This is a genomic window from Candidatus Nanopelagicales bacterium, from assembly GCA_037045355.1.
In the GTDB taxonomy this organism is placed as follows: domain Bacteria; phylum Actinomycetota; class Actinomycetes; order S36-B12.
The window spans coordinates 57,672-114,392 of record JBAOHO010000016.1 but is presented as its reverse complement, the minus strand read 5'-3'; the positions used below and the strand labels follow the sequence as shown (position 1 = coordinate 114,392).

General features: G+C 65.9%; 60 protein-coding genes, 1 tRNA gene and 1 pseudogene (2 of these 62 running past the window's edge). 46 read left to right on the top strand and 16 right to left on the bottom strand.

Annotation, left to right across the window (positions count from 1 at the left end):
* Positions 1-532 carry the beginning of a GNAT family N-acetyltransferase gene (locus V9E98_10340; protein ID MEI2717377.1) on the bottom strand. 542 nt of this gene lie to the left of the window's left edge, so 532 of the gene's 1,074 nt are visible here — the first part of the coding sequence; it begins with the start codon at positions 530-532; its stop codon lies off the left edge, out of view.
* Positions 533-634: 102 nt separating this feature from the next.
* Here V9E98_10340 and fdxA point away from each other — a divergent pair, with 102 nt between their 5' ends.
* The 6 genes and pseudogenes from fdxA (at position 635) to V9E98_10310 (ending at position 6,014) form a co-directional block, all read left to right on the top strand.
* The gene (gene fdxA / locus V9E98_10335) at positions 635-967 is read left to right on the top strand and encodes a ferredoxin (GenBank protein ID MEI2717376.1); all 333 of its coding nucleotides are present in this window, start codon (positions 635-637) and stop codon (positions 965-967) included.
* Positions 964-1,914 (top strand): prephenate dehydratase domain-containing protein, encoded by a 951-nt coding sequence (locus V9E98_10330; protein ID MEI2717375.1) that lies wholly within the window; start codon positions 964-966, stop codon positions 1,912-1,914. The genes fdxA and V9E98_10330 overlap by 4 nt, the downstream gene beginning before the upstream one ends.
* The gene (dapC, locus tag V9E98_10325) at positions 1,911-3,968 is read left to right on the top strand and encodes a succinyldiaminopimelate transaminase (GenBank protein ID MEI2717374.1); all 2,058 of its coding nucleotides are present in this window, start codon (positions 1,911-1,913) and stop codon (positions 3,966-3,968) included. Before V9E98_10330 ends, dapC begins: the two co-directional genes overlap by 4 nt.
* Positions 3,969-4,760: 792 nt before the next feature.
* Positions 4,761-4,892, top strand: a pseudogene (locus V9E98_10320) (hypothetical protein).
* A gap of 98 nt (positions 4,893-4,990) precedes the next feature.
* Entirely contained in the window at positions 4,991-5,377 is a 387-nt protein-coding gene (locus V9E98_10315) for a citrate/2-methylcitrate synthase (protein MEI2717373.1), read from the top strand.
* 7 nt (positions 5,378-5,384) lie between these two features.
* On the top strand, positions 5,385-6,014 hold the full coding sequence (locus tag V9E98_10310) for a hemerythrin domain-containing protein (GenBank protein ID MEI2717372.1): 630 nt from the start codon (positions 5,385-5,387) through the stop codon (positions 6,012-6,014).
* Between the two features lie 55 nt (positions 6,015-6,069).
* Here the strand turns inward: V9E98_10310 and dapD are convergent, their stop codons facing one another.
* Positions 6,070-7,011: a 2,3,4,5-tetrahydropyridine-2,6-dicarboxylate N-succinyltransferase gene (gene dapD, locus V9E98_10305; GenBank protein ID MEI2717371.1), complete on the bottom strand. Its 942-nt coding sequence runs from the start codon at positions 7,009-7,011 to the stop codon at positions 6,070-6,072.
* Positions 7,012-7,028: 17 nt separating this feature from the next.
* Here dapD and dapE point away from each other — a divergent pair, with 17 nt between their 5' ends.
* Positions 7,029-8,105, top strand: coding sequence for a succinyl-diaminopimelate desuccinylase (gene dapE, locus V9E98_10300; protein MEI2717370.1), 1,077 nt, complete (start codon positions 7,029-7,031; stop codon positions 8,103-8,105).
* On the opposite strand, the gene thpR is transcribed toward dapE, so the two are convergent.
* Positions 8,095-8,634 carry an RNA 2',3'-cyclic phosphodiesterase gene (gene thpR / locus V9E98_10295; protein MEI2717369.1) on the bottom strand — a complete coding sequence of 180 codons (540 nt, stop codon included), beginning with the start codon at positions 8,632-8,634 and terminating at the stop codon, positions 8,095-8,097. The genes dapE and thpR overlap by 11 nt on opposite strands.
* Positions 8,631-9,104 (bottom strand): hypothetical protein, encoded by a 474-nt coding sequence (locus V9E98_10290; GenBank protein ID MEI2717368.1) that lies wholly within the window; start codon positions 9,102-9,104, stop codon positions 8,631-8,633. The genes thpR and V9E98_10290 overlap by 4 nt, the downstream gene beginning before the upstream one ends.
* A gap of 212 nt (positions 9,105-9,316) precedes the next feature.
* Here V9E98_10290 and V9E98_10285 point away from each other — a divergent pair, with 212 nt between their 5' ends.
* From V9E98_10285 to V9E98_10260, 6 genes are all read left to right on the top strand, one after another.
* Positions 9,317-10,351 (top strand): aldose 1-epimerase, encoded by a 1,035-nt coding sequence (locus V9E98_10285; protein ID MEI2717367.1) that lies wholly within the window; start codon positions 9,317-9,319, stop codon positions 10,349-10,351.
* The gene (locus V9E98_10280; protein MEI2717366.1) at positions 10,348-10,707 is read left to right on the top strand and encodes a cupin domain-containing protein; all 360 of its coding nucleotides are present in this window, start codon (positions 10,348-10,350) and stop codon (positions 10,705-10,707) included. Before V9E98_10285 ends, V9E98_10280 begins: the two co-directional genes overlap by 4 nt.
* A gap of 10 nt (positions 10,708-10,717) precedes the next feature.
* Entirely contained in the window at positions 10,718-12,721 is a 2,004-nt protein-coding gene (locus V9E98_10275) for a cation:proton antiporter (protein ID MEI2717365.1), read from the top strand.
* A gap of 180 nt (positions 12,722-12,901) precedes the next feature.
* Positions 12,902-13,543, top strand: coding sequence for a hypothetical protein (locus V9E98_10270; GenBank protein MEI2717364.1), 642 nt, complete (start codon positions 12,902-12,904; stop codon positions 13,541-13,543).
* A gap of 8 nt (positions 13,544-13,551) precedes the next feature.
* Complete coding sequence (locus V9E98_10265) at positions 13,552-13,875, top strand: hypothetical protein (protein ID MEI2717363.1); 324 nt, start codon at positions 13,552-13,554, stop codon at positions 13,873-13,875.
* Between the two features lie 33 nt (positions 13,876-13,908).
* Positions 13,909-13,980 (top strand) — tRNA-Arg (locus V9E98_10260).
* Positions 13,981-13,987: 7 nt separating this feature from the next.
* On the opposite strand, the gene V9E98_10255 is transcribed toward V9E98_10260, so the two are convergent.
* Positions 13,988-16,828, bottom strand: coding sequence for a BTAD domain-containing putative transcriptional regulator (locus V9E98_10255; protein ID MEI2717362.1), 2,841 nt, complete (start codon positions 16,826-16,828; stop codon positions 13,988-13,990).
* Between the two features lie 400 nt (positions 16,829-17,228).
* On the opposite strand from V9E98_10255, the gene V9E98_10250 reads away from it, so the two are divergent.
* From V9E98_10250 to V9E98_10230, 5 genes are read left to right on the top strand one after another with little or no spacing between them, the layout of a single operon-like run.
* Positions 17,229-17,993: a metal ABC transporter substrate-binding protein gene (locus V9E98_10250; protein ID MEI2717361.1), complete on the top strand. Its 765-nt coding sequence runs from the start codon at positions 17,229-17,231 to the stop codon at positions 17,991-17,993.
* A complete protein-coding gene (locus V9E98_10245) occupies positions 17,984-18,736 on the top strand; it encodes a metal ABC transporter ATP-binding protein (protein ID MEI2717360.1) in 753 nt (250 codons plus the stop codon). The genes V9E98_10250 and V9E98_10245 overlap by 10 nt, the downstream gene beginning before the upstream one ends.
* On the top strand, positions 18,733-19,545 hold the full coding sequence (locus tag V9E98_10240) for a metal ABC transporter permease (GenBank protein ID MEI2717359.1): 813 nt from the start codon (positions 18,733-18,735) through the stop codon (positions 19,543-19,545). Before V9E98_10245 ends, V9E98_10240 begins: the two co-directional genes overlap by 4 nt.
* 9 nt (positions 19,546-19,554) lie before the next feature.
* Entirely contained in the window at positions 19,555-19,950 is a 396-nt protein-coding gene (locus V9E98_10235; protein MEI2717358.1) for a Fur family transcriptional regulator, read from the top strand.
* A gap of 18 nt (positions 19,951-19,968) precedes the next feature.
* Positions 19,969-20,505: a GNAT family N-acetyltransferase gene (locus V9E98_10230; GenBank protein ID MEI2717357.1), complete on the top strand. Its 537-nt coding sequence runs from the start codon at positions 19,969-19,971 to the stop codon at positions 20,503-20,505.
* A 61-nt stretch (positions 20,506-20,566) separates the two neighbouring features.
* On the opposite strand, the gene V9E98_10225 is transcribed toward V9E98_10230, so the two are convergent.
* Positions 20,567-21,079, bottom strand: coding sequence for a hypothetical protein (locus tag V9E98_10225; GenBank protein MEI2717356.1), 513 nt, complete (start codon positions 21,077-21,079; stop codon positions 20,567-20,569).
* Between the two features lie 579 nt (positions 21,080-21,658).
* On the opposite strand from V9E98_10225, the gene V9E98_10220 reads away from it, so the two are divergent.
* Positions 21,659-22,285: a glycerate kinase gene (locus tag V9E98_10220; GenBank protein MEI2717355.1), complete on the top strand. Its 627-nt coding sequence runs from the start codon at positions 21,659-21,661 to the stop codon at positions 22,283-22,285.
* Here the strand turns inward: V9E98_10220 and mscL are convergent.
* Positions 22,278-22,772, bottom strand: a complete 495-nt coding sequence (gene mscL, locus V9E98_10215) for a large conductance mechanosensitive channel protein MscL (GenBank protein MEI2717354.1) — start codon at positions 22,770-22,772, stop codon at positions 22,278-22,280. The genes V9E98_10220 and mscL overlap by 8 nt on opposite strands.
* A 169-nt stretch (positions 22,773-22,941) precedes the next feature.
* On the opposite strand from mscL, the gene V9E98_10210 reads away from it, so the two are divergent.
* Entirely contained in the window at positions 22,942-23,625 is a 684-nt protein-coding gene (locus V9E98_10210) for a queuosine precursor transporter (protein ID MEI2717353.1), read from the top strand.
* Here V9E98_10210 and tgt read toward each other — a convergent pair.
* Genes tgt through V9E98_10195 form a run of 3 tightly spaced genes read right to left on the bottom strand, consistent with a single transcriptional unit; the run spans position 23,601 to position 25,903 of the window.
* Positions 23,601-24,830, bottom strand: a complete 1,230-nt coding sequence (gene tgt, locus V9E98_10205) for a tRNA guanosine(34) transglycosylase Tgt (protein ID MEI2717352.1) — start codon at positions 24,828-24,830, stop codon at positions 23,601-23,603. The genes V9E98_10210 and tgt overlap by 25 nt on opposite strands.
* A 4-nt stretch (positions 24,831-24,834) precedes the next feature.
* Entirely contained in the window at positions 24,835-25,191 is a 357-nt protein-coding gene (locus V9E98_10200; protein MEI2717351.1) for an FKBP-type peptidyl-prolyl cis-trans isomerase, read from the bottom strand.
* Positions 25,178-25,903, bottom strand: coding sequence for a hypothetical protein (locus V9E98_10195; GenBank protein MEI2717350.1), 726 nt, complete (start codon positions 25,901-25,903; stop codon positions 25,178-25,180). Before V9E98_10195 ends, V9E98_10200 begins: the two co-directional genes overlap by 14 nt.
* A gap of 57 nt (positions 25,904-25,960) precedes the next feature.
* Between V9E98_10195 and V9E98_10190 the strand changes: the two genes are divergently transcribed.
* Positions 25,961-26,707 carry a lysophospholipid acyltransferase family protein gene (locus V9E98_10190; protein MEI2717349.1) on the top strand — a complete coding sequence of 249 codons (747 nt, stop codon included), beginning with the start codon at positions 25,961-25,963 and terminating at the stop codon, positions 26,705-26,707.
* A gap of 2 nt (positions 26,708-26,709) precedes the next feature.
* A complete protein-coding gene (locus V9E98_10185) occupies positions 26,710-27,891 on the top strand; it encodes a galactokinase (GenBank protein ID MEI2717348.1) in 1,182 nt (393 codons plus the stop codon).
* Positions 27,892-27,908: 17 nt separating this feature from the next.
* Here the strand turns inward: V9E98_10185 and V9E98_10180 are convergent, their stop codons facing one another.
* A complete protein-coding gene (locus V9E98_10180) occupies positions 27,909-28,442 on the bottom strand; it encodes a hypothetical protein (protein ID MEI2717347.1) in 534 nt (177 codons plus the stop codon).
* Between the two features lie 115 nt (positions 28,443-28,557).
* A complete protein-coding gene (locus tag V9E98_10175) occupies positions 28,558-29,643 on the bottom strand; it encodes a DNA adenine methylase (protein MEI2717346.1) in 1,086 nt (361 codons plus the stop codon).
* 87 nt (positions 29,644-29,730) lie between these two features.
* On the opposite strand from V9E98_10175, the gene V9E98_10170 reads away from it, so the two are divergent.
* From V9E98_10170 to V9E98_10155, 4 genes are all read left to right on the top strand, one after another.
* Complete coding sequence (locus V9E98_10170; GenBank protein MEI2717345.1) at positions 29,731-30,030, top strand: hypothetical protein; 300 nt, start codon at positions 29,731-29,733, stop codon at positions 30,028-30,030.
* Positions 30,031-30,118: 88 nt separating this feature from the next.
* Positions 30,119-31,801: a circularly permuted type 2 ATP-grasp protein gene (locus V9E98_10165; GenBank protein ID MEI2717344.1), complete on the top strand. Its 1,683-nt coding sequence runs from the start codon at positions 30,119-30,121 to the stop codon at positions 31,799-31,801.
* Complete coding sequence (locus tag V9E98_10160; protein MEI2717343.1) at positions 31,795-32,700, top strand: alpha-E domain-containing protein; 906 nt, start codon at positions 31,795-31,797, stop codon at positions 32,698-32,700. The genes V9E98_10165 and V9E98_10160 overlap by 7 nt, the downstream gene beginning before the upstream one ends.
* The gene (locus V9E98_10155) at positions 32,700-33,578 is read left to right on the top strand and encodes a transglutaminase family protein (protein MEI2717342.1); all 879 of its coding nucleotides are present in this window, start codon (positions 32,700-32,702) and stop codon (positions 33,576-33,578) included. Before V9E98_10160 ends, V9E98_10155 begins: the two co-directional genes overlap by 1 nt.
* 1 nt (position 33,579) lies before the next feature.
* Here the strand turns inward: V9E98_10155 and V9E98_10150 are convergent, their stop codons facing one another.
* The gene (locus V9E98_10150) at positions 33,580-34,296 is read right to left on the bottom strand and encodes a TetR/AcrR family transcriptional regulator (GenBank protein MEI2717341.1); all 717 of its coding nucleotides are present in this window, start codon (positions 34,294-34,296) and stop codon (positions 33,580-33,582) included.
* A gap of 134 nt (positions 34,297-34,430) precedes the next feature.
* Here V9E98_10150 and V9E98_10145 point away from each other — a divergent pair, with 134 nt between their 5' ends.
* Positions 34,431-35,363, top strand: a complete 933-nt coding sequence (locus V9E98_10145) for an NAD-dependent epimerase/dehydratase family protein (protein ID MEI2717340.1) — start codon at positions 34,431-34,433, stop codon at positions 35,361-35,363.
* Positions 35,364-35,367: 4 nt separating this feature from the next.
* On the opposite strand, the gene V9E98_10140 is transcribed toward V9E98_10145, so the two are convergent.
* Positions 35,368-35,802: a YccF domain-containing protein gene (locus V9E98_10140; GenBank protein ID MEI2717339.1), complete on the bottom strand. Its 435-nt coding sequence runs from the start codon at positions 35,800-35,802 to the stop codon at positions 35,368-35,370.
* A gap of 70 nt (positions 35,803-35,872) precedes the next feature.
* Here V9E98_10140 and argS point away from each other — a divergent pair, with 70 nt between their 5' ends.
* The 3 genes from argS to acpS are packed head-to-tail and all read left to right on the top strand — an operon-like array spanning position 35,873 to position 40,475.
* Positions 35,873-37,531, top strand: a complete 1,659-nt coding sequence (gene argS / locus V9E98_10135; GenBank protein ID MEI2717338.1) for an arginine--tRNA ligase — start codon at positions 35,873-35,875, stop codon at positions 37,529-37,531.
* Between the two features lie 56 nt (positions 37,532-37,587).
* Positions 37,588-40,110 carry an AMP-binding protein gene (locus V9E98_10130; GenBank protein ID MEI2717337.1) on the top strand — a complete coding sequence of 841 codons (2,523 nt, stop codon included), beginning with the start codon at positions 37,588-37,590 and terminating at the stop codon, positions 40,108-40,110.
* Positions 40,107-40,475, top strand: coding sequence for a holo-ACP synthase (gene acpS / locus V9E98_10125; protein MEI2717336.1), 369 nt, complete (start codon positions 40,107-40,109; stop codon positions 40,473-40,475). The genes V9E98_10130 and acpS overlap by 4 nt, the downstream gene beginning before the upstream one ends.
* A 17-nt stretch (positions 40,476-40,492) precedes the next feature.
* On the opposite strand, the gene V9E98_10120 is transcribed toward acpS, so the two are convergent.
* The gene (locus V9E98_10120; protein ID MEI2717335.1) at positions 40,493-40,960 is read right to left on the bottom strand and encodes an Rrf2 family transcriptional regulator; all 468 of its coding nucleotides are present in this window, start codon (positions 40,958-40,960) and stop codon (positions 40,493-40,495) included.
* Positions 40,961-41,089: 129 nt separating this feature from the next.
* Between V9E98_10120 and lysA the strand changes: the two genes are divergently transcribed.
* From lysA to V9E98_10080, 8 genes are all read left to right on the top strand, one after another.
* On the top strand, positions 41,090-42,505 hold the full coding sequence (lysA, locus tag V9E98_10115; GenBank protein MEI2717334.1) for a diaminopimelate decarboxylase: 1,416 nt from the start codon (positions 41,090-41,092) through the stop codon (positions 42,503-42,505).
* A gap of 174 nt (positions 42,506-42,679) precedes the next feature.
* The gene (locus V9E98_10110) at positions 42,680-43,963 is read left to right on the top strand and encodes a homoserine dehydrogenase (GenBank protein MEI2717333.1); all 1,284 of its coding nucleotides are present in this window, start codon (positions 42,680-42,682) and stop codon (positions 43,961-43,963) included.
* Complete coding sequence (gene thrC, locus V9E98_10105) at positions 43,963-45,030, top strand: threonine synthase (protein MEI2717332.1); 1,068 nt, start codon at positions 43,963-43,965, stop codon at positions 45,028-45,030. The genes V9E98_10110 and thrC overlap by 1 nt, the downstream gene beginning before the upstream one ends.
* Positions 45,027-45,962, top strand: a complete 936-nt coding sequence (gene thrB, locus V9E98_10100) for a homoserine kinase (protein MEI2717331.1) — start codon at positions 45,027-45,029, stop codon at positions 45,960-45,962. The genes thrC and thrB overlap by 4 nt, the downstream gene beginning before the upstream one ends.
* A gap of 170 nt (positions 45,963-46,132) precedes the next feature.
* Positions 46,133-48,049 carry a transcription termination factor Rho gene (gene rho, locus V9E98_10095; GenBank protein ID MEI2717330.1) on the top strand — a complete coding sequence of 639 codons (1,917 nt, stop codon included), beginning with the start codon at positions 46,133-46,135 and terminating at the stop codon, positions 48,047-48,049.
* A 215-nt stretch (positions 48,050-48,264) separates the two neighbouring features.
* Positions 48,265-48,483 (top strand): 50S ribosomal protein L31, encoded by a 219-nt coding sequence (gene rpmE, locus V9E98_10090; GenBank protein MEI2717329.1) that lies wholly within the window; start codon positions 48,265-48,267, stop codon positions 48,481-48,483.
* On the top strand, positions 48,483-49,550 hold the full coding sequence (prfA, locus tag V9E98_10085) for a peptide chain release factor 1 (GenBank protein MEI2717328.1): 1,068 nt from the start codon (positions 48,483-48,485) through the stop codon (positions 49,548-49,550). The genes rpmE and prfA overlap by 1 nt, the downstream gene beginning before the upstream one ends.
* A gap of 34 nt (positions 49,551-49,584) precedes the next feature.
* Positions 49,585-50,460 (top strand): HemK/PrmC family methyltransferase, encoded by an 876-nt coding sequence (locus tag V9E98_10080; protein ID MEI2717327.1) that lies wholly within the window; start codon positions 49,585-49,587, stop codon positions 50,458-50,460.
* Here the strand turns inward: V9E98_10080 and V9E98_10075 are convergent.
* Positions 50,438-51,091, bottom strand: a complete 654-nt coding sequence (locus tag V9E98_10075) for an L-threonylcarbamoyladenylate synthase (GenBank protein MEI2717326.1) — start codon at positions 51,089-51,091, stop codon at positions 50,438-50,440. The genes V9E98_10080 and V9E98_10075 overlap by 23 nt on opposite strands.
* Before the next feature lie 220 nt (positions 51,092-51,311).
* Between V9E98_10075 and glyA the strand changes: the two genes are divergently transcribed.
* The 8 genes from glyA to V9E98_10035 all read left to right on the top strand — a co-directional run.
* A complete protein-coding gene (gene glyA, locus V9E98_10070) occupies positions 51,312-52,583 on the top strand; it encodes a serine hydroxymethyltransferase (protein ID MEI2717325.1) in 1,272 nt (423 codons plus the stop codon).
* A gap of 5 nt (positions 52,584-52,588) precedes the next feature.
* The gene (locus V9E98_10065) at positions 52,589-53,707 is read left to right on the top strand and encodes an MraY family glycosyltransferase (GenBank protein MEI2717324.1); all 1,119 of its coding nucleotides are present in this window, start codon (positions 52,589-52,591) and stop codon (positions 53,705-53,707) included.
* A gap of 29 nt (positions 53,708-53,736) precedes the next feature.
* Complete coding sequence (locus V9E98_10060) at positions 53,737-54,180, top strand: hypothetical protein (GenBank protein MEI2717323.1); 444 nt, start codon at positions 53,737-53,739, stop codon at positions 54,178-54,180.
* A gap of 80 nt (positions 54,181-54,260) precedes the next feature.
* Positions 54,261-54,575, top strand: a complete 315-nt coding sequence (locus V9E98_10055) for a hypothetical protein (GenBank protein ID MEI2717322.1) — start codon at positions 54,261-54,263, stop codon at positions 54,573-54,575.
* A 2-nt stretch (positions 54,576-54,577) separates the two neighbouring features.
* On the top strand, positions 54,578-55,378 hold the full coding sequence (atpB, locus tag V9E98_10050; GenBank protein ID MEI2717321.1) for a F0F1 ATP synthase subunit A: 801 nt from the start codon (positions 54,578-54,580) through the stop codon (positions 55,376-55,378).
* 86 nt (positions 55,379-55,464) lie between these two features.
* Positions 55,465-55,692 (top strand): ATP synthase F0 subunit C, encoded by a 228-nt coding sequence (gene atpE / locus V9E98_10045; GenBank protein ID MEI2717320.1) that lies wholly within the window; start codon positions 55,465-55,467, stop codon positions 55,690-55,692.
* Positions 55,693-55,708: 16 nt separating this feature from the next.
* On the top strand, positions 55,709-56,272 hold the full coding sequence (locus V9E98_10040) for a F0F1 ATP synthase subunit B (GenBank protein MEI2717319.1): 564 nt from the start codon (positions 55,709-55,711) through the stop codon (positions 56,270-56,272).
* A protein-coding gene (locus V9E98_10035) for a F0F1 ATP synthase subunit delta (protein MEI2717318.1) crosses the window boundary here: on the top strand, positions 56,272-56,721 show its 5' portion. It continues 360 nt past the right edge of the window; the window shows 450 of its 810 coding nt (coding positions 1-450); it begins with the start codon at positions 56,272-56,274; the stop codon falls past the right edge of the window. The genes V9E98_10040 and V9E98_10035 overlap by 1 nt, the downstream gene beginning before the upstream one ends.

Below are 56,721 nucleotides of genomic sequence, written 5' to 3'. Positions count from 1 at the left end.
CGAGCACCCGGCTTGCCCGACGCTGCGTCCACCCGGCTTCGCTGAGGGTGTGCTCGAGTCCGCAGGGGCGCGGGATCTGCAATCGGGGCAGCAGGCCGCGGTCGGCATACCACTCCCGGACGGCGTCGAGCGCGGCGCTCAGGCTACCCCGCGGGGCGCCAGCCACTCGCACGCTGTTCGCGCGACCGGTGGCCCCTCGTGAGGCCCGCAGAGTCCAGTTCCCCCGCGATTCCTCTTCCAAGGGGGGCCAGCCCTGCTGACACATGCGCTGCACGGCATAAGCGGACATCTCCGGTGGGACCACTCGGGCGGCGACCAGATCGTCGACGCGGATTCCGTGTTCGATCCCGTCGCGGCGCCTCAGTCGCAAGATCCCGTCCCTCAGCCCCCCGCTCCAGCGAACGAGGACGCCGACCATCTCCTGCTCAGCGCCGCGGCCGAGACCGTCCTCGCGGTATCGCACGGTCAGGCGTCGCCCGACGTCGGCCGGTCCGACATCCAGCCGCACCCGAGCCATCGGCAGCAGCGGCATGGAAGCCCCCTTGAGCATGTGGGATCGGGCCTGACGATACTAGACTGGCCCGTGCATTCCACCGGCAAGTCGGCCGGGGAATCGTCAGTCGAGGAGGCATCGGTGACCTACGTCATCACCCAGCCCTGCGTGGATCTCAAGGACAAAGCCTGCATCGACGAATGCCCGGTCGACTGTATCTACGAGGGCAATCGGATGCTCTACATCCATCCCGACGAGTGTGTGGACTGCGGAGCCTGTGAGCCCGTCTGCCCAGTCGAGGCGATCTACTACGAAGACGACGTCCCCGACGAGTACTCCGCCTACACCGAGGCCAATGTCGAGTTCTTCAACGACATCCCGGACTCCGATCTGGGTGGTGCTGCCAAGCACGGACCCTTCGCTAAGGATGTCCCCATCGTGGTGGCGCTTCCGCCCCAGGAACACGACGAGTGAGTGGGGCATCCGAGCGTCTCCTGACCTATCTCGGGCCCTCCGGCTCTTTCACCCACGCTGCCGTCGATCTGCTGGACACGCCGTGGCCGGGCCGCGTCGAGGCGCGAGAGTCCGTGGCGGACGTGATCTTCAGTGTCGAATCGGGGGAAGCCGACGCGGGGGTGGTTCCCCTGGAGACATCGGTCGAGGGCGACGTCTCCAGCACCATCGACGAACTGATCTTCCGCTCATCGATGTGCTTCATCAACGAGGAACTCGTGGTCCCGATCAACTACGTCGTCGCTGCGTCGGCGGGGACTCGAGCCAATGCGATCGACACTCTCGTCACCACGACAGCCGCGGCGGCTCAGTGCCGTCGCTTCATCGAGGGTGCAGGAGTACGCGTCGAGTTGGTCGACAGTATCGCTGCGGCATGTCGCAGGGTCTCCGACGACTCGGCGGATTCGATCGCCGCCCTGGCCACCACGAAAGCCGCGCATCTTTTCGCCCTGGCGACCGTGCGATCGGTCGCGGAGGATCACTCGGGAATCGCTACTCGGATGGCGTTACTGAAGCGGACCTTGGCGCACCAGACCGGCCACGATCGGACGGTTGTCGTGGTCACACCCATCGGCGATCGAACCGGCGTGCTGGCTGACATTCTCGGATGCTTCGCCGCGCAGGACATCGCCCTCACCGCGATCAGCTCCCGGCCGCTGCGCACGCGCGCCGGCGAGTACTGCTTCCTGCTGACCGCCCGCAGTCATCTGAGCGACGCGCGGTTGCAGCAGACCCTGCGCGCCGTCGCCGCGCTGCCCGCCGAGATCAAGCTCTTGGGATCCTTCCCCTTGCCTGTCGATGCGGATACACGTCGAGTGGCCGAGGCGGCACCCCCTGGATCGGTGGGTACCGCGACCCTGGACGACTGGATCGATTCGCTGCTCCACCCGGAGAAACTGGGGCTGTGAAGATCGGGATCTGCGGGATGGGCCTGATGGGTTCTTCCGTTGCCCGCGCCTTGATCCCGCGCTTCCCGGTCATCGGCGTCGACCCCGATCGGGCGTCACTGGACCTGGCGGTGCAGATGGGCGTCACACCTGCGGCGTCCGTCACAGATCTGGTCGACTGCGACTTGATTCTGCTCTCGGCCCCCACACTGGCCAATACCGTGCTGCTCGCCGAACTCATGGCCACCGGCGAGCGGATACCTACTGCGGACCTCGGGTCGGTCAAGCGACCGATCGTCGCGCAATGGCGCCGCGATCCGCACTATCCGTTCATCGCGACGCACCCGATGGCCGGATCGGAGTTCTCGGGGGCCGCCTCCGGCAGTGCGGAACTCTTCTCGGACTGTGCGTGGCCGGTCGTCGTCGAACCGGATACCGATCCCGCAGCGCTGGATTCGGTGATCGATCTGGTCCTGATGCTGGGCGCCCACGTCCTGCCGATGTCAGCGGCGGGTCACGACCGGGCCGTCGCACTGGCGTCCCACCTGCCGCACGCGTTGGCCGGCGTGCTCGGGCGCATCGTCGCCACCTGCGGGGAATCCGAACTCGTCCTGGCGGTGGCCGGTGGCTCATTCCGAGACGCGACCCGGGTCAGCGCGTCCCCGCCAGACCGAACCGCCGAGTTCGTCACCGCCAACTCGACTGATGCCGCGGTGGCGGTTCGGGCCGCGGCCGCCGAACTCGCTGAACTCGCCGACTTGTTGGACGACCAAGACTCACGCGGGGTCGCTCGGTGGTTGCAGGCGGGGCACACAATCAGGACTGACTACCTGAATCGATCAGTCCTTTCCGAACGACGGGTGGTGTCGGGAACCGCCGTGGAACTGCGCGATGAGTTGTACCGGATCCGCGACTCGGGAGCCGTCGGTGCTCGCCCGAAGCGGTGCTCAGGTCGAGATTGCCGGTCTCGGATCATGACCGCGTGGAACGTCAGAGAAGTCGTGGAGGCGATGCGCGGGCGGGCGCAGAACTCGGGCCTTGCGGTGATCGATCTGGGCCAGGGGACGCCCACTGACCCCACGCCCGACCTGATCCGCAACGCCTTGGCAGCGGAGGCCGACGCCCCCGGGTATCCCCCCGCGCACGGCACACCAGAGCTCCGAGCGGCGTATGCGGCCTGGGTCGGGCGCCGGTTCGGGGCCGCCCTGGACGTTCAGGACGTCATCGCCACCGTGGGGAGCAAGGAACTCATCGCGACTCTGCCGTGGTTGTTGGGTCTTGGTCCGAGCGACTGCGTCGTCGTCCCGGAACTCGCCTACCCCACTTATCGGGCTGGGGCGCAGGCCTCGGGGTGCCGGGTCATCGCCGCGGACTCGTTGTTCTCGCTCGGCCCACAGGCCGTGACAATGGTCTGGGTCAACACACCCGGAAATCCGACGGGTCGGGTGTTGCCGACCGAGCACCTGGCCAAGATCGTGGCCTGGGCCCGGGAGCGCGATGCCCTCGTCGTCAGCGACGAGTGCTACATCGAGTTGACTGCGATCGGAGAGGTTGCTGCCTCGGTGCTCAGCCGCGACGTGGCCGGCGACAACTTCGACAACATCCTCGCGGTCCATTCGTTGTCCAAGAGATCGTCGATGGCCGGTTACCGGTGTGGCTTCGTTTCCGGTGACAGTGCCGTGATCCAACAGTTGCTGACCAGGCGCCGGGACATGGGTCTTGTCGTTCCCGGTCCGGTTCAAGCCGCGGGCGTCGCCGCGCTGAACGACGATCTGCACGTGATCCAGGCGCAGGAGCGTTACGCGCGCCGGCGCCGATTGCTGGCCGATGCCCTGTCCACGGCGGGTTTCGATGTCGAGTACTCCGAAGCGGGCCTGTTCTTGTGGGCCAGTCGCGGTGAGTCGGACGGCATCACGGCTCAGTGGTTCGCCGACCGGGGGATTCTGGTGGCTCCCGGAGGCTTCTACGGTCCGAGTGGGGCCGCGTATGTGCGATTGTCCCTCACCGCTCCCGATGCCGAGTTGACCGAAGTAGTGACGCGGCTCGGAGGTGGCCCGCAAGGGGGTTCCGATTGATCCCGGCTGGTGACTGACTACGGTGTGGGTAAGGGCCCCGGGTTGTCCGAGGAGGCCCGCTGGGTCATCTGCGGAGACCCGTGGTTTGGCGAGGAGGCACAGTGAGCGACGACGTCACGCTGAACCACCCGGGTGGTTCCTTGGAGACTCCCGGTCGTTCCTTCCACTGACGGAAGCTCCGGTCTCGACATCTCGAATCTGCTCAGCAAGACAGGCGACGTGGCTCTCGACGTGGGTTTCGTCAACACGGCGGCCTGCCAGTCGAGGATCACCTACATCGATGGTGACGTAGGGATTCTGCGCTACCGCGGATATCCCATCGAGCAACTGGCCGGAGTAGTCCGACGTATCTCGAGGTCGTCTTATCTGTTGATCTACGGTGAGCTGCCGACGGCGACCGAGCTGGACGATTTCGATCGGCCGGGTACGGACGACACACCATGCTCCACGAGGACCTCCGGCGGCTTCTTCGATGGGTTCCCCCGCAACGCGCACCCCATGCCGGTGTTGTCCAGCGCAGTCAGCGCCCTGTCGACGTTCTACGAGGATTCCCTCGATCCGCTTCGATCGCCGACGCAGGTGGAAATCTCCACGTGTCCGCCTGCTCGCCAAGCTTGCCGACGATCGCGGCCTACGCGTACAAGAAGTCGATCGGCCAGCCCTACATCTACCCTGACAATTCGCTGCCGTACGTCCACAAGCTATCTGCGGATGTCGTTCGGGTGTGCCCGCTGAACCGTTCGAGGTGGATCCCGCGGTCGCTCGACGCGCTGGACATGCTGCTGGTGCTGCATGCCGATCACGAGCAGAACTGTTCGACCTCGACCGTCCGACTGGTGGGGTCCTCGCACGCGAACATGTTCGCTTCGGTATCGGCCGGGGATCAACGCGTTGTTCGGTCCACTGCACGGTGGCGCGAACCAGGCCGTGCTTGAGATGCTCGAGAAGATCCATGCCTCGGGCGGTGGCGTCAAGACGATTTCATCCGGCAGGTCAAGAACCGCGAAGACGGTGTCCGGCTCATGGGATTCGGACACCGGGTCTACAAGAACTACGACCCGCGTGCGGCCATCGTCAAAGAGAAGGCACACGAGGTGTTCGCCAAGCTCGACGCCTACGATCCGCTGCTCGACATCGCACTGCGCCTCGAGGAGGTCGCACTCGCCGATGACTTCTTCGTGTCGCGCAAGCTGTATCCGAACGTGGACTTCTACACCGGACTCATCTACAAGGCGATGGGATTCCCCACCCGCATGTTCACGGTGCTGTTCGCACTGGGGCGGTTGCCGGGTTGGATCGCCCAGTGGCGCGAGATGATCACCGACCCGTCCACGAAGATCGGTCGGCCGCGCCAGGTCTACATCGGCGAGACAGAACGCCAGTACCGTCCGCTCATCGAGAGGAACTGACACCTCCGTGGCCGATCAGATCGACTTCACGATGAACACCAACATGCATAGTGCGTTCAAGCGTGAGACGTGTCGACTGCGGGACAGCCTGGTCGGTATCGATCTGTCCGACGCTCAGCGAGTGTCAGGTCTGCGTCGTCGCTATCGGTTCTTCTCCACGACGTTGCACGCCCACCACGAGGGTGAGGACACCTACCTGTGGCCCCCCGCACAGGAGCGGGCTACGCCCGCGGAGAAGGTGGTCCTGCAGGCCATGACTGCCGAACACATCGCGCTTCAGGACACGTTGAACCATCTGGATGAGGGCATGGGGTCACTGGGGCCGGGTGCCGACACCGCCGCTTTGGGCGGGCATTTCGACGAGTTGCTCGCCGTGCTCAATGGTCACTGCGCCCATGAGGAGCGAGACGGGGTCCCTATCGTCCAGAAGTACCTCACGCGCCCCGAGTTGAAGGATTTCATGGCCTTCACCCGAGCCCAGGAAGACTCGGCGCTCGTACTTCCCTGGGTCTGTGACGGCGCCACAGAGCAGGAGAAGCAGACGACCTGGGCGATGATGCCCGGGTTTGTGCGGCTGTTCGTACGGCCGATGACGACCCGGAAGTATCAGCGCTTCACCCGGGAGTGCGGGGTCTGACCCATCAACTGCGGCACCGCAGGTCGATACCGCGGCCCAGTGGGGTTTCGGCTCGTCAGTGGTTGTGCAGGATCTCGTTGAGTCCGCCCCACGATCCGGAGCGGGGAACCGCCTCGAGCGCCCCGCTCACGCTGTTCCTCCGGAACAGAAGTCCGTCCGCACCGGAGAGGTCGCGGGCCGGGAGGACGTGGCCATCGGGCAGACTCACCTTGGCCCCACCCGTGACATAGCACCCCGCTTCGATGATGCAGTTGTCGCCCAGCGAGATTCCGCACCCGGCGTTCGCGCCGATCAGGCAGCCGGACCCGATGGAGATGACCTCCTTGCCGCCCCCCGACAGTGTGCCCATGATCGACGCGCCCCCGCCGATATCGGAGCCGTCTCCGACGACCACGCCGGCGCTGATACGACCTTCGACCATCGAGACTCCCAAAGTCCCGGCGTTGAAGTTGACGAACCCTTCGTGCATGACGGTCGTGCCGTGGGCGAGGTACGCCCCAAGCCTGACCCGGTCGGCATCGCCGATCCGCACGCCCTCTGGTACTACGTAGTCGACCATCCGCGGGAACTTGTCGACTCCGAGGACGGTGAGCGGTGTGCCATGGGCTCGCGCGCGCATCCGCGCGCCGGTCAACTCGGGCAGTGGGATCGGGCCCAGGTCCGTCCACGCGAGGTTGGGCAGCAGCCCGAACACTCCGTCCAGGTTGATGGTCCGGGGCCGCACAAGGCGATGGGACAGCAAGTGCAGCCGCAGATACATGTCCGCCACGGATTCGGGCGGGGACTGCAGATCTGCGATCACGGTGGTCACCGTCTGCGTCGTGATGTTGCGAATGCGGTCGGTGGTGATCCCGGTGGAGATGTCGGGGACGTCTGAGGGGGTGGCCCCGAGAGTCGGCTGCGGGTACCAGACCTCGACGACAGTGCCGCCCGACAGGGTGGCCACGCCGATCCCGCTGGCGCAACCGGTAACGGGCTCAAGTGGGGAGTCGCTCACCGGGATACCGTACCCACGTGACGACTGCTCCGCCCTATCGCCTCGACTTATCGCGCGACGTCGTGTCCTTGACCTGCGATCTTGTCGACATTCCCAGTGAGTCGCGACATGAGGCCGCTCTGGCCGATTCCGTGACCGAGGCCCTGGAACGATTGCCGCACCTGAGCGTGGTCAGGGACGGCGACACGGTCGTCGCCCGCACTCACCTCGGCCGACCTGATCGGGTGCTGATCGGTGGTCACCTCGACACCGTGCCTTCCTCGGGGAACCTGCCGCACACCCGCGCGGGTGGTTTTGTGCACGGGCTGGGATCTTGCGACATGAAGGGTGGAGTGGCGGTCGCCCTGCGACTGGCGCATGACGTCACCGAGCCCGTTCGTGATGTCACGTACGTGTTCTACGAGTGTGAGGAGATCGACGCGGCGTTCAACGGCCTCGAACGGATCGCGCACAGTCACCCCGAGTTGCTGGATTCCGACTTCGCGATCTTGATGGAGCCGACGTCGGCTGGTGTTGAGGCAGGCTGCCAAGGCACCTTGCGCGCTGTGGTGCGAACGAGCGGGACCCGCGCGCACAGTGCGCGGTCCTGGCTCGGGGACAACGCCGTGCACCAGGCTGCCGAGATCCTGAATCGGCTGGTCGACTACGACCCGCGCCGAGCGCTCGTCGACGGGTTGGAGTACCGCGAGGGACTCAACGCTGTGGGTATCGAGGGGGGAGTCGCCGGCAACGTGATCCCTGACGCTTGTGCGGTCACGGTCAACTACCGCTTCGCTCCGAGCCGCTCCCCGCAAGAGGCGCAAGACCATGTCCGCGAAGTCTTCGCCGGCTTCGAGGTGGAGATCGTGGATCTTGCCGCCGGTGCCCTGCCTGGGCTGCACTTGCCGGCGGCGCGGCAGTTCATCACTGCCGTGGGAGCGCAGCCGCGCCCGAAGTTCGGCTGGACGGATGTCGCCAGGTTCGCGGCTCTTGGGGTGCCTGCCGTCAACTACGGACCCGGGGACCCAGCTCTGGCCCACGCCGCTGATGAACGGGTCCCCGAGGCAGACCTGGTCGCCTGCGAGGCCGGGATGCGGCGCTGGCTCAGCGCGTAGTCTCCGGCGAGAACGGGAAGCGTCGGATCACGTGGTACTGCGGATCCGGCCCGATCCGAGAGGAAACGAGCGTGAACTCGGTGGGGATCCACGCGGGGGAATCGATGCTCCTCAGAGTCGCGAGGACCGACGCGGGTGCCCGACCCGCGCGCACCCTGGCCACCGTCATGTGCGGCCGGAAGGGCCGGGAGTCGCGGGGCGTGCGCAGCTGGCGTCGTAAGCCACGGTGAAGCGTGGTGAGCCAGTCCCCGGTGACCCCCAGCCACAGCACTGCACCGTAGCGACCCCCCGAGTGGATGTGGACCCCCTCAGCACTGAACGATTTGGCCACGCGGTCGCCCGCGATGATGGCAGCTTCGGGTGTCCTGTCGCTGCCCATGAACAGAAGGGTGATGTGGAGGCGATGATCGGGCTGCCACCGCACCGTCGTGGGTGACTCTCGGCGCGCAGGCCCAAGAGCCACCTCCAGTGCTTCCAGAACCGGGGGTGGCGGCCATACCGCGAAGAAGAGGCGCTGTGTCGCCGTCACGCCCGCTCGAGCAGTTCGGCGACGGCCTGGGCGTCGTCGAACGTGGCGTTGGTGACAGTGTCGTCGTCGAGGTTGCCCCCAGTCACGTCGTCCCCAGTCACGTCGTCCCCAGCCAGGCTGTCTCCGTGCCGATCGAGGTAGCTCAACAGGGCACGGTTGTAGTCGACGACCTCCGGTACGGTCACGACTGCCTGGGGTAATGCGTCGGTCACTCTCTCCACACACTGCCGCTGTGCCTCCCGTGGACCGGTGGCCGAGACGATCATGTGGACATCCGCCTCGCCAGGATCATCGATGACCCCGGTGACTCCGGGCACCAACCGCAGGCGCCGGGCATCTGCGCCACCCGAGAGATGTGTGACACACACCAGGCACGCGAAGTCCCGATCGCTGCCTGCTGGGTCTGCCTTGGTGTGGTCCAAGTCGGCGGGACTGAGATGCCCGGTGACGGTCTGGTGTGCAACGCTCATGACGGGTTCCCCTCCCCGGGTCGCCGACCGGCGCCCTTGTGGTCACCGTGCCACGGGGGTCCGACAGATCGGCGCCACCACGCCGGAGGGGTCCGAAGGTCCGGAATGTCCGGGAGTCCCGGGGGTCTCGGGGGTCCGGCTACTTCGGGTGCCTGCGCCCGGGATTGCCTGGTGTCCTGCGTCCGCGGGACCCACCTGACACGATGCCTGGCATGGCAGTGCACATCGACCCCAGTGGAGCCCACATCACCGTCCCCGATGCGCAGGGGTCGCCGTTGCCGCAGCAGGGAGCCGACCGGACCCTCATCCGGCTGGTCAGTGACGGGGGAGCCGAAGCCACCATCTACCCCGCGGTTGGGTTCAACCTGATCGACTGGCGGGTGCCGACACCCGCCGGTCCGGTGCAGGTGATGCATGCGGAACCAGATGTGCTGGCGGGGGGCAGCGGTACCCGCAGCGGCTGTCCCATCCTGTTCCCGTTCCCGAACCGGATCGCGGGAGCGACATTCGAGTTCGGTGGCCGGACATACGACCTTCCGCCGGCCCATCCCGGGGATCCCAACGCAATCCACGGTTTCTGCGCGAAGAGCCCCTGGACTCAGTACGCAGCCTCAGGGCCCACTGCCGTCACCGGGGTGTTCCGACTCTCGCGCGACGCGGCCGCGGTGGCCGACTCCTGGCCCGGCGATCTGGAACTGCGGATCACCTTCGATCTGGGCGACTCAGCCCTGCGGCTCACTTCGCACGTGGCCAACGTGGGGGAAGGGCTGGCCCCCTTCGGAATGGGCTTCCACCCCTACTTCACACCTCTGGGAGCCGAATCGCTGGCCGAGGCACGGCTCCAAGTGTCCGCCGCCGAGCGCTGGGTCCTCTCGGACCTCATTCCCACCGGCGAACGGGAACCCGTGACCGGGGACTGCGACCTGAACACACCCGTCGCGATTGGTCAGCGGGTGCTCGACGACGTCCTGACAGGTCTACCGCAGTTCACTCCGGATCCCGACGGCTTGATGGCGAGGGCACGGCTCGTCGGCGGATCAGCAGCTGTCGACCTTCGCTGCGATTCCGCCACCCGCGATGTCGTCGTCTTCACCCCGGCCAACCGCGAGGCGGTGGCCATCGAGCCGTACACATGTCCGACCGACGCCGTGCACCTGGCGGCGCGCGAGTCGGATGTCGGCTGGCGGGTGCTGGAACCAGGCGACTCGTGGACCGGTGTCGTCGAGTTCTCGATTACGACCCCATGATCCGGACCTGGAACCTGCTCGCGACCGACGACGTGGGCGGTGATGCGGAGTTCCTGACCGACCTCGTCACCGGGCGCGGGTGGCGGATCGAGTGGATTGTCTCGCGGGGCCAAGCGACACCTCGCGGGCAGTGGTTCGATCAGGACGAGGACGAGTGGGTCCTCGTGGTGGCGGGTTCGGCCGGGCTGCTGATCGAGGGGGAGTCCACCGAACGAGTCCTGACCGCCGGCAACGCCGTCTGGCTGCCGGCTCATGTCCGTCACCGGGTCACCTGGACCGACCCGGCGGTGCCCACGGTCTGGTGCGCAGTCTTCGTCTCGTCTGATCCGGTGGACCCGGACGACCCCGGACCATAACCTCACTTGCGTGATCGCGGTTCTGGTGTCGGTGGTGAACGACCCCCCGCAGGACCCCCCGATCCTCGATAACGCGGTGGGACTGCTGTTCTGCGTCCTCGCCGTCGTGCTGTTCCTGCCGCCGATCATGGAGCGGCTGCGAATCCCGGGTCTTCTCGGCATGATCCTCGGCGGCTTCTTGATCGGGCCCGCCGCCTTCAATCTCATCGACGGCGCCGGACTCCAAGCACTCGGATCGGTCGGACTGCTCTACCTGATGTTTCTCGCCGGGCTGGAGTTGGACCTCGGTCTGTTCAACCGCAACCGCGGTGCGGGAGTTCGGTTCGGTCTACTGACCTTCGCGTTCCCGTTCGTGCTGGGTGTGATCGCGGGACTCTGGGTGGGACTCGACACGTGGGCGCTCGTCCTGATCGGGTCGGTGTGGGCATCACACACGCTGGTCACCTATCCCATCGTGCAGCGGCGTGGACTGGTCGCCAGCCGCAGCGTGGCCATCTCCGTGGGTGCCACCGTCATCACCGACACGCTTGCCCTCCTCGTGCTCGCGGTGGTGGCAGGCGGGGATTCGCAGGCGAACCCGCTCGTCACGTTGACGGTGGGTCTCGCCGTTCTGGGCGGGTTCACGCTGTTGGTGCTGCCCCGGGCGGCTCGCTGGTGGTTCAAGAACCAAGGGCAGACCCGCGCAGCCCGCTTCGTCTTTGTTTTCATGGCTTTCCTCGCCGCGGCCCTTGTGGCTGAGGCGTTCGGTGTCGAGGGAATCGTCGGCGCTTTCTTCGCAGGGCTCGGCCTGAACCGCAGTGTGCCCAACGGCTCGCCGTTGATGGAGGCGACCGAGTTCGTCGGCAACTCGTTGTTCATCCCGTTCTTCCTGATCTCCATCGGACTGCTGATCGACCCGGGTGTCATGTTCCAATCGCGGACGCTGCAAGTGGCGGCTGCGTTCGCTGTGGCTGTCGTGGTCGGCAAGGGATTGGCAGCTGTGATCGCCGGACGTCTCAGTCGGTACAGCTGGAACGAAGCCGGGCTGATGTTCTCTCTCACCTTGCCGCAAGCCGCCGCGACGCTGGCCGCCGCATCTGTGGGTTTCGCCATCGGACTGTTCGACGAAGTGGTGCTGAACGCCGTCCTCGTGGTGGTTGTCGTCAGTTTGCTCATCAGTTCCGCGATGACGCAGTTCTTTGCTAAGCGGGTGCCGGTGCCGCGGCTCGACGCCCGACGTTTGGGCGAGCGAGTGGTGGTGGGCCTCGCCGATGAAGCTCAGGCGCAGTCACTGCTTCCGCTCGCGTTGGCCATCGCACGTTCGGATGCGGGCACGGTGAACCCTGTTCATGTCATCGCCACTGAACTGACTGCCGTGTCCCGTTCCGCAACTGAGATGACGGCAGCCCTGTCCGATGTCGTGGCCGCACACGGAGGTGAGGGGCGCCCGGTGGTGCGGCTGGATCAGACCCCCGCCCTCGGCGTGCGCAACGCAGCCATCGAGATCGATGCCTCGCTGGTGATCATCGGGAGCAGGCTGCGTCGCAGTGTCACTGGGTGGTTCCGGGACCGATCCGCCGAACAGATCGTCGCCGCGGCCCCGGTCCCGGTGCTCGTGATCGTGGATCTGCCCCACGTGCGACGTGTCGTCGTGCCGGTCTACGCCGCCGACACCCTCGACACCGCTGTCATCACCTCGGGTGTCTTGGCGGACCTGGCCGCTCGGGTGCGTGTTCAGTGGCACTGCGGACTTCTCGTCGTTGCCGAGTCGGATGTGCCGGACGATGCGCTGACGGACTTCTCTGGAGCCCAGGTCGAACGCGTGACACAGGACCCCGTCGCTTGGCTGGTCGGCAACGTGACAGACGGGGACTTGGTGCTCGGAGCGACGGGTTCGGGCGCCACTGTCATCGACGGTGCCTACGGCCGGTTGACCGGCACCCCTGGGGTGGGTTTGGCCGTTGTGGCCGGACCCGGGCAGGCCGGTACGGGCTTCGCTCCCGGGCTGCCGTCTCCATTCCTCGTCGAGGAATGATGCCGCTGCGCGAGGTTGCCGGCCGTGCGCTTGTTGCGCCTCGCTGGTGCTGATCGTGTCGATCGCTTGGACCGGCTGCGGGACAGTGGCGTTGGCCTCCCACCGCCGGCGCTTTCCGGTCGCTAACCTGAGAGAAGAGCGCACGGCGTCAACGGACGTAGGTGCGGATCGGAGGACCCCATGAGTACCCCACCCCCTCCCGGCGGCATGCCCCAGGGCCCTGGCGGCCCCGCCACGCCTCCGCCCGTCCCGCCGCCAGGCGCCAACACCGCTGCCTCGACGGCGGAGAAGCCCAAGGACAAGTCGATGCCCTGGAAGATCGCGACGATCGTCCTGGCGCTGACCACGATCGGTTTCGCTGTGTGGGGCTTCAGCACCAACAACAGACTCAATGATCTGCAGGCGTCGACCGACCAGCAAATGGAGGAGTTGCAGGCGCAGTTGAAGCAACTGGAACAGCAGGCGGGCGCCAAGGAAGCCTCCCAGGCCAAGGAGATCGCCAAGCTCAAGAAAGAGATCGAGGCGGACCGCAAGAACCTCAAGGTCGACAAGGCGAACCTCAAGAAGGAAGCCGGCGAGCTCAAGCAGCTAAACGCGAATTACCAGAAGGAGAAGGCTCAGGCGGCAGCCGAAGAGGGCAACCTCAAGCAGCAACTGCAGGCATCGCAGGCCCAACTCCAGTTGGCCAAGCAATGCGCATCTGTCATGGCAGCCGGACTCAACCGCCTGTACATGGATGGTGATCTGGTCACCTACCGGGACGTGAACAAAGCCATCAACGCAGCCGCCGCCCACTGCGGCGGCATCGTGAACCTGGACTGATCGCAACCATGGGCTCTTCAGGTTCGCTGTGGTCGATCGCCTCGCAGGGTTCCCTGCTGTCCATCGGATCGACCGGGTCGGTATTGTCCATCGGCTCGGTCGGTTCGGCGGCGTCGGCTTTCAGCATCGGTTCGGCGCTGTCGGTGGGATCGCTCATGTCCTGGGGGTCGCTGGGGTCGGTGATGAGTTCGGCGAGTCGTGGGGGAGTGATGGCGCACGCTGCCACCGCATCCCGCGGCCGGGTCCTGGCAGTCATGGCCCTCGTGGCTCTGGGCTCAGGGTTGGCCGTGGCTGCGGCCGCCGCAGGTGGCACACCCGCGATCGAATCCTGACCGTATCCCTGCTGGTAATCTGAGGCGTCCCGAGCCCCCGTAGCTCAGGGGATAGAGCGGTGGCCTCCGGAGCCATGCGCGCAGGTTCGAATCCTGCCGGGGGCGCACTTCGTCAGCGGTGATCAGTGACCAGCTGATTGGCCACGTTCACAGCTCGTTGCACCAGGATGTCGATGGACAGGCTCGTCCTGGGGATGACCCCCACCTCGACCATGACGGGGTCTACCAGTGGGCGCAGCTCGGCCGGCACCGAGTCATCCCCCAGGTCAAGGGCTCGAGTAGCAGCGGTCGCATCCCGAATCAGTTCCAGCGACTCCTGCGCACCCAGGGATCGTCCTGCGAGGCCGATCGCCGTGACGAGCTCCAGAGTGAAACCGGGGTCGGACAGTCCGTAAATCCTGTTCAGGGCCGACTCGAAGGCTCGCAGGGCATCCCGCGGCGCCCCCGAAAGCAGATGGGCGATTCCCAGAGTGATACCGACCTCCGCTTCGACCGCGTCGCCCAAGGCCACCGACCGTGGCAGGCAGTCGTTCAGAATCCGCATGGCGCGCTCCGGATGACCGGCGAGGAGTTCCGCATTCGCCAGATCGCGGGACGCCAGCACTACCTGCAGATCGTCGCGAGCCAGCGCCAGGCTGGCCTTGGCGTGATCGGCGGCGGCGGGCAGTTCGTGGCGTCGCCGAGCCGTCCAGGCAGCGGCGCTATGCGCAATCTGCAGCAGGTCTTCGTCTTCCCCGGCGGCGTGGATGGCCGCCTCAGCATCGGCCGCGGCCCCGTCGAGATCGTCGCACTCGGCTTTGAGGGCGGATCGATACGCGTAGCCCACCACCCGGTGAGTCTGATCGAGAGGATCGAGTTCATCGATTGACTTCAGTAGCGTTGCTGTGCGAGCCAGGTCATTCAACTTGTACGTAGCGCTCCCCGCCACGACCTCGATCCGCCGCTCCCACGGATTCGTAACACCGCCACGGAGAATCTCATCGCACAGCTCGGCCAATAGATCCTGTCGACCCACCCAGGCAAGCCCTTGGCGTCGTACCGAGAGCAGGCGAGCGGCCTGCTCCCCTCCGTCGTTCTCGACCAATACCCTCACGACTCCGCGCAGAATCGCGAGATCGTCGTCCAATGCTGCGAGGCGGACCGGGGTCCAACCACTCACAGGACTGCGTCCCTTGTCCAGGTTCGCCCAGTAGTCGGCGACCGCCAAGTTGGCGTGCCTCACCTCGTCCGGCTCAGGCGTCACAGCCGCTCGCACCGTCTGCAGGAGGTTGAACCGGCGACCGGAACGAGTCTCCAGAGGCTGCACGAGACCAAGTCGGGCGAGGGCCTCGATCGCTTGCAGGTGCTGATCGGATGGTCGGTCAGACAGGGCAGACACTGCGGCCACAACCTCGTCGGGATCGGGAGCACCGGCCAGTGCGGCGAGAGCCGTCAACGCCTCGCGCTGGTGCTCACTCAGCAGGTCCACGCTCCAGGCCACCGACGCCTCGACAGATGACTGTCGCCCGGACAGGGCGGTATCGGATCTCAGTTCGGTGATCTCCGGCATTCGACGCAGGAGTTCGTGTGGGTCCAACGTCACCACGCGCGCCGCGGCCAGTTCGATCGCCAGCGGCAGACTGTCGAGGCAGCGACACAACTCCACGATGTCGTCCCGGTCCCCGGTGAACGTGGGCATCGCCGACCTAGCTCTGTCGGTGAAGAGTGAGATTGCTGGCCCGTCTGCGAGCGGACCCACCGCCCAGACCCTCTCTCCGCCGACACCCAACGACCCGCGGGAAGTGGCCAGGATCCTCAGGTGGCGGTGGCGGGAGAGCAGTTCGGCCACCGCACGGTGGGCATCGGTGATGTGTTCGAGATTGTCCAGGGCCAGTAGATCGACAGAGGTCAACGTGAGGTCCAGTGCGCTCTCGGTCACCGCCAGGCGGCGCGCGATCACCTCTCGCACTGTCGAACCGGGTGGCTCATCGGCGAACGGCACCCACACGGCACCGCGAACCGCTGGGTCGTCCTGGTTGAGAGCTTCGAGTGCCAGGCGGGTCTTGCCCACGCCCCCGGGGCCGGACAGCACGACGAGGCGGACCCCCGAACTGAGGGCGCCGACGATGTCGCTGAGCAGTTCGCCGCGACCGAGGATAGGGCTGAGGGGGCAGGGTACGGAGTCGGCGGCAACGCGGGGAGGTGTCACGCCGAGAACGGTCCAGTCCTGCCGCAGGATCCGTTCCTCGAGATCTTGCAGTGCGGGGCCGGGATCCAGTCCGAACTCGGCGACCAATTCGCGCTTGGCTTGCTGGACGGTGTCCAGCGCCTCCTGCTGGAGACCCGATCGAACCTGAGCGAGGGCCAGGATCTCCCACAGGCGTTCGCGGCCGGGATATCGGTGGACCAGGCCGCGCAACTCATCGGCGACGAGTTGATGTTCGCCAAGATCGAGTCGAGCTTGAGCCAGCAGCTCCGTGGCCGTGAGCCGCAGGCCGTCGAGGGAATCCGTCCAGTCGGTCACGAACGGCAACTCGGTCAGGTCGGCCAACGGAGTACTCGTCCAGATCTCCTGGGAGGGCGCGAGAGCGGCTGCCACAGTGTGCGGCTTCCCCAGGTTCAGTCCGGCCACCGCCTGGGCCACGGCCCGGTTGAGTCCGATCACGTCGACTTCATCGTCCCCGGCTTCGAGTTCGTAGGCGCCTCCCCGACGCAAGATCCGGCTCGGGGATCCCGAGCCACGTTCGGGGTCCAGAGTTCGGCGGAGATTGGACACGTAAACTTGGATGATCTGCCGATACTTCTCGGGAACCTGCTCTCCCCAGAGTCCCTCTGCCAGGCGATCGACGGAGACCGGCGTTTTGGCCTCCAACGCAAGTTGCGCCAGAACGGCGCGTTGTTTGGCGCCCCCACAATCCAACGTCGTGCCATCGTCTGCCTGGACCGCGAACGTGCCCATCAAACGGATGTGCATCTGTCCGCCCCCCTTCGACAAGCCTCCCCGTCCGAGACCGGCGGTCCGCGGTGTCGCGCGCTCCCACGCTCATGGGAACCGGCCTTAAGCCGGACTTAAGTACCCACTGTCACCGTGTAGTTGCGAGCGGTAGGTGGAGTTCCACGGGGGAGAACTCCACTTCCCGTTCGCTGCGTGATGTTGACTACCGAACGCGCCCCAAAGGCTACGGGAAACGCGCCGGTGAAGAGAGTCCAGCCAAGGTACTTATTGACAATGATTCTCATGTGCGATTGCATGAGGTATGTCTCTCATGTCTCGAACTCTCGTTGCCGGCCTGACCGCGCTGGTGTTGACAGCCTGCGCATCGGCTGACACAAGCTCCTCCGAATCCTCAGCCGATGGTCAGGAGGTGACCGTCATGGCCGCCTTCTACCCCCTGCAGTTCGCGGCCGAGCAGGTGGGCGGTGATGCCGTCACCGTAGTCGGGCTCACACCTGCCGGCGCCGAACCTCACGATGTCGAACTGTCACCGCAGCAGGTGGCGGAACTCGGCGAGGCGGACCTGATCTTGTACATCAAGGGCTTCCAGCCAGCAGTCGATCAGGCGGTGGAGCAGGTCGGTGCGGACCGGGCCGTCGATGTCAGCGCGGGTATTCCCTTGATCGGGAACGATCCGCACATCTGGCTCGATCCGCAGAACATGGTCACCATTGCCGGCACAGTCGAGGGCAAACTCGCTCAAGTCGCGCCAGGCGGCGCCGAGACCTTCGCACGTAACGCCGATGACCTGGACGGCCAACTCACGGCACTGGACCGTCAATGGGCCCAACAGACTGCCAAATGCTCCAGCCGGGATCTGGTCGTCAGCCACGAGGCCTTCGGCTACCTCGCCGCCCGTTACGACTTCACTCAGGTGGGCATCAGTGGGCTCTCGCCCGAGGCCGAGCCAAGCCCTGGCAAGGTGGCAGAGGTGACCGACTTCGTGCGATCGAACGACGTCCGCACCATCTACTTCGAGACGCTCGTCGATCCGAAGGTCGCCGAGACGGTGGCCGCCGAGACCGGCGCCCGCACAGCGGTACTGGACCCGCTCGAGGGCCTGCCTGCCGGTAGTGACCAGAACTACCTCACTGTCATGGACGACAACCTCGCCACTGTCGTCAAGGGACAACCGTGTCCCTGACCTTCCAGGTCACCGATGGGAGGGTCGACCTCGGCGGTGAGACCGTCCTGGGGGGGATCGACCTCGCAATAGAACCGGGGGAGTTCCTGGCGCTGTTGGGAGAGAACGGATCGGGCAAGACGACGCTGATGCGAGTCCTGCTGGGTCTGCAACCGCTGACCCAGGGCACGGCGGAGATTCTCGGTACCCCGGTCAACCGCTTCGCGGACTGGGCGCGAATCGGCTACGTGCCGCAGCATCTGCTGGCGGCCGGAGCGGTCCCGGTGTCGGTGCGCGAGGTAGTCAACGCCGGACTCATCTCGCCGGCGGGTCGTTGGCGACCCCGCGGGCGCAGCGAGCGGGTCCAAGCCGCCCTGGAGAGGGTGGGGCTGTGGGAGCGCCGCACGACGTCCTTCCACGAGTTGTCGGGCGGTCAACAGCGCAGAGTCATGACCGCGGCGGCGTTGGCCAAGGGTGCGGACGTCCTGCTGCTCGATGAACCGACAGCCGGGGTCGACCAGGACAACGTCGGGCGGCTGCACGACATGCTTGCGGAACTGCGCGGTCAGGGTGCCACGGTCATCTTGGTGACCCATGAGTTGGGGGTGCTCGCCGACCTCGTGTCTCGTGTCGTCGTCTTGGGTCGCCAACCGGCAGGATCGGTCCTGTACGACGGTCCGCCACCGCCACCGACGACTCTGCATGACCCCCATGGTCACCATGATCCGCCTGCTGCCGACGCGGGAGTGTGGGGTGGGCCATGAGTCTTCTGTCCTACGACTTCATGCAGCGAGCCCTCATCGCCTCGCTGATCATCGGACTGCTCGCTCCGCTCGTGGGCGTGTTCCTGGTGCAGCGTCGTCTCGCGTTGCTCGGCGACGGTATGGGGCATGTCGCACTGACCGGCGTGGGCCTGGCCTTTCTCGTCGGAACACAGCCCGTGACCACCGCTCTCGTCATCGCAGTGTGTGGCGCACTCGCGGTCGAGCTGATCAGGTACCGCAGCAGGACGGTCGGCGATGTCGCGCTGGCGTTGGTGTTCTACGGCGGAATCGCGGGCGGCGTGTTGCTGGCGTCATTGTCACCGGGAAACTCGTCGGCCTCGTTGAATCAGTACCTGTTCGGGTCACTGGCCACTGTGGCCGCCGCCGACATCGTCGTTCTCGCTGTGGCGGCTGCCGCGACGGGATTCGTCCTCGCAGTCTTCGGCAGGGAGTTGTTCCTCGTTTCGCTGGACCCCGATCTGGCTCATGTTCAAGGCATCCGCGTCCGCGCCATGAGTCTTCTCCTCAGCGTTCTGACAGCCGTCACGGTCGTGATCGGGATGAGGACCGTCGGCCTGCTTCTTGTGTCCGCGATCATGATCGTGCCTATCGCCGCAGCGCAGCAGTTCACGCGATCATTCGCCGCCACAGCCGTCACCGGCGTCGTGATCGGAGTCTTCTCCGCAGTCGTCGGGCTGGTGATCTCCTTCTATCTGGACCTCCCCCCGGGACCTGCGATCGTGATATTGGCGCTGGCCGTGTTCGTCGTCGCCGCGGTGGCGCAGTCTCTCAGCCACAGATCGACCTGAGGAGGCACCGTGACGAGTGTGGAACCCCGACTGACACGGCAACAGGTGGCGATCCGGGATCTCCTCGCGGACACTGGCGAGTTCCGAAGTGCCCAACAACTGCACGAGACCCTGCGCAGCCGCGGCGACCGGATCGGCCTCGCCACGGTCTACCGATCCCTTGCCCGCATGGCCGATCGCGGAGAAGTGGACGCCCTGATCCGCCCCGATGGTGAGACCCTCTATCGGTCCTGCAGCGCAGGACATCACCACCACCTGGTCTGCCGGTCGTGCGGCCGGACGGAGGAAGTCTCTGGAGTCGCTGTCGAGAACTGGACAAATCGGGTCGCCGCCGACCGGGGCTTCACCGATGTCAGCCACACGCTGGAGATCTTCGGATTGTGCGCTGAGTGTTCTTCACACTGACCTGGCAGGCTGACCGCCATGACAACCATCGGCGATGCTCGAATCCGTGCAGCGGAACCCGCGGATGTCCCCGACATCCTGGCGATGATCCGTGAACTCGCGGAGTACGAACGCGAACCGACGGCAGCGGTTGCGACCGAGGATCAGTTGCGAGCGGCGCTCTTCGATGGTCGGGACACCCCCTCGGGTGCTCCGGCCGTCCACTGCTTCGTCCTCGACACCGGTGGCGACGAGCTGGCCGGCATCGCCCTGTGGTTCTTGAACTTCTCGACCTGGCTGGGACGGCACGGCATCTACCTTGAAGACCTCTATGTCCGGCCTCAGTTCCGCGGTCGCGGCTTCGGCGAGGCTCTGCTGGCTCGCTTGGCCCGCGAATGTGTCGAGCGCGGGTACGGTCGGCTGGAGTGGTGGGTGCTGGACTGGAACACGCCTGCGATCGATTTCTATCGCAGTCAAGGGGCGCAGTGGATGGGCGAGTGGACCGTGAACCGGCTCACCGGTGATTCACTGGTGGCGCTCGCCGAGAAATCCACTGCTCGCGGTGTCCAACCCTGATCCAGCGATCCGCGCTACCGGCACCCGGCTGCTGAGGCTCACCACGCCGAGGCCCGATAGATCAGGCGTAGCGGCTCAAGGCCTGTCCCCACTGCTCAGCTCGTTCGACCTCACCGGGAGCCAACGGGCCCTGGACATCGCTCACAACAAAATGCTCCGAGTCCGTGGGCACGTCGAAACCGGCCTTCTTGAGTCGCTTGGCGGACGTGCGTGACGCGTGATCCATCTTGGTGAGCATCTTGGGGTGATCCATCCGAGTGTCGAAAGTGGCCGCCTTCGTCGCACCGGCTGGATGCACCACCTCGAGCCACTCGCGGATTCCTCGGCCCTGCGACACGAGTGGCCGCCCTTCGGCCTGCTTGGCCGCGTCAGCCCGACTCTCGGGGCGGGGAAGGCCGAACGCATGGTTGGGGCTTCCGACCACGAGCAACGTGACGTCGACCGGGATCTCGTCTGGCGCTTCGCTCACGTCGACACATCGCGCTGGGTGGTTGGCCGCGATGCCGGCGGTGATCGCCTCGGCGATCTCACGCGCATCGCCGAACATCGATTCGTAAACCACCAGAACTGACATGCGATCACCTCAGAGTCCAACCTACGCCCCGGATCAGCCCGGTGAAGATGTGGCTCGTGGAGGTCGTTCATGGCATGTCCGGGCTTACCGTTGGCCAGGTGAGAGTGGTCATCGCGCCCGACAAGTTCGCCGGATCTTTGCCGGCGTCTGAAGTCGCAGCCGAGTTCCACCACGGCTGGAGCGACATCCGACCCGGTGACGACGTCGTCGAAGTGCCCTTGTCCGACGGCGGTCCCGGGTTCATCGACTGTCTCGCGACCGGCGTCCCGGGTCAGATCGCAATCACTGACGTGAGTGGACCGATGCGGGAACCGACCCCGGCACGGACGTTCGTGTCCGGGTCGGACTGGTACGTCGAATCCGCGCAGGCATGTGGCTTGCACCTGGTGGATGGGCGGCACCGGGATCCGATGCGCGCCACGACCTACGGCGTCGGCGAACTAATTCGCCGCGCCGTGGCGGCCGGTGCCGGGCGAATGATCGTCGGACTCGGGGGATCGGCCACGAACGATGCCGGCGCGGGCCTCTTGGCCGCGCTGGGGGCGGTGGCGCGCAACGAGGAGGGCGCCCCCGCAGGACATGAGTCTCGGTCCGGCAGGGCTGGTCGAAGTGGCGGATGTCGACGTTGCGCCCGCTCGCGCGGCCGTGGCCGGCATAGACATCGTGATAGCCAGCGATGTGGACAACCCGCTGCTAGGTCCCGAAGGTGCGAGTCGAATGTTCGGACCGCAGAAGGGGGCGACACCGGCCGATATCGACCGACTCGAGTCGATCCTCGGCGGCTTCGCGAGCTGCTGCGCTGCGCCTGACCTGATCACCCGACCCGGAGCCGGTGCGGCAGGCGGTCTGGGGTTCGGACTGATGCTTCTCGGGGGTGAACGTCAGTCCGGCATCGACTTGATCATGCGGGTCACCGGCCTTGCCCGCCTGTGTGACTCAGCCGACCTCGTCATCACTGGCGAAGGTCGCTTCGATGAGCAATCCCTGCACGGCAAGGTCGTGTCGGGCGTCGTGAGCGCGGCGGGGAACACCCCTGTGTTGGTCGTAGCGGGGCAGTCGAACTTGACGCCGGAGGTGGCCCAGGCCGCCGGTGTCGCCGGTGTGACCACTCTGCTGTCCCACGCCAGGGACTCCGCGGACGCGATTGCCCGCGCCGCGGAGTTGCTGCGATCCGTGGCGCGGGATCTGGCGCGCTCGGTCAGCTAGTCGAGTCCTTGGAGTCCGACTCGGCCAGCCGCGCCCGGGCCGCCTCGGGATCAACGAGCAGGTCGCGGATGTCCCGGAGAAGTTCGATCTGCTCTTCAGCCTCCTCCTCGGGGGTCTTGGCGAAGCGGGCTTTGGCGGCGTTCATGGGCGCCACGAAGACGAAGTAGACAACCAATGCGGTGATCAGGAATGTGATGACCGCGGTGATCATGAGTCCGAGATCCAGGGTCTGACCGTAGGGGAGGCTGAGTGTGCCGCCAACACCCTCGGCACCAATTCCGAGGAGCCCGAAGAACATGTTGATGATCGGTTGGATGAGGCCCTTGGTCACAGCGGTGACAACGGCCGTGAAAGCGGCGCCGATGACGACCGCGACTGCCAAATCGATGACATTCCCCCGAAGGATGAAGTCCTTGAATCCCTTCAGCACGCTGCATTCCAATCTTGTCGATGCTTTGGCCCTCGTCGTGCCCGACGTCTCGAGCATCAAACCCACCGATCCGAAGGCGTGCGCAATGCCACACGTTCCCGGAGCCACATCGGTTCCCGGATCCACATCGGTTCCCGGACCGATCCAAGCCTGCGATGCATCGCAAACGTCGGGGTACTGACTGCTGTCTCAATGAAACTAGATCTCCTGTTTCAATGGTCTTCGTATGACTGCCACCCGTACCCCCGCTGATATCCGGTTCGCGAGCGTTCCAGGCGGTCCCTACCCCACGCTGGTGGCCGTCTTCGTCGGGCTGTTGATCCTGTCCAACATCGGGGCGACGAAACTGATCGCGGTCGGGCCCCTCATCACCGATGGCGGAGCCTTCCTGTTCCCCTTGGTTTACATCCTCGGCGATGTGATCACCGAGGTGTACGGCTTCCGGGCGGCTCGTAGGGCGATCATGCTCGGATTCGCGATGTCGATCCTGGCGGCGGTGACTTTCCTGCTCATCCAGGTGTCACCTGCTGCTGACGGGTGGCCCAACCAGGAGGCCTTCGAGGCGGTTCTCGGATTCGTGCCTCGGATCGTGCTCGCCAGCATCCTGGGCTTCTTGGCGGGGCAGTTGCTCAACGCCTACGTTCTGGTCCGGATCAAGGAAAGAACCAAGGAGAAGTCGCTGTGGCTGCGGTTGCTGGGGTCGACTGCGGTCGGGGAGTTGGCCGATACCGTCGTGTTCTGCACGGTTGCCTTCTACGGAATCATCACCGGCGCGGAGTTCCTGAACTACGTCATCGTGGGCTACCTGTACAAGACGGCCGTCGAAGTGATCCTGCTGCCGGTCACGTACCGCATCATCGCGGCCGTGAAGCGGGCCGAGCCGACCTACGCCGAAGCGGCAGTGCGGTAGCGACCCAGGAACTCCGCTTCCAACTCCCGGAATGAGCCCATGATGATGCTGTCCCGGATCTGATCGACCAGCCGCACGATGAACCGCTCGTTGTGAATGGTCACCAAAGTCGCAGCGAGCATCTCCTTGGCCTTGAACAGATGGTGCAGGTACGCGCGGGTGTAATGCCCGCACGTGTAGCAGTCGCACTCCTCGTCGATTGGTTCGAAGCAGCGCCGATTCGCGGCCGACACGAGATTGAACCGGCCCTCCGGACGGTAGGCGGAAGCGTTTCGCGCCACCCTTGACGCGGCCACACAGTCGAAGGTGTCGGCACCGGCTGCGATCGCGGGGAACAGGTCGTCCGGTTCGCCGATCCCGAGCAGATGACGAGGTCGGTCCGTCGGCAGTTCAGCGCAGACCCACGACACGATCGTGCCGAGTTCAGCTTTGTCCAAGGCTCCACCGATGCCGTATCCATCGAGATCCAGAGCTGCCAGGTCAGCGGCTGCCCGGCGACGGAGGTCCTCGAACTGCGCCCCTTGGACGACACCGAACAGGGCCTGGCGCGGGAGGTCCGGGTGCACCTCGGCAAGGCGGCGATGTTCGTCGAGGCAGCGCACGGCCCACCGCTGGGTACGTGCGACGGATTGTTCTTGGTAGGTGCGCGTGTTCATGATCGTGGTGCACTCATCGAAGGCGAAGATGATGTCCGCACCGATCTGCCGTTGCACCTGCATGGAGATCTCGGGAGTGAAGCGATGCATCGAACCGTCGAGATGGGACTTGAAGGTGACGCCATCCTCGTCGACGTGCGCCAACCGGTCCTTGCCGGGGGCAATCACATCGTCCGAGGCAATGGCTGTCGGATCCATCGCTAGAACTTTCTTGAAGCCCACGCCCAGGGACATCACCTGGAACCCACCGCTGTCGGTGAAGGTCGGGCCCGGCCAATTCATGAAGGCCCCGACACCCCCGGCCGCGGCCACGATGTCTGGCCCCGGCTGCAGGTACAGGTGATAGGCATTGGCCAGAACCGCCTGTGCCCCCAGTGCTGCCAACGACTCAGGGAGGACCGACTTCACGGTGGCTTTGGTGCCCACCGGGACGAAGGCCGGGGTCCGGATCGGACCATGTGGCGTATAGATCACACCGGCGCGGCCTCGGGCCGACGGTTCCCCGTGGTCGGCGAGTGTCGCCTCGATCTCGAACGGCAGCCGCGTCACCGATTCAACGGACGTCGAGCAGATCGATCACGAAGATCAATGTGCGGCCAGCGAGCCGGTGACCGCCACTCTCGCCGTACGCCTGGGCCGGTGGGATCACAAGCTCACGTCGTCCTCCGACGCGCATGCCCGGTATCCCGTCCTGCCACCCCTGGATCAGACCTCGGAGGGGGAACTCGATGGAATCGCCGCGGTTCCACGAGGAGTCGAACTCCTCCCCGGTGCCGAAGTCGACGCCCACGTAGTGGACCTCGACCGTGGCGCCCGGTGTGGCTTCGGCTCCCTCGCCGACCACGATGTCTCGGATGACGAGTTCGGTCGGGGGGTCGCCTTCAGGGAAATCGATCTCAGGTTTCTCCATGGGGAGATCCTCTCATCCCGGCGTCGGCCGACTCCTCCCCACCATGTGGCCCCGGCCCGTAGCCGATGCGGCGCAGGCGGGCGAACAGGCGCCCCCAGGGTCCCAGGCGCGGTTTGTCCTCGGCAGCACGCCGTTGCAGTCGGAACCAGCGCAGCCTCAGAACGACGAACCAGATCGCCGTCAGCAGGACATCGAAACAGATGAGCGCAACCAAGTAGGAGTCCATGAGATCGCCCGGGGCTGTGCTCAGGATCTGCTCGAACTGCTCGACTCCTGCGAATCCTCCGCCGATCAGCAAGAAGCCTAGGATCGCGATCGGCACTGTCTTGGCCAGTTCATGCGCGATCGCCTCGTTCGTGTGAGCGAGCAAGCGGGCGCCGCCGACGATGGCCACAGAAGCGACAACGACCTCTTCGGCGGTCCGTTCGATCGCAGCGGCGGATAGGAGCAGGAACAGTGCGAGCAGCCAGAAGCACATCATGATCGGGATCGTGACCACGTAACGGAGCACCCCCGCCCAGTTCGCCCGCGGCGCCGCGGTGTCGGAGCGGATCACCGGCAAGCGGGGGTGCTGCATCGTGCGGTAGACCAGCCACAAGATCGCTGCGAACAGTGCCATCCCAGCGGCGAGGAACACGACATCCGACGGGCCGCCGGCCAGGTCGAGGGTGAATCCGCTCGTGGTGGGATCGGTATCGTCGACTGCAGGCATGGGCCCCAGTGTGCCGCCGGGAGGACCATCGGGCCGTGCTTTCGATAGCGTGGCGGGGTGCTGGACATCACCTATCCGCCCATCATCCTGAGCGGCTACGGCTTCTTCCGTCTGCTCAATCTGAGCTTCGTCACGACCGGCGGCGAGAATCTCCCGCGCACGGGAGGTGCCGTGCTGGCGAGCAACCACGTCTCATACTTGGACTTCATCTTCTGCGGCTACGCTGCTCGACCCGCCCACCGTCTGGTCCGCTTCATGGCGAAGAAGTCCACCTTCGATCACCGCATCTCCGGACCCCTCATGAGATCGATGCATCACATCCCGGTCGACAGGTCGGCGGGGTCTCATGCGTTCGATCGTGCGGTCGATTCGCTACGGCAAGGTGAGGTGGTCGGAGTCTTCCCGGAGGCGACCATCAGCCAGTCCTTCGAACTCAAGGAGTTCAAGACGGGCGCGGTGCGAATGGCGGCCGCAGCTGGCGTGCCCGTCGTTCCGATGATCACGTTCGGCGGCCAGCGGTTGTGGACCAAGGGGCACAAACGCGACCTCGAACGCGGAGCCACCGTGTCCCTGACCCTGGGTCCGCCGTTGATGTTCGACCCGGCAGAGGATGCGGACGCCGCAACCGGGCGGATGCGAGCGGCGATGGTGAAGTTGTACGACGACACCATCGAGCGCTACCCGGACAAGCCGGCCCCCGGAACGTGGTGGTGGCCCGCTCGCTTCGGCGGGGGCGCTCCCACGCCCGAACAGATGCGGGCGCAAGAGGCGGAGGAGCGCCGCTCACGGGAAAGGGGCGGCTGACGGTGGTCACTCGTAACGGGCAGATCGACGCTGCGGTCGAGATCTTCGGGCCTGCGACGGAACAACCGGCGATTGTGGTGCGATCCCCGGGACGGGTGAATCTGATCGGTGACCACATCGACTACAGCGGGGGACTGGTGCTTCCGATGGCACTGGATCGCGGGACCACCGCGGTGTTCCTTCCCCGGACCGAGCCCGTGGTGCGCGGGTATTCCGAGAACTTCCCGGACATCGGGGTCGTGAGCGCGCGGCTGGGTGCGACCGGGTTCGATCCCGACCACGAGTGGTTCTCCTACGTGTTGGCTGTCGTGGACACGGCTGCAGGAGAAGGCTTCACACCCACTCACGGATTCGACATCTATCTCACGGGCAACATCCCCGAGGGTGGGGGCCTGTCCAGTTCCGCCAGTGTGGAGATGGCGGTGGCCGTCGGTCTTGAGGCGCAGTTCGGGTTCGGGCTCGATGCCGCGGGGTGGGCGCAGCTCTGCCAGCGCGCGGAGAACTCGTACATCGGGGTGGCGTCGGGGATCATGGATCAACTGGCGATCGCGCAGGGTCGAGCCGGCAACGCCATCCTCATGAACTGCGCGAGCCTGGAGTGCCGGTACGTTCCGATGCCGGTCGATCTTTGTACGGTGGTCATCGCCAACACCAACCACCGCAGGCAGTTGGCCGACTCCGCCTACAACGAGCGCCGCGCGGCCGTCGATCGAGCCTTCGACGTCATCAACGCCGAATCGGAGAGATCGTTCCCCGATCTGGTGTCTGTTGACCTGGCCACCCTCGACCGTCTGGAACCGGCGTTGGCCGAACAGGACCTCCTCGCCGCGGCGCGGCACAGCATTACTGAGCATCAGCGTGTCATCGCTGCGGCCGAAGCCTTGGCAGCAGGCGACCTCGCGCGGGTCGGCGCTCTCATGCGGCAGTCCCACGAATCCCTGCGCGATGACTTCCGTGTGACGGGTCCCCACCTGGATGCGCTCGCGGAGGCCGCGTGGGCGACTCCCGGAGTCATCGGCGCTCGCATGACGGGTGCCGGTTTCGGCGGCTGCACCGTCAATCTCATCGAGAACTCGGCGGTCGAGTCGGCTTCCGCCGAGATCTCGCGGCGCTACCTGGCGGCGACCGGTGTCGCCCCTGAACTGTTCGCGGTCACTCCATCAGACGGCGCAGCCGTGCGCTGACCCGCTGCAGGCAAGAGTCAGAGCATTCCGCCCCAGGGGCCCCAGCCGACCTGTGAGACGATCCGGGCGGCCGCGCGGGCATTCCAGTTGGGTCGCAGGACATCAGGCCCGGGCGCGCCACCGGCGAACTGCAGGGTTCCGCCATCGTTCAACTGGAACAAGCCCCAGTCCTTCGTCCCGTTCGTGTTGGTGTCATTGACGACGTTGGGCAGCAGGCGGCTCTCGCGCCACGCGATCCTCAGCGCGCTGTCGAAGGCTGCATTGCCCAGGGACTTGCGGAAGGCGCGTTTGATGTACAGGGCTGAGACGACCTGGACCGGCATCAGCGCCTCCTGGTCCATGGCGTCACCGATCACGGACACCACGCGACGCTCGACCTTGGGCAGAGCCGCCTGGGCCTTGTCGCTCAAAGCGTCGGGCAGTGCCCGGGGGGGCATCGGATACTCAAGCAGTTGCGGCGCTGCGGGCGCCTTGGCTGCGGCTGGGACAGCAGCCCCCGCCGTGATCAGACCAAGAACCGACAGCAGAAGTAACCGAATCGTTCGCGACACGCCGCCCAGTCTTGCGGGATTTGCGCCCGAGTGCATGCTAAAGGGCCGAAATACCTCTGAGGAGGTCGTGGAGGGAGGGCGCCAGATCAGTCGCCGAATGGGGACTCTACTCGGATCATCTGCCGTGGGCCAGTGCGACTACCACGCCTCCGTGGGAGCGCGCTGCGTCGAGTGCCGCTGCGACGTCATCGGTGGATCCGGCCACGACCAGCATCTCGTGGTTGCGCAGGCGCCCAACGGTGCCGACCTTGACCCCATGGGGATCGTGAATACCGATCCGAGCACCCACATAGCGGGCTGAATCGAAGGTCAGTACCTCGGCGCGCTGGTGCCCCGCCCCCAATAGCCATTGTCGAATCTCGTGGGCATCGACCCAGGATTCGTCGTTATAGGAGACGACGACCGTGTTTGCCCGCAGGCTCGCGACAACCCCGGCGAGTGCTCCGGCGAACTCCCGGCGACGGTTGAATGGGCTGCGGTGGGGGTCGGTGCGCAGGTCGAGGCGCTTGCAGGCCACTCCGTAGTGCTCCGGCTCGTCTCCGGCCACGAGAGTCGTCCATATGTGGTAGTTCGATTCGTACCGGTGGTGGTTGTAGGGCGGGTCCAAGTAGGCCAGGTCGACCGACGGCAGGTCGTCGACCACGGCGGTGGCATCGGCCCTCAGGGCGGTGCCCGGTCCGGGTAAGAGGTCCGGAACCTCGAGGTGGAGGTCGTGGAACGACCGCGGTGCCCAATGTTTGAGATAGGCCATCTGGACACCAGTCGTGGAGTCCACTCGGTCGGCCGCCAGCAACAACGACGTCAACAGCACCGGATGCAGGGCGGTACCGCGAAAGTCCTCGATCGCGTCGCGGATCGCGTCGATGCGCTGCCCGTTGTGCTCTTGGAAGAATCGCGATCGGCGACAGAAAGTCTCGGTGAAGTACCCGTCGCGGCCGGGCAGCAGGTTGAGTTCAGCGACGACTCGCTGAACCTCGTCATGATCGATGTCGGCGGCGTCGGTGCCGATGAAGCAGCGGGCGAGCACGTGGCTGTAGGAAGCGGAGTCGACGGCCGTCACATGGACGCCATGCTGCTTCCAGGCCCGTGCCACCCGGGTCGTGCCGGTGAAAAGATCCACGCCCGATCGCGCCGAGAGGGCGGCGGCGATGGCAGTCAGGGCAGGAACAAGTCTGCGCTTGGATCCGAGGTACTTGATCATGGCCTCTACTCGTCCCGCTCACTCCGCCACGTCTCGCGAGACCTTCTCGGGGGTATCTCTTCGCTGTTGCGCGACTAGAGTAGGCGCATGGACGATGACGAACTCGCCAAACTGATGCGCGAGATCGACCAGTTCGACAACCCGGGTACGGCTGCGACGCCTGCCCCCGCCCCAGTCGAACGCTCCAAAGAAGTGGCGACGACCGGGTCGGCCGCCAAGGGCAAGTGGGTTGCGGTTGCCGCTGTCGGCGGTGGGATCGTCGGCGCTGTGGTCGGCGGGTTCTTGTGGTTCCTGCCGGGAGTGGACAGTGTGTCCACCGGCCTCGGAGCTGCCTTGGGTGGGGCCATCGTGGCGTTGGTGGGGAAGCCGCCGAAGTGGCTGGACTGAGAAACGTCCCCGCCAACCCCCTCCCCCGCGGAGGGCTGACGCGATCGTGCTACCCGCCGGTAACAGCGCGTAAACCCGGGAGGGACGCATGAGTCGGGTCGAGTCGGACCCGCCGTCCGCCGAAACGCCCTCGGCAGGGACGCCCTCCCCAGGGACGCCGTCCGCCGGGGTGTCGTCCGCCGGGGTGTCGTCCGCCGGGGTGTCGTCCGGCGGGATGCCCTTCGACGAGATGTACGACGCCGAGGAACATCCGCGCCCGACTCACGCCGGGCTCTTGCGGGCACTGGAGCGACTGGGTCCGGAAGGCATGCTCGAACGCGGCCGGTTGCGCGACGCCTATCTGGATCAGCAGGGCATCACTTTCACCTTGTCCGGACGCGAACGTCCACTTCCGCTGGACCTGGTACCGCGCATCCTTACGGCCGAGGATTGGGCCCGGATCGAGATGGGCGTCAAGCAGCGCATTCGTGCGCTGGAGGCGTTCCTTGCCGACCTGTACGGACCTCAAGAGGTTCTCGCCGACGGCATCGTGCCGCGCCGCCTCATCGTCTCCAGCACGCACTTCCACCGTGCGGCCGCCGGCTTCGGCCCACCCAACGGGGTCCGTATCCACGTGGCGGGAATCGACCTGATCCGAGACGAACAGGGTGCGTTCCGCGTGCTCGAGGACAATCTGCGCAACCCGTCAGGCGTGTCCTACGTTCTGGAGAACCGGCGCGCCCTGGCGCACGTGCTGCCCGAGGTGTTCGGCGGTCACCGTGTGCGTCCGGTCGAGGAGTACCCGGAACAGTTGCTGAACGCGCTGCGAGCCGCCGCCCCACGCGGTGTCGACGAGCCCGTCGTCGTGGTGTTGACCCCCGGAGTGCACAACTCGGCGCACTATGAGCACGCGTTCCTGGCGCGACGCATGGGCGTCGAACTGGTCGAGGGGCGGGATCTGTACTGCCGGGACGGATTCTTGTGGATGCGCACGACCTCCGGGCCGCAGCGTGTCCACGTCGTCTACCGGCGTATCGACGACGAGTATCTGGACCCACTCCATTTCCGGTTCGACTCGGTGCTGGGAGTGCCGGGAATCCTGAACGCGGCCCGCTCCGGCCACGTGTCGATCGCCAACGCAGTGGGAAACGGTGTCGCGGATGACAAGGCCGTCTATCCGTATGTCCCCGACCTCATCGCGTACTACCTGGACGAGAGTCCGATCCTGCCCAACGTCGACACCTTCGACCTGCAGGACCCCGATCAGCGCTCATTCGTCCTGGGTCGGATGGACCGCATGGTGCTCAAGCCGTCCGACGCGTCCGGGGGAGTGGGACTGCTCATCGGCACCAAAGCGTCTGACGAGGAGTTGGAAGCCACTCGCGAGAAAGTCCTGGAGGATCCCCGGGGCTGGATCGCCCAGCCGGTCGTCACGTTCTCGACCGCGCCCACTGCGGTCGACGACGGTTTCCTCGGCCCTCGTCATGTGGACCTGCGACCGTTCGCCGTCAATGACGGCGAGGACATCTTCGTGCTTCCGGGCGGACTGACCCGGGTGGCCCTGCCCGAGGGCTCTCTGGTCGTGAACTCCAGTCAGGGCGGCGGCTCGAAGGACACGTGGGTCCTCGAAGATGACGATGCCGTTCCGGGGCGCCTGGCACCTCGACCTGTCCGACGGGTACGCCGGACCCCCACCACCGGCATCGCGCGCACGCATGCTCCCCGGCCCCACGACGAGCGCCACCGACAGCAGGAGGGCCAACAACAACAGCAAGGGGGAGCCCCATGCTGAGTCGGATCGCGGAGTCCTTCTTCTGGATCGGTCGCTACATCGAACGTTCCGAGGCCACGGCTCGCCTGCTTGCGGAGCACCATCAGTTGTTGATCGAGGACCGCACAGTGCCCGAGGACGTAGCGTGCGCCATCCTGCTGGACTCGCTGTCACTTCCCAGCGTCCCTGTGCACGACGCTCCGGGGTTGGTCGGGGCCGTCATCGGCTCTTCTCAGGACGCTTCCACCATCGTCGGATCCATCGCAGCTGCGCGCGAGAACGCACGCAGCATCCGCGATCAGTTGTCCGGCGAGGTCTTCGAGGCGCTGAACGCCACACACATCGCGCTGAGCCGCGGCATGGTCTTCGCGGCCAGCCCCGGGGTCGCGCTGCAACGAGTGATGGAGCGTCTGCTCGTGGTCAACGGCGTGGTCGAGTGGACCATGTCGCGCGATGAGGGCTACCTGTTCCTCTCTTTGGGCCGATCCCTGGAACGCATCGACATGACGGCGCGGCTGCTCGGTGTGCGTCACGACCAGTTGTGGCCGGACAGCGGACCGGTCGCGACCCTGCGTGCCGCAGGAGCGTTGAGCGCTTTCCTGCGGACGCGCGATCCCATGGATGGCGATTCGGTGCGGCGGTATCTGGTGCTGGACGACACGTTCCCGCGATCACTGCGTGCCTGTGCTGAGCAGGCGGAGCTGTCCGTCCGGGGGCTCGAGCGGGTGGGCGCCAGTGATGGTGGCGACTTGTTGCGCGAAGTGGGCATGCTGCGGTCCCAATTGGAGTACGCGGTGGAGCCTTCCCCAGCTGAGATCGATGTGCTCGCCGGACGTTCCCAACTCGCCGCATTACGCGCCAGCGACTGCGCTACTCGCGGGTTCTTCCATCAGGCCGGCACCATCGTGTGGAGCCACTGATGCCCGGCCGCCGCCTCAAGATCACGCACCGATCCGGGTATCGCTACGTCACCGATGTGCACGCGTCGTTCAACGAGGTACGTATGACTCCGGCAGAGGTCGGTGGCCAGGTCCTGCTGAACCACGAACTCCAGATCGAGCCGCGCGGGGTGGTGTACGCCTACGAGGACTACTGGGGCGCGTTGGTCGAATCGTTCGACATCCACGAACCGCACCGGGTGCTCGAGATCGTTGCGTTGTCGACCGTGGAGACCCCCGGAGGTCATCCGGCGGCGCCCGGTGTGACCTGGGACGAGATTCACACCACCGCTGTGACGGATCGCTTCTGCGAGTTCCTCGCAGCGGGCGGTTTCGTGGACGACGCCTGGCAGGATCCGACTCGGGTCGCCATGCTCGAGGAACTCAGGGCACTGCCCACTCCTATGGCAGCGATGGAAGCGGTGGTGGCCGAGGTGTACTCCCGGATCCGCTACACCCCCGGCGTGACGTCAGTCTCCACAACGGCTGCCGAGGCCTGGGCTGCGGCAGAGGGGGTTTGTCAGGACTTCTCGCACGCGTCGTTGTCCCTGCTGCGCGCGCTCGGTATCCCGGCGCGTTACGTCAGCGGGTACCTGCACACCGAAGAGGAGACCATCGGTGAGACGGTCCTGGGTGAGAGCCACGCCTGGATCGAGGCCTGGTGTGGCGGGTGGGAAGCCTTCGACCCCACGAATGACCGGCGCGTGGCGTCCGCCCACGTGAAAGTCGCCTCTGGGCGGGACTATCGCGATGTCCCGCCACTGAAGGGTCTGTACGCGGGGGGTGGATCAGAGGATCTCGGTGTGGTGGTCGAGATCACGCAGTTGCCACCGGACGAGAAGCGCAGTTACCTGTGGTGAGTCACCCGAGGCCCAGGTAGTCGACCATCCGATCCAGTTCGCCAGCGTAGAACGGGTTGTGGGCAGCCCGTTCGTGCGTGACGACGTTGTGGACCTGGCCGAACAGTTCGAACGAAACGGCGCCGAACATCAAAGTCCACGCCATCAGACCGCGGAACATCAGTTCGGCAGGGACGGTGATGCCCTGCTCAGCGAGCACTCGCAGGATCGGGGCGAGGGTGCGCTCCTCGGCAGGGGTCGGTACAGGTAGCCCCGGTTGCAGGCCCCTCGCCGCCGCGTCGGCGATGATCGCGACCAGCAACTCGGTGACGCGGGTCGCCGGACCGATCGTGTCCTGGGGGGCGGCGTAGCCGGGAACCGGAGTTCCGTACACGAGCGACCATTCGTGTTCGTGCGCGAGAGCCCAGGTCCGCACGGCCCGCCCGATGGCCCGGAACCTCCCCCCAAGGTCGCTCCGAGGAACGGCGCTCTCCGCGGTGGCGACGTCATCCGCCAGAGAGTTGAAGGCGTCGATGATCAACTGGGTGAGTAGGGCATCGCGGCTGGGGAAGTAGCGGTAGATCGCCGACGATGCCATATCGAGTTCGCGGGCGATCGCCCGCAGAGACAGTGCGGCCGCACCCTCGGACGCCAGCTGGCGGCGTGCCGAGTCCAAGATCGCGGCGGTCAGCTCGCGGCGATTGCGAGCTCGGATTCCGGCGGCGGTCTTCGTGGGCATGGCCCCACAGTACCGGCAAGTGAGAGCGATAGTAAGAAATGTGAGCACTGCTCTTGACAGTCCCGCGCCATTGGCGCAAGGTGGAAAGCGAGAGCGGCGCTCACGGTTTGCGCCTTGGTTGAAGGGAGACTCGGATGTCAGGTCAGGTTGTTTTCGGAGCAGGTCCGGTGGGGCGCGCCATCGCCGAGGAACTGGCGCAATCGGGCATCGACGTGATCCTGGCCTCCCGGTCCGGGCGGGGTCCGGGGGTCACCGGAGCGACTCGCGTGGCGATCGACGCCTCGGATGCACAAGCCGTGGGCGAGCTGTGCCGCGGAGCGTCGGTCATCTACAACGCACTCAATCCGCAGTACCACCGTTGGGGCACGGACTGGCCCCCCATGGCGGCCGCGCTGCTCTCGGCCGCTGAACTGTCGGGTGCCGTGCTGGTGACGGTGTCCAACCTCTATGCCTACGGTCCTGTGTCAGGACCCATCACCGAGGAACTGCCGCTGGATGCCCGCGGCACGAAGGGGCGAATTCGAGCTCAGATGTTCGCCGATGCGCTGCGGGCACACACCGAGGGACGGGCGAGGACCGTCGAAGTCCGCGCCAGCGACTACATCGGGCCCGGCGCCGAAAGTCATATGGGCGATCGGGTTATCCCGCGCATTCTGGCCGGCAAGGCGGTCAAGGTCATCGGCGCCACTGACCAACCGCATTCCTGGACCTATGTCACTGATGTCGCAACCCTGGCCATCGCGTCCGGAGCCGACGAGTCGTCCTGGGGGCGGGCCTGGCATGTCCCGTCGAACCCCCCGCGGACCCAGGAGCAGGCCGTGGCGGACCTGGCGGCGATCGCCGATCTACCGGCGCCGAAGGTGAGCGCCTATCCCGGTTGGATGATGGCGGCCATCGGGCTGTTCAGTCCGACCGTGCGCGAAGTGAGGGAGACGACGTATCAGTTCGCCGCGCCCTTCGTCATGGACTCCACCGCCGCCCAGCAGCACTTCGGCATCACCGCGACGCCCTGGAGTGAAGTGCTGACCGCGACCATGAACTCCTACCGCGAGCCGCAACCGGTCTGACGGTTCACTGCACGGGCACGTACTGCTGGTAACCCGACTGCGGTGTCTGGTCGATGGGGACGATCATCTTGCCCAGCGGATTGATGCTCAGCCGGGCGAGCTTGAAGTTGGCGATGCCGAACGGGATCCCGATGATCGTGATGCACAGCAGCACGCCGGTCACGAACTGACCGATCGCCAGCCACAGGCCCGCGAAGATGAACCAGATGATGTTGCCGATGAAACTCCCGACGCCGGCGTCGGGATCCGCGCGCACGGTCCTGCCGAATGGCCACAGAGCGTAGCCCGCCAGGCGGAACGCCGCGATCCCGAACGGAATCGTGATGATCAAGAAGAAGAGGATGAACATGATGACCCCGGCCAGCGCGTAGCCCAGAGCACTCCAGAACCCGGAGAGGACGAGCCACAGGATGTTCAGGATGGTTCGGATGATTCCCATGGGGCCATTGTGCCTGCCTGGGGGGTCCTGCGGGTCGGTTCGGTTGTGAGGTGGCCACTACCCTGGGTGCGTGACTCCTGAAGGCGTGGCCAGTGCTGTCAGTGATGCGATCGTGGCGGCGGCCGCAGCGCATGGATTCGAGTTGACCGAGACGCCGCAGGTTCGCGTGGAACGGCCTCGCAACCGTGAACATGGCGACTATGCGACGAATGTCGCGTTGGCGACATCCAAGAAGGTGGGGGTCCCGCCCCGGGAGTTGGCCACGGCCATCGCCGATCAGTTGCGTGGCACCCCTGGCATCGCGGCGGTGGAGATCGCCGGACCGGGCTTCATCAACATCAAGGTCGAAGCCGGTGCCCAAGCCGAACTCGCGCGCACGATCGTCACGGCCGGGGAGCGATACGGCACCGGCAGCCAACTGGCGGGCACTGCGGTCAACGTCGAGTTCATCTCGGCCAATCCCACCGGCCCATTGCATCTGGGTCACACGCGCTGGGCAGCGGTGGGTGATGCGATCGCGCGCGTACTGGCAGCAGCGGGAGCCAGTGTCGCCCGTGAGTTCTACATCAACGACCGCGGCGTGCAGATGGACAAGTTCGGGGACTCGATCGCCGCCGCCGCGGCCGGACAACCCGCGCCATCCGACGGTTATCACGGCGCCTACATCACTGACCTTGCGGCGCGCATCCTGGCCGACCACCCTGAATACGCCGATCTGTCCGGGGAGGAGCGCACCGAGGCATTCCGCGAGGCCGGGTACGCCATCCAGTTGCGGCAACAGAAGGACGTGCTGGATCTGTTCCGCACACACTTCGACGTCTGGGCATCCGAACGCGCCTTGCATGAGTCCGGCGCTGTCGATCGGGGAATGGCGAAGCTGCGCCGGCAAGGGCATGTGTACGAGTCGGACGGGGCGGTGTGGTTGCGCACGACCGAGTTCGGGGACGACAAGGACCGCGTTCTGATCAAGGCCGACGGAGAGCTCACGTATTTCGCCAGTGACACGGCCTATTACATCGACAAGCGCGAACGTGGCTTCGACATCTGCCTGTATCTGCTCGGCGCTGATCACCACGGATACGTGGGGCGACTGAAGGCGGTCGCCGCCTGCGCTGGGGACGATCCCGACTTCAACATCGAGGTGCCGATCGGTCAGATGGTCAAGATGCTCAAGGGTGGCGAAGAAGTCCGCCTGTCCAAGCGGGCGGGCAACATCATCACTCTCGAGGACCTCGTCGACGAGGTCGGCGTCGACGCCGCCCGCTACTCGCTGATCCGCTACCCGGTCGACTCCCCGCTGACCTTGGACCTCGATCTGCTGATCAAACGCTCCAGTGACAACCCCGTCTTCTATGTGCAGTACGCGCACGCGCGCATCTCCTCGGTGCTGCGCAATGCGGCTGCTCTGGGCATCGACTTCGAGGTGGCCGATTTCCAGCCCGAGTTGCTCGATCACGAGCAGGAGTCCCTTTTGCTCGGAGCGCTGGCCGAGTACCCGCGCGTTGTCGCGTCAGCGGCCGAACTGCGCGAGCCCCACCGGGTCGCGCGGTACCTCGAGGATCTCGCGACGGCTTACCACAAGTTCTACGACTCGTGTCGGGTCCTTCCGCGCGGAGACGAGGACCCGGGGCCTGTCACGATTGCCCGACTGTGGCTGTGTGCCGCGACCCGGCAGGTGATCGCCAACGGGCTGGGACTGTGCGGTGTATCCGCGCCCGACCGGATGTAACCAGGTAGGGGTTAGTTAGGGTAGCCTAACCTTCTGGTTCGGAGCCGGGAGGAACGTTGGGTCGTCAGGTCCGCGAGGCGGTCTCAGTGCTGCGGCACATTGACGCGGGCGCCGACGCCGTCGCTGTCGTCGCCGGGGATCAGCTGATCACTTACGCCGAACTCGATCGTCTGGTCGATGCCGCAGCCCAACGAATCGGTCCGGCGCGGTCTCTGGTCGCGATTGCCGGCGAGAACACGGTCTCCGCGCTGACCGCCTACCTCGCGTGCCTGCGCCACGGTCACGTGGCGTTGCTGGTGCCGCCGTGCACGGCCCAGGCCATCACTGCGGTGCACAGCCCTGATGTGACAGTCGCGGGCGGGGTCTTCGAGCGGCGGTTCTCATCGTCGGGGCGTGACCTGCACCCGGACCTCGCGGTCTTGTTGAGCACCTCGGGCTCCACGGGCAACGCGCGGCTCGTACGGCTCTCACACAGCAATATCAGCAGCAATGCCGACTCGATCGTGACCGCTCTCGGCATCACCGCCTCGGACCGTGCGATCACGACCCTGAGTCCCGCCTACAGCTATGGGCTATCGGTCATCAACTCGCACCTGTCGGTCGGCGGGCGCGTCGTGCTCACATCGGAGTCCGTCACCGATGACGAGTTCTGGCGCACCGCCAGGCAGCAGCGAGCGACCACTCTCGCCGGAGTCCCGCACACCTTCGACCTGCTGGAACGCATGGGGTTCAGCGGCCGCATGGCACCGGAACTGCGGCTGCTCACGTGCGCCGGGGGGCGCTTGGCCCCAGACGCCGTGCGCCGCTTCGCCGCTGTCGGTCGCCGGGACGGATTCGACTTGGCGGTCATGTACGGACAGACCGAAGCCACCGCCCGGATCGCGTGCCTGCCCCCTGGCCTTGCCGACCAATTCCCGGAATCAGTGGGGTGGCCTGTGCCCGGTGGTTCGGTCCGGCTCGCGGACGTCGATGACGAGGGGGTCGGGCGGCTGCTGTACCGCGGACCCAACGTCATGATGGGCTACGCCCACTGCCCAGCCGATCTCGCACGCGGTGCGGAGCTCACGGAACTCGATACCGGTGATCGAGCCCGGATCGCCGCCGACGGTCGCATCGACATCATCGGGCGCCAGGACCGGTTCGCCAAAGTGTTCGGATACCGCATCGACCTATCCGATGTCGACCGAGCGTTGGAGCAGGCCGGAATTCGAGGCGCCTCTGTGGCCATCACGAATGCTCTGGGCGTGGTCGCCTGCGCCGACGACCCGGATCGAGTGCGAGATGTTGTTGCCGGCGCCTGTCGGATTCCGGCCGGGGTCATCCGCGTGGTTTGTGTCCCAGAACTTCCCCGGGTTTACGCCGGAAAGCCCGACACGGTTGCCCTGTCCCGTTTGGTCGCAGATGCGGCGCCCACGCCACTGGTCGGTGACCCAGTCCGCCGACTCGAGACGGTCTACGGTCGGCTGCTTCGCCGTCAGGTGTCCGAGGACGACAGTTTCGTCTCGCTGGGAGGCGACTCCCTGACATTTGTCGCCGTGTCCGTGGAAGTGGAACGGACTCTGGGGCACTTGCCCCCCAACTGGCACACCCGCACCATCGCGGAGCTCGCCCGCCAGGACCACGAGGAGCCGGCACGCCCGCAGACCTCGAGTTTGCGTCAGATGGATGCGGGAGTTGTCCTGCGTGCCTGCGCGATCCTGGCCATCGTGGCCTCGCACGCCAACCTCCTGGATCTGCGGGGCGGAGCCCACTTGCTGGTGGCACTGCTGGGGTTCAACCTCGCGCGATTCCCCCTGTCCGATCCGGACCGACGTCGAGGCATGCGTTCGACGATCCGCCACACGGCCGAGCTGCTGGTTCCGTCCGTGCTCTGGGTCGGCGTCCTGGCCGCGGTCACCACCACGTACTCGTGGTCCGCACTGGGCTGGAACCCGATCGCCAATCCCGTCACCGACAATCCAGACTGGCGCTACTGGTTCGTCGCGGCGATGGTCTGGATCCTGCCTGTAGTGGTCGCGGTGGTCGCCTTGCCTCAGGTCGATCGCCTGCGCCGGCGATACCCGTTCGGATTTCCTCTCGTACTCGCGGTCGGGGCGTGGACGGCCTTTGTCCTGTGGGTGCCGGAAGCTCGTCCCAGCAGTCTGTTCGCCCCCTTGGCCGTGCTGTGGATCTTCTTGCTCGGATGGGCGGCGGCTCAGGCAGCGGACACCACCAGACGGCTGCTGCTCTCGGCTGTCATTCTGATCACGGTTCCGATCAGTTACGACGGAGGCCGGATGTGGACCATCCCCGTCCTGCTGTTGCTGCTGGTATGGATCTCCCGCGTACCGCTTCCCCCCGTGGTGGCAGTCGCTGCGGCCGCCTTCGCCGAAGCCTCGTTGTACATCTTCCTGGCACATTGGCAGGTACTTGAAGTGTTCGCCGGATGGTGGGCGCTGGCCCTGTCCTTGGTCCTCGGAGTCGTGATCCAGCGCGGCGTCGCCGCAGTGCGCTCAGGTGTCGCGGTTCGATCGGGAAGTGCGGCTGCTCGTGCCCCGAGCGCAGTGGGTCGTGTCGGGAATCCGGCGGGCGTGTCATGAACATCTCGACCGGCATCGACATTGTGCAGGTGGATCGGATCGAGCGGCTGATCGCGTCATCTGGCGCGTCGTTCCTCAATCGCGTGTTCACCTCAGTCGAACTCTCCGAGTGTGGCGTCGACTCCCAGCGCCTGGCCGCACGGTGGGCGGCCAAGGAGGCAGCTATGAAGGCGCTCGGCCAGGGGTTGGACCGAATCGCGCCCACCGACGTCGAGGTCGGGAAGGGGCCGCACGGCGCCCCGGTCCTGACACTGTACGGGTCGGCTCTCACCGCGGCCGAAAGCAGCGGGTGGAGTTCGTGGTCGGTGTCCATCTCCCACGACGGTGACTACGCAACCGCCATCGTGGTGGCGCTGTCCAGTTGATCTACCTCAGCCCCATGTCAGCGACGTTCCCAAGCCCCGGGTTGATCCAGCAGTGAGGCCGTGTCCTCGGGGAGGTGCCCGGCTGCAATGTCGGCCAGCGTCACGTGTTCGAGGACGGCTCGCATCGACGCCCGCGTGGCGACCCAGACGTCGCGGAGCGACCCAGCGGGCCCGGCGTACTCCGTGTCCTCGGGTGGTTCGCCTCTCACTGCGGCCAACGGCCCCTCCAGCGCCCGGATGATGTCGGCGACGGTGATCAGATCCGCCTGGCGCGCCAGGCGGTAGCCGCCGTCCGCTCCGCGTTGGCTGGCAATGAATCCGGAGCGACGCAACTGGTTCAAGATCCCCTCGAGAAACTTCGGTGGGATTCCCTGCCGCGCGGCCAATTCCTCGCTCTTCACCAGTCGGTTGGGCTCATCGCGATTGACTGAGGTGAGTTCGACCAGGGCCCGCATACCGTAGTCGACGCGCGCGGAAACCTGCATGGTGCCATCTAACCGGATCGGAGCCGCTGTCCGCGGGGTCACTCCCGAGCGACAAACGAGGACTCGGTGGGGTCTCGTCAACTTCGGGACAGTGACCGCGGTTGCCCGACCCGCCCCTACGCTGTGGGCATGCCCGCTCATCCCGCCGGACCGCGCCACAGCGATGTCATCGATATCCACGGGGCGCCCCCGCGCCCCCTCGACACTGCTGAGTTGAACCACCTCGATGCTGCGGTTTGGCCGACCAGTGCTCGTCGTGAGTCAGGTGGTGTGGTGAGTGTGGGTGGTGTCGATGTCGTCACCGCGGTGCGCGAGGCGGGGAGTCCCGTTGTGCTCCTCGACCAGGATCAGGTCCGCAGCGCCGCCCGCGGCTACGCGCGCTCCTACGATGCCACTGGCACACCGACCCGGGTCTACTACGCGGGAAAGGCCTTCCTCTCGACGGCGGTGGCGCGCTGGATCACCGACGAGGGCGTGGACATCGACGTCTGCACGGGCGGGGAGCTGGAGGTCGCCCTGCGCGCCGGAGTCACGCCGGATCGCATCCTGTTCCATGGCAACAACAAGAGCGAGGCCGAACTCATCCGTGCGCTGGAAGTGGGCGTGGGCAGGTATGTCATCGACTCGTGTCTCGAGATCGCCCGCCTTGGCGCCTTGGCGCAGGACGCTGGTGTGGTAGCGGATTGTCTCGTTCGAGTGACAGTCGGGGTCGAAGCGCATACGCATGAGTTCATCGCCACCGCTCATGAGGATCAGAAGTTCGGCTTGGCTCTCACGGATGGATCGGCGCGGGAGGCGGCCCGCCGCGTGGCGGCCTTGCCGTCACTGAATCTGGTCGGGCTGCACTCTCACATCGGCTCCCAGATTTTCGACCCGGCGGGTTTCGAGGTCGCTGCGCGCCGCTTGGTCGGTTTCGCCGCGGAGCTGGCCGCAGAGGGGCTCTCGATCCGGGAGTTGAATCTCGGTGGGGGAATGGGGATCGCCTACACCAGCGCCGACGACCCTTTGGATGTCGCTGACATGGCTGCGGCGATCGTGTCGATCGTGCGCCACGAATGTGATCGGGCGGACCTGCCACTACCACTGCTTTGTGTGGAACCGGGTCGGGCCATCATCGGGCAGGCGGGGATCACCGTGTACACAGTCGGGACGATCAAGGCGATCGATCTCGGGAATGGCCTGACGCGCACGTTCGTGTCGGTCGACGGGGGAATGAGCGACAACATCCGGACGGCGCTGTATGACGCGGAGTACACGGTCGCACTGGCGAATCGGGAGTCCGACGCCGAACCGATGCTGTGTCGCGTCGTCGGCAAGCACTGCGAGAGCGGGGACATCGTTGTCCGGGACTGCTGGTTGCCGGCCGATCTGGCGCCCGGGGATCTCTTGGCGGTAGCGGCCACTGGCGCCTACTGCCGATCGATGGCGTCGAACTACAACCAGGTGCCCCGGCCCGGGGTCATGGGAGTGCAGGACGGGCACCTCGAGACTGTCCTCCGACGCGAGACCATCGATGATCTGCTGTCACTCGATCCCGGCGCATGAGGCGAGATCGTCACGTCGGGTCGGCCGGCTGTGGTCTGAGACCCCGCCCTCACCCGGAGGAGTCCCGATGTCGACGTGCCAGGGGTTCGCGGCGCGAATGAACTTCCGACGCGCGACACTAGAGTCACACAATGCTCGCTCGGGGTGTGCCCGAGCCCGCTCGGGAGGTGTCTGGTGACGGACGAGGTGACAGTTGCGCTGCTCGGTGGCGGCACCGTCGGCTCCCAAGTGGCGCGGCTGTTGACCGAAGGGGCGCAGGATCTCGCGGCGCGTGTCGGTCGGCCGCTGCGCCTCGTCGGGGTCGCTGTCCGCGACACCTCCCGACAAAGGCCAGGGGTTCCCGCCGAACTGCTGACCGCCGACGCCGCCGCGCTTGCCGGATCCGGTGCCGATGTGGTCGTGGAGGTCATCGGTGGCATCTCTCCCGCCGACGAGTACATCCGCTCGGCGATCGAGGCTGGATCGAGCGTTGTGTCCGCGAACAAGGCACTGATGGCCGAGCAGGGCGGTGACCTGCACGCGGCCGCCGAAGCAGCCGGTGTCGACCTCTTCTACGAAGCGGCTGTGGCCGGGGCCATTCCATTGCTGCGACCGCTGGGTGATTCGTTGGCCGGCGACCGCATCAGTCGGGTCATGGGCATCGTCAACGGCACCACCAACTACATCCTGACCCGCATGGACGAAGAGGGGGCCGACTACTCGGAGGTGCTCGCGGACGCGCAGCGGCTCGGCTACGCCGAAGCCGACCCCACCGCGGACGTCGCGGGTCACGACGCGGCCGCCAAGGCGGCGATTCTGGCCAGTCTCGCGTTCCATACCCGCGTCACGTTGTCCGACGTCCATTGCGAGGGCATCGAGAGCGTCACGGCTGACGACGTCGAAGCCGCGCGAGACATGGGCTACGTCATCAAGTTGTTGGCAATCGCCGACATGACCTCCGACGGCTCCGGTATCTGTGTGCGAGTACACCCCACGATGGTGCCGCGCACGCATCCGCTGGCATCGGTCCGAGGGGCCTACAACGCGGTGTTCGTCGAGGCCGATGCCGCGGGGCAGGTGATGTTCTATGGCCAGGGCGCGGGTGGGGAACCCACCGCTTCGGCGGTTCTCGGAGACCTTGTGACGGCGGCTCGACATCGTGTCTCGGGTTCCTTGGGGGCCGCGGCTTCGACGTACAACGACGTGGCGATCCTGCCCATCGGTGACGCGAGCACGAGTTACTACGTCGACTTCCACGTGGTGGACAAGTCCGGGGTGCTGGCCGAGATCGCGCAGGTGTTCGCCGATCACGGTGTGAGCATCTCCGGCGTGCGTCAGGACGGCCGCGGCGACGAAGCGCGCCTCATCATCCGAACCCATGCAGCCACCGACGAGTCGCTGTCCCGCACCGTTGCCGCCGTGTCCGAACTGGAGTCGGTCCGGGAAGTCGCGGGGATGATGCGCGTGGTGAGCGACTGATGGATACCGTGCAGCACGGCACCGGTCAGTGGCGGGGCATCATGACCGAATACGCCCGGCGCCTTCCCGTCGGTAACGCATTGGTGTCCTTGTGCGAGGGTGGCACACCGTTGATCCGGGCTGATCATCTGAGCGCCTTGGTCGATGCGGACGTCTGGCTCAAACTCGAGGGCGCGAACCCGACGGGTTCGTTCAAGGACCGCGGCATGACCATGGCCATCTCGCGGGCTTTGGACGACGGCGCCGAGGCTGTCATCTGTGCGTCCACGGGGAACACCAGTGCCAGCGCAGCGGCGTACGCGGGTAAGGCCGGCCTGGTCAGCGCAGTCCTCATTCCCGACGGCAAGATCGCCATGGGGAAACTCGCACAGGCGATCATCCACGGCGCGCGACTCCTGGCCGTCCAAGGCAACTTCGACGACTGCCTCACGCTCGCGCGTGACCTCGCGGACAACTATCCGGTCTCGCTGGTGAACAGCGTGAATCCGGTCCGGATCCAGGGCCAGAAGACAGCGTCATTCGAGATCGTGGATCGTCTGGGTGACGCCCCGGACATCCACTGCCTGCCGGTGGGTAACGCGGGCAACATCACCGCCTACTGGCTGGGCTATCGCGAGTACGCCCAAGCCGGTCCTGCCGATCGACTGCCGCAGATGTGGGGTTTCCAAGCTGCGGGAGCCGCGCCCATCGTGACCGGCGAACGGGTGGCACACCCGGAGACGATCGCCTCGGCGATCCGCATCGGAAACCCGGCGTCGTGGGATGCGGCGGTGGCCGCGCGGGATGAATCCGGCGGGGTCATCGAATCCGTCACCGACGAGCAGATCCTCACCGCGTATCGGTTGTTGGCGCAGCACGAAGGAGTCTTCTGCGAGCCGGCCAGCGCCGCCGGCGTCGCGGGTCTGCTGCAACGCGCGGATCGGGTCCCCACGGGCAGCACGGTGGTGTGCACGCTGACCGGAAACGGACTCAAGGATCCGCAGTGGGCACTGGAGTCCGCGCCTGAGCCGACCGTTATCCCGGTGTCTGCCACTGTTGCGGCCGAGCATCTCGGGCTCGCTCCGTGACACCGGGTCCGAGTTCCTCCGGGTTGGTTGCCGGTGCTCGAGCGCAGGTCACGGTACCCGCGACGAGCGCCAATCTGGGGCCCGGTTTCGACTCCCTGGCCTTGGCGTTGACACTTCGCGACAAGTACGACGTCACGCTGTCAACCGATGACCGCATCACGGTCGATGTATCGGGAGAGTCGGCGGATGAACTTCCCCGCGACGGGTCCCACCTCGTGGCAACAGCGTTCGTGACGGCCTTGGCCGAATTCGGTCGCTCCCCGACAGGTTTCCGCCTGGCCTGCCGTAATGCGATCCCACAGGGCAGAGGTCTCGGTTCCTCCGCGGCGGCCATCGTCGGTGGGGTTGCCTTGGCGGCGGTCCTGGCCGACGTGACCGACCCCGAGGCGATCGTCGAAGTGGCGACCGCTGTTGAAGGTCACCCGGACAACGTCGCGGCTGCGGTCATGGGGGGCCTCACTGTGTCCTGGCTCGACGGTGGCGCTGGTCGGGCGGTGTCGCTGCCTGTCGCCACCGAGGTCGCGCCTGTCCTGCTCGTCCCGAAGACGGTCAGTCCCACGTCAGCGGCTCGCGCCGCCCTGCCGACCTCCGTGCCCCACGGTGATGCCGCGTTCAACGTAGGGCGCAGTGCCCTGCTTGTCGCCGCGCTCACGTCGGAACCCGAGTTGCTCTACCCCGCGACCGAGGATCGACTTCACCAACGTCAACGCGAGCAGACCTACCCGTCATCCTTGGCCCTTGTCGATCAGCTCCGTGCCTCGAAGTGGGCGGCAGTCATCTCGGGAGCGGGGCCCTCTGTATTGGTGTTGACCGATCAGCCGGGCGCCGAACGGATTGTGCAGCAGCGCTTCGAGGGTTTCCGGGCGCTGATCTCAGGGATTGGTACCGGAGTTGAGGCGACACGCATCGGTGAGCAGTTTGTCGTTTCGTGACGTGAGCGTGTTAGGCTGCCGACACCGCAGAGGGAAATGACGGGTACATCACGTACGTCAGTTCGCGGAATTCCATCGCTCGTATCCCGTTCGCCTCCATCAGTGGTTGATATCCCACATCGGTGCCGCCGTTGCGTGCACCAGTTACCCAACTCGAAGGATCTGACCGAGTGACCGAGACACTCTCCACCGACTCGACTGCCAACAGTGCCGACTCAGTTTCGGCAGGAGCCGATTCCCACTCACAGACGGGCAGCGCCTCCCGCGGTCGCGCCAAGGGGGGTGGCGCCAAAGGGGGTGGACTGTCGGCCATGTTGCTGCCGGAGTTGCGCCAGATGGCCCATGATCTGGGAATCAGCGGCGTCAGTGCCATGCGCAAGGGCGATTTGGTCGACGCCATCGCCGCCCACCGCCGAGGGGCCACCACCAAGCCATCCGACTCCGGCGGCAGTGCCGAGTCCGACGGCTCGGCCCAGCAGAGCGCACCTGGCGTGCCCGATCAGTCGGCGGCGCATGAGTCCGATCGTGCCGAGCAGCCCGACCAGCGCGATCGATCGGAACAGAGGGAGCGTTCGGACCAGCGTTCGGACCAGCGTGGCCGCGCCGATGGCCGTGAGATCAGCCGGAACGACGGCAACCGCGACGCGAACCGCGAAGGCAGCCGGGATGGCAACCGCGAGAACAACCGCAACGACAACAACAGGAACGACAACCGGAGCGACAACCGGAGCGACAACCGGAGCGACAACCGCAGTGATAGCAACCGGAATGACAGCCGGAGCGACAACCGCAGTGATAGCAACCGGAATGACAGCCGGAGCGACAATCGCGGTGACAGCAACCGCAACGACAACGAGAGCGGTCGCCGCCGGCGTCGGGGCCGCGACCGCAACAACCGCCGGGATCGTGGTCCGCGGGACAGCGAGCCGGTGATCAACGACGATGACGTGTTGTTGCCGGTGGCTGGGATCCTCGATGTCCTCGACAACTATGCCTTCGTGCGGACCAGTGGTTACCTGCCCGGTCCGAACGACGTCTACGTGTCGCTGTCCATGATCAAGCGCACGGGAATGCGCAAGGGTGACGCCGTCACCGGACTCGTACGACAGCCCCACGAGGGCGAACGACGCGAGAAGTTCAACCCGCTTGTCCGGGTTGAGTCCATCAATGGCGCTGAGGTCGACGAGGCTCGTGATCGCCCCGATTTCTCCAAGTTGACGCCTCTGTACCCTCAGACCCGCCTGCGGCTCGAGACCGAACCCACGAACATGACCACCCGGGTGATCGACCTGGTCGCCCCGATCGGCAAGGGTCAGCGTGGACTGATCGTGTCCCCGCCCAAGGCCGGCAAGACGATGGTCCTGCAGTCGATCGCGAACGCCATCACCACGAACAACCCGGAGTGTCACCTCATGGTCGTTCTGGTCGATGAACGGCCTGAAGAAGTCACCGACATGCAGCGGTCAGTCAAGGGTGAAGTCATCGCGTCCACGTTCGATCGGCCCGCGGATGACCACACCACGGTCGCGGAACTCGCCATCGAACGAGCCAAGCGTCTGGTCGAACTCGGTCACGACGTCGTCGTGCTGCTGGACTCGATGACGAGGCTGGGGCGCGCCTACAACTTGGCCGCTCCCGCGTCAGGTCGGATCCTGTCCGGTGGTGTCGACTCCGCCGCTCTGTATCCGCCCAAGAAGTTCTTCGGAGCCGCGCGCAACATCGAGCACGGCGGCTCACTGACCATCCTGGCCACTGCGCTGGTCGAGACCGGCTCGCGCATGGACGAGGTGATCTTCGAGGAGTTCAAGGGCACCGGCAACATGGAGCTAAAACTGGACCGTCGCCTGGCGGACAAGCGGATCTTCCCGGCGGTCGATGTCGACGCCTCCGGTACCCGCAAGGAAGAACTACTCATGGGGCCCGAGGAACTCAAGATCGTCTGGAAGCTGCGACGAGTGCTGCACGCGCTCGAGACACAGCAGGCCCTCGAGTTGCTGCTTACCAAGCTGCGTGAGACCAAGACGAACTTCGAGTTCCTGAGCAACGTGCAGAAAACAGCACCCGGAACGGACATCGACTCGGACTAGTGCCTCTCGGGTGCCGCTCGGGTGCCGCTCGGGTGCCGCTCGGGTGCCAATCGGGAGGCATGAGTACCGTCCAACAGCGTGATTGGCGTCCACGAGTACGTTCGCCCTTGGCGCAGCGGGTTGGGGGTCGCGGGCGAGTCGTGGGATAGTGGGGCGCCCCCGCCGGTTCACGCACGATCGTGCGACCCGGCTCGGAGATCAAGGAGCAACGAGCCATGAAGGCTGACATCCACCCCGCCTACGGGGAAACCCAGGTCACCTGCACCTGTGGCAACACGTTCACGACCCGCAGTACTGCCAAGGACGGCGTCATTCACGCCGACGTCTGCTCGGCCTGCCATCCGTTCTACACGGGCAAGCAGAAAATCCTCGATACGGGTGGTCGCGTCGCCAAGTTCGAGAAGCGCTTCGGCAAGGGCTCGGACGCCAAATAATGTTCGAGGTCTGCGAGGACCTCGTCGCCGAATACGCCGACATCGAGGCCCAATTGGCCCGACCCGAGGTCCACGCTGACCAGTCGCTCGCGCGGCGCCTGGGGCGCCGGTTCGCCGAGTTGCGACCGATCGTCGCCGACTATCACTCGTGGCTGCAGTTGGCGGCCGATGAGAAGGCCGCCGACGAACTCTCCGCTGAGGACCCCTCCTTCGGCGCCGAGGCGCTAGCCCTGGCAGCGCAAAAGCAGGAAGTCGCCGAACGCCTCCAGGTTCTGCTCGCGCCGCGCGACCCCATGGACAGCAAAGATGTGATCGTCGAGGTCAAGGCCGGGGAAGGCGGGGCGGAGTCGGCGCTCTTCGCGGCCGATCTGCTGCGCATGTACCAGCGGTACGCCGAGCGGCGAGGTTGGGTCAGCGAACTCATCGAGTTGGAGGAGTCCGACCTCGGCGGCGTCAAGGACGCGTCCTTGGCTGTGAAGGCCCGAACCGTGGACACGCCGGATGGCGCCCCGTACGCGCGGTTGAAGTTCGAAGGCGGCGTTCATCGGGTCCAGCGCGTCCCGGTCACGGAGTCATCGGGGAGGATCCACACGTCCGCTGCAGGTGTTTTCGTCATGCCCGAAGCCGAGGACATCGACATCGCCATTGATCCGCACGACCTGCGCATCGATGTCTTCCGTTCCAGTGGTCCGGGGGGCCAGAGCGTGAACACGACCGACTCCGCCGTGCGGATCACCCATCTGCCCACGGGTCTGGTGGTGTCGTGCCAGAACGAGAAGAGCCAACTGCAGAACAAAGAGCAGGCCTTGCGGATCCTGCGCTCCCGCCTGCTCGCGATGGCGCAGGAGGAGGCCGATCGCGAGGCGTCCAACGCGCGCCGGGCACAGGTGCGCACCGTGGACCGGAGCGAGCGCGTCAGGACCTACAACTTCCCCGAGAACCGGATCTCCGACCACCGGGTCGGCTACAAGGCTCATAATCTCGACACCGTTCTGGACGGTGACCTGGACGCCGTGATCGAGGCCCTCATGGCCGCGGACACCGAGCAGCGCTTGGGGCGTGTCTGATGGCTCGACCCCGGCTAGTCGCCGCCGGCGACCGGTGAGTGCGGGCGTCTCCGCGCTGGTGGCCGAAGTCGCGGCCCGACTGCGCGCAGCAGAGGTCCCGTCGGCGGCCGTCGAAGCTCGCTGGATCGTCAGCCACTTCCTGGGCACATCCCCGGCAGCGCTGGTCTTCGCGGGACCGCTGTCCGACGATGAGCGAGAGTCCATCGAGGCCGCCGTCACCAGGCGTGTGTCCCGGGAACCGCTGCAGCACATCCTGGGCATCGCCCCTTTCGGTGACCTCGAGCTCGCCGTGGGGCCAGGGGTGTTCATCCCCCGTCCCGAGACGGAGGTGATGGCTCAATTCGCATTGTCCTGGCTCGCCGGACTCGACCGGCCGGCCGTCGTCGTCGACGCCTGCAGCGGATCCGGGGCTCTCGCGCTCGCTGTTGCCTGTCATGTGCGGGCCGAAGTCACCGCGATCGAGATCAGTACGGCTGCAGATGTGTGGTTGCAGCGCAACGTGGCGGCCTTGAAGCCACGTTTCAGTCATCGCGGGTCGGTGGTCACGGTGGTGCGAGGCGATGTCGCGGCAGCGGACACGTGGCCCGCGTCGGGCTCCGTCGATCTGGTGGTGTCCAACCCTCCCTACGTCCCACTGGGCTGTGTTCCGCGCGATCCTGAGGTGCGCGACCATGACCCACAGGTCGCTTTGTTCGGGGGCACAGACGGGTTCGACATCGTGCGGCCGCTCGTCGTCCGGGCCAGCGCGGCTTTGCGTCCAGGCGGAGTGATCCTCATCGAGCACGCCGACGATCAAGGCGAACCGGGCGGGGTGCCCGCGTTGCTTCGTCGCAGTGGCCGTTTCGCCGATATCGCCGACCATGCCGACTTCGCGGGTCGGCCCCGGTTCACGTCTGCGGTGCGTCGCTGATCTCGCCGAGTCCCGGCACCACCGAACGTAGAGCGGTCTCATCGATCGCGCCCGGTCGAAGCACAGCCGGTCGATCGCCTGTGGCATCGACGATCGTGCTGCGATGGGTGAACGGCGCCGCTCCGGCGTCGAGGTAGACGTCGACATCGCGGTCGAACTGGTCGAACGCCTCGTCGCAGTCACGGGCCGCCGGCAGTCCCGCGCGGTTCGCGGACGTCCCCGCCGTCGGGCCGAGAGCTCGGACCACTGCCAGCGTCAATGGATGCAGGGGCATCCGAACAGAGATACCCGCTGCCGTCAGTGGCCACGCGAGCGATGGCTGTTGGCGCAGAATCAAGGTCAGCGGACCGGGCCAGAAGGCAGCCATCAGGTCGCGGGCATAGCCCGGGATGCGACTGGCGATTCCGTCGACTGTGGCAGGGCTGCCGATGAGCACGGTCAGCGGGGTGTCGTCGGCGTTCTTGAGGTACCGGACTCGCGTGACTCCGGTGGTGTTGAAGGCATCCGCGGCCAGGAGGTACATCGACTCGTCGGGCAGCACCGCAACCCGGCCTCGGCGAAGTTTCATGACAGCGGTGTCCGTGGGTTCGCTACGCTGCGCCGGATCCCGACAGTCGAAGACGCGCTGCACGGTGCCATCCTCGCATTCCCAACGCCGACGAAGGCCCCCGGCGAAGGGCCCCGGCGAAGGCCCCCGACGAAGGTGGGAGATCGGCGCCCTGCGCGGGAAGACGCGGGAAGACGCGGGAAAGACGCGGGAAGCCGCGGGAAGCCGCGGGAAGATCAGTGCCGCTGCGGAGCGAGGAGCGAGTGATCAGGGGCGCCCGGCCCGGGACACTACACTGACCGGCATGACTGAGCACGTGCCGTTCTGGGGCCCTGATTTCAACTCCCTGGTCGACGAGGACCCCGAGATCGCCGGTGTCCTGTTGTCCGAACTCGACCGGTTGCGCGGCGGGCTGCAACTGATCGCCAGCGAGAACTTCACCTCCCCGGCTGTGCTGGCCGCGCTGGGCTCGACGTTGTCGAACAAGTACGCCGAGGGCTACCCGGGACGGCGCTACTACGGTGGCTGCGCCGAGGTCGACAAGGCCGAGATCATCGGCATGGAGCGCGCGAAGCAACTCTTCGGAGCCGAACACGCCAATCTGCAGCCCCACTCGGGCGCGAGCGCGAACATCGCCGCCTATGGGGCATTCGTCAAGCCTGGCGACACTGTGCTGGCCATGAGCCTTCCGCACGGTGGGCATCTGACCCACGGATCCAAAGTCAACTTCTCAGGCAAGTGGTTCAACGTGGCCTCTTACGGTGTGCGTCGGGACACCGAACTCATCGACTACGACGAGGTTCTGGCCCTGGCCCGCGAACACCGGCCCAAGATGATCATTTGCGGCGCCACCGCCTACCCCCGGCTGATCGACTTCGCGGCGTTCCGGGGGATCGCCGACGAGGTGGGCGCCATCCTGATGGTCGATGCAGCCCACTTCATCGGGCTGGTGGCCGGCCAGGCGATCCCCAGCCCGATTCCCTACGCCGATGTCGTGTGCATGACCACCCACAAGGTCCTGCGCGGCCCCCGCGGAGGGATGATCCTGTGCAAGGAGGAACACGCCAAGGCCATTGACAAGGCGGTTTTCCCGATGATGCAGGGCGGCCCACTCATGCACGCGGTCGCAGCCAAGGCCGTGGCGCTCAAGGAGGCCTCGTCCCCGGACTATCAGCGCTACGCGGCCGACGTCGTGGCCAACGCGCAGGCACTCGCAGCCGGGCTTGCCGACGAGGGCATGCGTCCGGTGTCCGGCGGCACCGACACCCACCTGGCGCTTATCGACATGCAGGCGCTGAGTGTCACCGGAACACAAGCCGAAGAGCGCTGTGACGCTGCCGGGATCACGCTGAACAAGAACGCCATCCCGTTCGATCCTCAGCCACCGGCGGTCGCCAGCGGGATCCGAGTCGGCACCGCTTGTGTAACCACCCAGGGGATGGGCGTCGCCGAGATGAAGACGGTGGCTTCGCTGATCGGCCGGGCAGTGCGCGCGGAGTCGACCGCGGATTCGGACGCGGTGCGTGACGAAGTGTCCGATCTGGTCGCCGCATTCCCCGCGTACCCGGCAGACTGAGGCTGGTGCGCGAGTCCCTGCTCTGCCTGTTCGTCGCCGCTGCCGCGACGTACCTTCTCACGCCCTTCGCGCGTCAGTTGGCGCTTTCGTGGGGGGCCATGGCCGAGGTTCGTGACCGCGATGTTCATTCGATGCCGACCCCCCGACTCGGGGGCTTGGCCATCTTCGTGGGGCTCATCGCCGCATTCCTGGTCGCCAGCCAACTGCCCCTGATGAGCCAGGTGTTCGAACGTGGTCCGGGCACGATCTGGTCGCTGGTCGTCGCTGCAGTCGTCCTCGTGGCTATCGGCGCGTTGGACGACCGTTACGGACTGGACGCCCTGACCAAGTTCAGCGGACAGGTGCTCGCCGGCGGCATCATCGCCTACGGCGGTATCTCGATCTCTTGGCTGCCGATCGGCGGGGTGCTGGTCCTGGATCCCCTCTCCAGCGTGCTCGTAACCGTGTTCATCGTGGTGTTCACCGTCAACGCCATCAACTTCGTCGACGGACTGGATGGACTGGCGGCGGGTATCGCTGCCATCGCCGCAGCAGGCTTCTTCGCCTACTCCTACCTGCTCAATGTGGTGAACGGATTCGACCGAGCGGCGTTGTCGACACTCGCCTCAGTCGCATGCGTCGGAGCTTGCCTGGGGTTCCTGCCTCACAACTTCTACCGGGCCCGGGTGTTCATGGGTGACACGGGTTCGATGTTGCTCGGACTGCTGCTCGCCGCCAGCACCATCACCTTGGTGGGTCGCGTCGATCCCAACGCCATCGGATCGACCACGTTGGCCCCTGTGCTGTTGCCGTTGCTCATCCCGTTGGCCGTGCTCGCACTACCGGTGGCCGATGTGGGGCTGGCGGTTCTGCGCCGCACCTGGGCAGGGCGTTCGCCGTTCGCGCCCGACAAGGAGCATCTGCACCACCGGATCATGGAGATGGGGCACTCGCACCGCGGTGCGGTGTTGTTGCTCTACGGCTGGGCTCTGGTTGTCGCCGGAACCACTGTGGCGTTGGCGTTTCTGCCGGTACCCGTCGCCATCGGCGGCGGTGTCGTGTTGTTCCTGCTCGTCTTGGCCGTGTTGCGCAGTCCGCCCGGACGCCGAATTTCCGAAGACCAGCCGGCTGCGGAGGCGTCCTGACCGGCTGGGCCCACTGTTAGCCTCTTCCAATGGATCAGTTCACCCGGACCATCGTGCGCGGCGCTGCCTTGCCCACGGCCGGCGCCGGACTGGTGATCACGGCCGGCGTGTGGATCTTCGGGGGATCCGCTGCAGGTCTGGGAGCCCTGCTCGGTACTGCTGTCGTCGTTGTGTTCTTCATGATCGGCCAACTGGTGTTGGGTGCCGTGCTGCGCAACAACCCGCAGATGGGGCTCATGGTGGCCATGACGCTCTACATCATCAAGATCGGGGTCCTCCTCGGTCTCCTTCTCGTACTGCAGGGGACGACCGCATTCGACACCAAGGCTTTCGCTCTGACCATCCTTGCCTGCACCCTTGTCTGGACGGCCTGCGAGGTCGTCATATTCAGCCGGACGAAAGTGCTGTACGTGGACCCCGAGAATGTGCCGCGTGCGGTGAAAGAGTCGTCGAAATACTCCGCGGAGCGCTGAGCCTGCGCCGGTGTGGTGAATCTGGCCGAACGGCAACCCCCCGACCTGAGCCGGGCACCTTCGCCTGATAACGTTCCGCCGTGACCCCCGCTCAGACTTCCGCCGCGCAGGACGCCGCCCGCGTCACCGGCAACGAAGCCTGGGCGATCATGAGCCGGATGCTCGCGGGCATGTTGATCTACGGTGTCGGCGGATGGTTGCTGGGTCGCTGGCTCGGATTCCCGGTCGCGGGTGCCGCGGTAGGAGTGCTCCTGGGTCTGGGTTTGGGGCTCTACCTGTCCATGATCCGTATCCGCCAGCTGGGTACGAAGGCTCCCGCTTTGGAAATCTCCGGCTCGCGGTCGTGGTCCGCTCGCATGACTCGCGCCCGCATCGAACGCTCGAGTGAGGTCTGAAGATGGCACTCAGTTCATCCGCATGGGGATGCAACTTCCCCGATTGCGCTTTCCCGGCTCCAGGCACTGAGATCTTCTTCTTCGACGACGTTTGGCAAATCGGACCATTCGGTTTCAACAAGGCGATGATCTTGCTGTTCATCGGCGCGTTCGTCGTGATCGGGTTCTTCTGGTTCGCGTTCCGCAAGCCGCAGGTGGTGCCCCGAGGCGCCCAGAACGTCGGCGAGTTGGGCTACAACTTCATCAGCGACGGCATCGCGCGTGACGTGATCGGACGCGGGGGCGAGAAGTTCGTCCCGCTGTTGTTCTCCTTCTTCTTCTTCATCTGGATTCTGAACTTCATGGGAATCGTGCCCGGGGTTCTCTTCCCCGTCACCAGTGTGTTCGCCATCCCGGTGGCGTTCGCGCTCATCGTCTACTTCACGTGGGTCCCGCTCGGGATCAAGAATCAGGGCTTCTTCGGCTTCTTCAAGAACATGATGTTCCCGCCCGGCCTGCCGAAGCCGCTGTATGTGATCCTCGCCCCGATCGAGTTCATCTCGAACATCGTCGTTCGCCCGTTCACGCACTGTGTCCGTCTTTTCGCCAACATGTTCGCGGGCCACCTGCTGCTGACCACGTTCACCGTGGCGGCCTGGTACCTGTTCAGTGCCACCGTCATCGGCGCGCTCGGATCAGCGGTGTCGTTCGTGGTCGTGATCGCGTTGACCGCCTTCGAGATGCTGATCCAGGCCCTGCAGGCCTACATCTTCACGCTGCTCACCGCCGTCTACATCTCAGGGGCTCTGCACGCAGACCACTGAGAAATACGGTCACAACTGAACGGATAGACTCGCACTGCTCCTAGACCGACGGACCGCCCGTCGGCCAACCGGAAGGAAATCTGACAATGACTCTGCTCGCGGAGCTCTCCGGCTCGATCGGTTCGGTCGGCTACGGTCTGGCCGCCATCGGCCCTGGTGTCGGTATCGGCATCATCTTCGGTCAAGGTGTGCAGGCCATCGCTCGCCAACCCGAGGCGTACGGTGTCATCCGCCAGAACATGCTGCTGGGCTTCGCGCTGGCCGAGGCGCTGGCGCTGATCGGCTTCGTCGTCCCGTTCGTGTACGGCGTCTGAGCACCGAGGAACCCAAGTGATCTCCTTCGCTTCAGCCATCTCCGCCTCCGGCGGTGAAGGCGAGACCCCAAGCGTCCTCGCCGTACCGCTGGACGAACTCATCCTGGGTGGCATCGCGTTCTTCATCGTCTTCTTCGCGTTGTGGAAGCTCGTCCTTCCCAACATCCAGAAGACGTTGTCGGATCGCACCGAGGCGATCGAGGGCGGCATCGAACGCGCCGCCGCCGCCGAGGCTGAGGCCAACGCGATGATGGCGCGGTACAAGGAGCAGATCGCCAACGCCCACCAGGAGGCGGCGGACATCCGCGCCAAAGCGGAAGCCGACGGCAAAGCCATCGTCGACCAGGCCCGGCAGCAAGCCGAGACGGAAAGGTCCGCGATCGCGCAACGCGGTGAGGCCCAACTCGCCGCCGAACGCACTCAGACCGTCGCCGCACTGCGCCAGGACGTGGGCGGTCTCGCGGTCAGCCTGGCCGGTCGCATTGTCGGGGAATCGCTCGAGGACGATCAGCGGGCCCGCGCGGTGGTCGATCGTTTCATCGCGGATCTCGAACAGTCGGCGGCCAAGGATCAAGCCTGATGATCGGAAGCTCCCGTACCTCGTTGGCAAAGGTTCGCGAAACCGTGAACGCTGCTTTCGACAATCCCGAACTCGAGGCAGCCGGTCGGGATTTGTTGCGGGTGGCTGACCTGGTCGGTCGGGAGAAACAGTTGCGCGGAGCGCTGTCTGATGCTGGTCGTCCAGCTGATGAACGCACCAGCATCGTCACCGGACTACTGCAAGGTCGCGCCAGCCAACTGGCGATAGATATTGCGGGCACGGTGGCTGGGCAACGCTGGTCCACCCCCTCCGACATGGTGGACGCGTACGAGTTCGCCGGCGTCGAGTGCCTCTTCGGCGCCGCCGAGAAGTCCGGCGATCTGGATCGAGTCGAAGACGAGTTGTTCCGCTTCGGACGAGTGGCGATCGCTGACGCGGATCTGCAGATGGTGCTGTCCTCTCCGGCGCTGCCCTCCGAGAACAAGAGC

Excerpts from the sequence above, each read along its gene's own strand:
- V9E98_10315 (MEI2717373.1), top strand. The coding sequence starts at position 4,991 with ATGGGATTCGGACACCGGGTCTACAAGAACTACGACCCGCGTGCGGCC.
- V9E98_10290 (MEI2717368.1), bottom strand. The coding sequence starts at position 9,104 with ATGAGCGTTGCACACCAGACCGTCACCGGGCATCTCAGTCCCGCCGAC.
- V9E98_10285 (MEI2717367.1), top strand. The coding sequence starts at position 9,317 with ATGGCAGTGCACATCGACCCCAGTGGAGCCCACATCACCGTCCCCGAT.
- V9E98_10280 (MEI2717366.1), top strand. The coding sequence starts at position 10,348 with ATGATCCGGACCTGGAACCTGCTCGCGACCGACGACGTGGGCGGTGAT.
- V9E98_10270 (MEI2717364.1), top strand. The coding sequence starts at position 12,902 with ATGAGTACCCCACCCCCTCCCGGCGGCATGCCCCAGGGCCCTGGCGGC.
- V9E98_10265 (MEI2717363.1), top strand. The coding sequence starts at position 13,552 with ATGGGCTCTTCAGGTTCGCTGTGGTCGATCGCCTCGCAGGGTTCCCTG.
- V9E98_10255 (MEI2717362.1), bottom strand. The coding sequence starts at position 16,828 with ATGCACATCCGTTTGATGGGCACGTTCGCGGTCCAGGCAGACGATGGC.
- V9E98_10250 (MEI2717361.1), top strand. The coding sequence starts at position 17,229 with ATGGCCGCCTTCTACCCCCTGCAGTTCGCGGCCGAGCAGGTGGGCGGT.
- V9E98_10240 (MEI2717359.1), top strand. The coding sequence starts at position 18,733 with ATGAGTCTTCTGTCCTACGACTTCATGCAGCGAGCCCTCATCGCCTCG.
- V9E98_10230 (MEI2717357.1), top strand. The coding sequence starts at position 19,969 with ATGACAACCATCGGCGATGCTCGAATCCGTGCAGCGGAACCCGCGGAT.
- V9E98_10225 (MEI2717356.1), bottom strand. The coding sequence starts at position 21,079 with ATGTCAGTTCTGGTGGTTTACGAATCGATGTTCGGCGATGCGCGTGAG.
- V9E98_10220 (MEI2717355.1), top strand. The coding sequence starts at position 21,659 with ATGAGTCTCGGTCCGGCAGGGCTGGTCGAAGTGGCGGATGTCGACGTT.
- mscL (MEI2717354.1), bottom strand. The coding sequence starts at position 22,772 with ATGCTCGAGACGTCGGGCACGACGAGGGCCAAAGCATCGACAAGATTG.
- V9E98_10210 (MEI2717353.1), top strand. The coding sequence starts at position 22,942 with ATGACTGCCACCCGTACCCCCGCTGATATCCGGTTCGCGAGCGTTCCA.
- V9E98_10200 (MEI2717351.1), bottom strand. The coding sequence starts at position 25,191 with ATGGAGAAACCTGAGATCGATTTCCCTGAAGGCGACCCCCCGACCGAA.
- V9E98_10195 (MEI2717350.1), bottom strand. The coding sequence starts at position 25,903 with ATGCCTGCAGTCGACGATACCGATCCCACCACGAGCGGATTCACCCTC.
- V9E98_10175 (MEI2717346.1), bottom strand. The coding sequence starts at position 29,643 with ATGATCAAGTACCTCGGATCCAAGCGCAGACTTGTTCCTGCCCTGACT.
- V9E98_10170 (MEI2717345.1), top strand. The coding sequence starts at position 29,731 with ATGGACGATGACGAACTCGCCAAACTGATGCGCGAGATCGACCAGTTC.
- V9E98_10165 (MEI2717344.1), top strand. The coding sequence starts at position 30,119 with ATGAGTCGGGTCGAGTCGGACCCGCCGTCCGCCGAAACGCCCTCGGCA.
- V9E98_10160 (MEI2717343.1), top strand. The coding sequence starts at position 31,795 with ATGCTGAGTCGGATCGCGGAGTCCTTCTTCTGGATCGGTCGCTACATC.
- V9E98_10155 (MEI2717342.1), top strand. The coding sequence starts at position 32,700 with ATGCCCGGCCGCCGCCTCAAGATCACGCACCGATCCGGGTATCGCTAC.
- V9E98_10150 (MEI2717341.1), bottom strand. The coding sequence starts at position 34,296 with ATGCCCACGAAGACCGCCGCCGGAATCCGAGCTCGCAATCGCCGCGAG.
- V9E98_10145 (MEI2717340.1), top strand. The coding sequence starts at position 34,431 with ATGTCAGGTCAGGTTGTTTTCGGAGCAGGTCCGGTGGGGCGCGCCATC.
- V9E98_10140 (MEI2717339.1), bottom strand. The coding sequence starts at position 35,802 with ATGGGAATCATCCGAACCATCCTGAACATCCTGTGGCTCGTCCTCTCC.
- acpS (MEI2717336.1), top strand. The coding sequence starts at position 40,107 with ATGAACATCTCGACCGGCATCGACATTGTGCAGGTGGATCGGATCGAG.
- V9E98_10120 (MEI2717335.1), bottom strand. The coding sequence starts at position 40,960 with ATGCAGGTTTCCGCGCGCGTCGACTACGGTATGCGGGCCCTGGTCGAA.
- lysA (MEI2717334.1), top strand. The coding sequence starts at position 41,090 with ATGCCCGCTCATCCCGCCGGACCGCGCCACAGCGATGTCATCGATATC.
- thrC (MEI2717332.1), top strand. The coding sequence starts at position 43,963 with ATGGATACCGTGCAGCACGGCACCGGTCAGTGGCGGGGCATCATGACC.
- rpmE (MEI2717329.1), top strand. The coding sequence starts at position 48,265 with ATGAAGGCTGACATCCACCCCGCCTACGGGGAAACCCAGGTCACCTGC.
- prfA (MEI2717328.1), top strand. The coding sequence starts at position 48,483 with ATGTTCGAGGTCTGCGAGGACCTCGTCGCCGAATACGCCGACATCGAG.
- glyA (MEI2717325.1), top strand. The coding sequence starts at position 51,312 with ATGACTGAGCACGTGCCGTTCTGGGGCCCTGATTTCAACTCCCTGGTC.
- V9E98_10060 (MEI2717323.1), top strand. The coding sequence starts at position 53,737 with ATGGATCAGTTCACCCGGACCATCGTGCGCGGCGCTGCCTTGCCCACG.
- atpB (MEI2717321.1), top strand. The coding sequence starts at position 54,578 with ATGGCACTCAGTTCATCCGCATGGGGATGCAACTTCCCCGATTGCGCT.
- atpE (MEI2717320.1), top strand. The coding sequence starts at position 55,465 with ATGACTCTGCTCGCGGAGCTCTCCGGCTCGATCGGTTCGGTCGGCTAC.